The sequence below is a fragment of the Roseomonas mucosa ATCC BAA-692 genome (assembly GCF_000622225.1).
Classification (GTDB): domain Bacteria; phylum Pseudomonadota; class Alphaproteobacteria; order Acetobacterales; family Acetobacteraceae; genus Roseomonas; species Roseomonas mucosa.
This window is the reverse complement of record NZ_JHWD01000004.1, coordinates 165,591-220,503: the sequence shown is the minus strand read 5'-3', so window position 1 is coordinate 220,503 and position 54,913 is coordinate 165,591. Positions and strand designations below refer to the sequence as shown.

Below are 54,913 nucleotides of genomic sequence, written 5' to 3'. Positions count from 1 at the left end.
CTGGGCCCGCGGGCAGCGGTCCGCGTCCCGCGATCAGCGCCTCGGACCAGGACAGGCAGAGGGGCGTCCAGTTCCTCGGGTCGTAGCCGACGCGTTCGGAACCGGAGAAATGCGCCAGCATGGCCGCCCCGGGCAGGGTCAGCAGCAGGCGGCCGTCGCCGGGGTCCGTGGTGGCGAAGCGGTTCGCGGCGGTGACGCCGTCGGGGCCCCCCACCACGGCGAGGCGCGGCGGCGCGGCCAGGGGGCCGACCCGTCCGGTCCTTTGCGAGAGCCGCTGGGTCCAGTGAGCGAGCGCCCCCTGTTCCGGGCCGGGCACCAGGATCGTCGCGGCGCCGGGCGCCGCCGCCCGGGCGGCGGACGGCAGCAGCAGGCCCGCCACGGGCAGCAGCGCGCGCCGCGTCAGGGAAGGGGCGCTCCTGGCCCCTCCCGCCGCCGCCAGCCGTTCCGGCGCCCTCATGCCCCTTCCATCGCGGCCGTGCGTCAGACGTCGTAGCTGACGAGCACTTCGCAGGGCACGCCCAGCCGGTCGCGGCCGCCGAGAAAGGTCAGCTCGACCATGGCGGCCGCCGCCGGAACCTCGGCCCCGACCTTGCGGAGGAGCTGGATGCCGGCGGACATGGTGCCGCCGGTGGCGAGCAGGTCGTCCAGGATCACCACCCGGTCGCCGGGGCGCACGGCATCCGCCTGGATCTCGATCCGGTCGGTGCCGTATTCGAGGGCGTAGTCGAGCCCGACCGTCTCGCCCGGCAGCTTGCCGCGCTTGCGCAGCATCACGAAGCCCAGGCCGAGCTCCATGGCCAACGGGGCGGCGAGCAGGAAGCCGCGGCTCTCGATCCCGGCCAGCATGGTGGGCGCATAGGGCTGGATGGCCCGGCCCAGCCGGTGGATCGCCGTGCGGAAGGCCAGGCCGTTCCGCAGCAGGGTGGAGATGTCGTAGAACAGGATGCCGGGCTTCGGAAAATCCGGGATGCCGCGGATATGCTGCTTCAGGTCCAGATTGTCGGACGTGTCTTGGTCCATGGCGGCGATCCTGTCCTGCGCACGGGGTGGGGGAGGCTATCCTCCGGCTCTGGGCGGTTGCTAGACCGGATTTCGTGCCCCGTCACCGGCTCTTGCGCGGGGCCCCCATGCCGGGGCGGGGGCCTGGCCTGTCTGCCGGCCCTTGAGGTCGGGCCCGCCCTGGGGCATTGGCCTGTGCATCATGACGCTGCGCGCGGCCTTCGCCACGATCGCCGGGCTTCTCGGCTTCGTCCTCTATGTCGGCGTCGCCGTGGCGCTGGGCGATCACGTCCTGGGCCTGCACTGGCTCCTGCAGGCGCTCTACTACCTGGTGGCCGGGCTGGCCTGGGCCTTTCCCGCCGCCTGGCTGATGCGCTGGGCCGCGCGCCGCCGTTAACGCGGGCGGCAGCGCCATGACCGGGGCCCGGGTGCCTGATCATGGCGATCGCCCTTCTTCAGAAGGTGTAGCTGAGGCTCACCATGGCCCGGGCGTCGCAGATCTTCTGGCCGCCGCCGCATTCACGCTTCTTCACGTCCGTGTCGTAGTAGCCGACCGTGACCAGCGCGCCGTAGAAGGAGCGGGAGAGGGCGACCGACCAGTTCCCGAAATCGGGCAGGCCGTAATTGACGTTCCTGTCGATCCATTGATAGCCGTAGCGGCCCGCCAGCGTGACATCCAGCGGCATCTTCAGCTCGACCCCGCCTTCCACGTAGTAGGCGTTGCGGGCATCGAGCTGGAAATCCGGCGAGTAGTAGAAGGAGCCCAGCACCTTCACCGGCGCGATCTCGTAGGACGCCTTGGCGGCGAACTCGAAGAAGCTCATGTCGAGCCCACCGCCGGTGCGGCTGCTGTAGCCGGGATAGTTGTACCAGACGAAGCCGCCATCCAGCGCCAGGCCGCCACTGGTGAAGCGGTAGCCGCCCAGCATGTCCACCTCCTGCCGCGCATCCAGCCCCTTGAACGAGACGTTCGAGGCGAAGGCCCCGACATAGAAGCCGCTCGTGTGCTGGATATCGATCAGGCCCTGGATGGCCGGCCGGTTGCGGGTCTGGCTGACGCCACGGAAGGTGTAGTCGGTCGAGGCCGTCGGGGTCAGGGTCAGGGTGAGGCCCGTCTGGCCCAGTTCGATCTGGGCGCTGGCCGGGTGGTGCGCCATCATGCCCGTGAACAGGGCAAGTGTTGCCAGAAAATGACGCAGGCGAAATCGCATCGAGTCCGTTCCCCTTTCGCAACGCGTGTTGCGGGGGTGGGCCAAGCAAGACTTGTGCAAATATCCGGGGCCGGTCACCGGCCATGACGCGCAGCTTCGGGGAATTTCCGCATCGGTCTGGGAGTGCCCCATGACCAGGGCCGTCCGGCCTCCGAACGCAGAAATCGGCGCCGGTGTTCAGTCTGCTTTCTGAACCCTGTGCGCTCGATTTGGCGATGGCCACAAATCAGGAAGTGAATTGGTCGGAGCGAGAGGATTCGAACCTCCGGCCCCTGCGTCCCGAACACAGTGCTCTACCAGGCTGAGCTACGCTCCGACGGCCACTTCCCTGCGGCGAGGGGGCTCATAGCGCTGCTTCGCCGGGGGGGCAAGAGAGGGGGACGAAGTTTATGCGCGCCGCCGCAGCCGCACCCCCGATCCCGCGATAGGCTCGCCATGGGATTTCCGAGTCGGAGACGAGCAAGACATGCGTATCGCGCCGCTGCTGCTGGGCGTCGTCCTGGCGGGATGGGGAGGGGCCATGGCGTCCGCGCAGGCCGATGGACCGATCGCTGAACGCAAGAACGACATGAAGGCGATGCAGCGGGAGTTGGAGGCCATGAAGGCCGCCCTCGATTCCGGCGACATCGCCGCCATCGCACCCAGGGCGAAGACCCTTCACGGGCTGCTGGAGGTGATCCCCGGGCTTTTCCCGCCGGATTCGGCGACCGGCGACACCAAGGCCCTGCCGGCGGTCTGGTCCGACCGCGCCGGATTCGAGGCCGCGGCCCGCAACGCCATCGCCGCGTCCGGGAAGCTGGAACAGGCCGCGGGCTCGGGCGACAAGGCCGCCACGGCCCAGGCCTTCCGGGAGATGGGAGCCGGCTGCGGCGGCTGCCACCGCAACTTCCGGGGCCGCTGAAGCGCCGTTCCCCAGGGACGAGCGGCCCTCAGCCCAGGCGTCCGATCCACCAGGCTGCCACGGCCGCCGCGGCCAGGAGGACGGCGCCCAGGGCGGGGCTGCCCAGACGGGGCGCCCTGCCGGCCATGGCGGCGGGCAGGCGCTTCACCCCGGTGACCATGGGCCGGACGAGGTCCTGCCCCTTCAGCAGGGCATAGGCGAACACGGCCAGCACATGCAGGCCGGCCAACACGAGGATGAGCCAGAAATTCGTGGCGTGGATCGCGGTCGCGAGGTCGCTGGTTTCCGGCGCGACATGCGGCGCCAGCGGTCCATGCGTCAGGACCTGGTCATCGGCCATGAGCCCCGTGCCCACCTGCACCAGCAGGAGCAGGAGCATCGCCAGCACCATCCAGCCGCCGGCGGCGTTGTGGCCGACCTCCATATCGGCTTCCCGCCGCCCCAGATGCGACAGGTGGCGCAGCGCGGCGAGGGGCGAGCGCAGGAAGCGTGTGAAGCGCGCGGTCTCTGATCCCAGCACGCCCCAGGCGAGGCGGAAGAGCAGCAGTGCCAGCATGGCGAGGCCGGAGCGCAGGTGCCAGTCCATGCGATAGGTCCAGGCGGACCACCACGAGAAGGCGAAGAGCGCCACGATTCCCCAGTGGACGAGGCGTATCCAGCCGTCCCAGACCTTCACCGCCACCCGGCCATCCGCCATGCGCCCGTTCCTCCGTCCCGCTGCCGCACAGATGATCCGGGCGCGGCACGGCAAGGCAAGGCCATCCGTACGGGAACCGTCCGCCCCGGGACCGGAACGGGGGTCGCCACGGGCGGAAGGAAGCCGAACGGGAACGATGCCCTATGCCCTCGATTCGCCCGTGGACGCGGAAGGGCCGGCTCCGCCCCGGCCGGCGGGCGCGGGGATGTCCAGGCCTTCCAGCCGCGCATCGAGCTCCAGGGCGAAATCCACCACCCCGGTCAGCACGGTGAGCATGCCGGGCGGGGCGGCGGGGGCGGCCGAGGCCTGCAGCCAGAGCCGGTGCGCGGGGTCGAGGCGCAGCTCCCACCCGGGCGGCATCTCGCCGGACATCTGTTCCAGCCGCGCGAACACGGCCTGCCGGCGGACGCGCCCCTCGGCGGAGGACGGGATGCCGCCCACCTCCACCAGGAATTCGAGGGCGCCCCCGGTCAGCCGCAGATGGACCGGCCGGCCACGCCACAGGAAGTGGAAGCGGAGCGGCGGCCGCCCGGCGGCGGGCTGCATCCGGCCGTCGCGGGAGATCGCGTAGCGGCCGAGATCGAGGAGGTCGGGGGAGGGAAGGGACGGCATGCCGCCCAGGGTTGTCCGGAGGTGATGAACAGATCATAAGCGCACCATCATGTCCCTCATCCAAAGCGTGAAAATGGTGCTGGCGCCGCCGCACCCGGCGGGCCGGCCCTTCATCTACATCGGCCTCGGCGTGGCGGTGATCGGGGGCATGGCCCTCGGGAACTGGCTGTTCTGGGTCGGTCTGCTGTTCACGGCTTTCTGCCTGTACTTCTTCCGCGATCCGGAGCGCTTTCCGCCGCCCAGGCCGGGGCTGCTGGTGGCGCCCGCCGACGGCACGGTGGTCTCGGTCGCCCCCGCCGTGCCGCCCGTGGAACTCGGCCTGGGGGACACGCCGCGCTGGCGCGTGGCGATCTTCCTGTCCGTGCTCAACGTGCATGTGAACCGTTCCCCGGCCGAGGGCGTTGTCACCCGGATCGCCTACCGGCCCGGCAAGTTCCTCAATGCCAGCCTGGACAAGGCGAGCGAGGACAATGAACGGAACGCCATCGCCATGCGGCTGGAGGACGGGCGGCAGATCGCCGTGGTGCAGATCGCGGGCCTCATCGCCCGGCGCATCCTTTGCGGCGTGCGGGAGGGCTCCAGCCTGATGGCGGGCGAGCGCTTCGGCATCATCCGCTTCGGCAGCCGCACCGACCTGTACCTGCCGGAAGGCGTCCGCCCCCTGGTGGCGGTGGGCCAGACCATGGTGGGCGGCGAAACGGTGATCGCCGACCTGTCGCAGCCGCGCCCGCGCGACGTGGCGGCCGGCTCCGACCCCGACGCCGTCTCGGGGGTGGGATGAACACGGCGCGGCGCTTCCGCCTCGCCGCGCGGCGGCGTCCGCGCCTCCAGGGGCTGAGCTTCAACCGCCTGTTGCCGAACATCCTCACGATGATCGGCCTCTGCGTCGGGCTGAACGCCATCCGCCTCGCCTTCGAGGGGCGCTGGCCCGCCGCGGTGGCACTGATCGTGGTCGCCGCCTTCATCGACGGCATCGACGGGCGCCTGGCGCGCCTGCTGAAGGCCACCAGCCGGTTCGGCGCCGAGTTCGACAGCCTGTCGGACTTCGTCTGCTTCGGCGTGGCCCCTGGGCTGATCCTCTATCTCTGGTCGCTCGACGGTGCGCGCGGGGTCGGCTTCATCCCCTGCGTGCTCTTCGCCGTCTGCATGGCGCTGCGGCTGGCGCGCTTCAACGCCGCCATCGATATCGGCCCGGTGGTGACCGCCAAGGGCGTCATGCCGCCGCCGCCGAAGCCCGCCTACGCGCAGTCCTTCTTCACCGGCGTGCCGGCCCCGGCCGGGGCCGGGCTGGCGCTCTTCCCGGTCTTCGCCTCGCTTTCCTTCCAGGAGTGGGGGATGACCGGCATGGCCGCCTTCCTGCGCCACCCGCTCTTCGTGGCGCTGGTGCTGGTGCTGGTGGCGGGCCTGCTGGTCAGCACCCTGCCGACCTGGAGCTTCAAGAACTTCAAGATCCCGCGCGAGGCGGTGCTGCCCCTGCTGCTGGGGGCGGCCGCCTATGCGGCCCTTCTGGTGACGGAGCCTTGGGCGGCGATCGCGGCGGCCGGGCTGATCTACGTCTCGCTGCTGCCCTTCTCGATCCGCTCCTACCAGCGCCTCAAGCGCGAGGCGGAGGAGATGCGCCTGCCAGAGCCCGCGTCCGGCCCGGAGGCGGAACAGGGCTGACGCCCGCTCGCCTGCCGGTGGCGGTCTCCACAAGGTGAGTCGCCTGTCCGGAGCTTCATGAAACGCGGGCGTCCTGTGGCGTTCACCCCTGTGACAGAAGCTCCTGTCGGCTAGGAACTGGACTCATATCCATGGTCACCTGGAAGAACGCCCTCGCCACCACGGCGGCCACGCTGGCACTCGGCGCCGTCCTGTCCGCTGCCCCGGTTGCCGCCCAGACGGCCACCGCGCCCAGCGCCAGCGGCCAGCCGCACATGCGGGGCCATGGCGCCATGCCGCAGCACCACCGCATGTCCCGGAACAGGATGCAGGACCAGCAATCCGCCTCGGCCGACGATTCGGCGGCGGATCGCCTGAATGCCGAGAGCCTGCAGCGCGCCCGGGGCGGCCAGAACTCGCCCTCCGGCATGTCGGACACCACCCCCACCCTGAACAACATGAGCGGCCAGGACGCGCAGCGGGGCATGAACACCGGATCCCAGCCCATGGTTCCCTTCCGCTGAACCACATGGTGCCCCCGGCACTCGCCGGGCGCGGGCGGCAACGGCACCTGTCCGGCGGGACTGGTGCCGTTTCGCTGTTTGCAGCCCTGGCTCGTCCGGCGGCGGCACCGGGCTTCTGCGGCTGGAAGCGGGTACCCGCCGCACCTCGCCTGGCCCACGGGATCAGGTCGGCGGAGCGTCAAAGGGGCTGACATCCAGCGCGGCGAGCACCGCCCAGCCATTCGCCGCAAGATGCCCGCGCCGCGGATAGAGGAAGGGGATATCCCCGTTGTAGAAGCCGGTGGTGAGCCAGGGGATGCTCGCCGCCCTGACCCAGCCCGACCCATCCCGTTCGCGCAGCACGGTGTGCAGGAAGCGTTCCGCCAGCGCCTCCCGGCCCTGGCGGCGCAGCAGCAGGGCGGCCTGGGCCGTGCCTTCCAGCCAGATCCCGTCGCGGTCGGTGTTGAAGTCCAGCCCTTCCAGCTCCCCGATGGGCGCGCCGGCCGGCAGGCCGTGCCGCGCCAGGACCCAGCCCAGCGCCGGGGCGAAATCCGCCTCCCGGAAAGCCAGCAGCGGCCAGAGATTGGCATCCACCGCCGAATCCTCGTTCACCGCGCCCTGCGGCGTCAGCCCGGCGGCGAAGCGTCCCTCGGCCGGGCGCCAGAGGCTGCGCACGAAGCCGGCGGCCTTCGCGGCGGCATCGTGCCGGCCCAGCCGCGCGAAAGCCACGGCGAGGTCCAGGTTCTGCTCGGTGGAGAGCCAGGCCTGCCGCTCCGGCTGCGGCTCGTGCCCCAGCGTGCCACCGGTGAAGCCACCCCTGGAATCGCCCGGCGCCGCGCAGTCCCGTTCCACCCAGCCGGCGGCCCGTTCCGCCGCGGCCCGGAAGGCGCCGTTGCCGGGAAAGGCGGTCCAGAGCAGCATGGCGAAGGCAATGGGGCCGCTGGCCGATCCCGCCGCATAGCCATCCTCGACCCAGCGGCCGGAGGCGGCATCCCACCAGCCGGGCGGGCGGGCGCTGGCCGGGGCATCGGGCACCTGCCGGCCGGCGGCATAGGCGTTGCGCAGCCTGCCATCCGTCCAGAACCGGTCCTGCGCCTGGGCGAGGCGCAGCCCCTCCGCCAGCCGGGCGGCCAGCGCCGCCTCGCCCGCCGCCAGCAGGGCGAGGCCCGCGACGGCATTGTCATAGGTATAGGCCACCTCGGCATGGCTGCGGTCGAAGGCCTCGCCGCCATCGGTGACATAGGATTTGAGCAGGCCCGGCCCGCCCAGGGCCTGCGCCGCCGCGCGGATCGGGGCGAGCAGCGCCGGCGCGGCCCCCCGGAAGAAGCCATCACCCCTGGCTCCGGCGGCCGGCCGGGCGCCGAGGGCGGCCCCCGCCAGCGACAGCGCGAAGCGCCGCCGGTTCAGCGGCACGGCGTCAGGCGAGGCAGCGCTGCAGCAGCTCGGCGCTGCGGCCATTGGCGATGGTGGCCGCCAGCCCGTCCCAGGAATGGCCGCCCATGCGGGCAAAGGCGTGGTCCACCCCGGGATAGGTATAGGCGGTGGCGGTGGGATGTCCCTCCAGCATGGCGCGGATCTTCGCCTGGGCCTCCGGCGGCACGAAGCGGTCCTTCTCCGCGATGTGCAGGATCAGCGGCTTCGTGATCTTCTGCGCCGCGCCCAGCAGCCCATCGAGGCCCACGCCGTAATAGCCGATGTTGCAGTCGGCATCGGATTCCAGCGCCATCATCGTGGCCAGCCGCCCGCCGAGGCAGAAGCCCATCGTGCCCGCCTTGCCATTGGTGCCGTCCAGCTTCCGCGCCACCTCCAGGGTGGCCTTCAGGTCCTCGATGCCCTTCGGCTGGTCGAAGGCGTTCATCAGCTCGAAGGCGCGCTGCCATTCCTTCTCGGAGCCGTCGGTCAGGTCCACCCCCGGCTCCAGGCGCCAGAACAGGTCGGGCGAGATGGCCAGGAAGCCCATATCCGCCACCCATTCGCAGAGCGCGCGCATGGCGTGGTTCACTCCGAAGATCTCCTGGATCATCACCACCGCGCCCACCGGCCCCTCGCGCCCCGTGGGACGGGCGACATAGGCGCCGAAGCTGCCGCTGCCGTCGCTCGCCTGGATGGTGGTGGTGCCGGTGGCGATCCCCCTGGTGTTTTCGGCCATCTGTGGCTTCCCCTTCCGTGAATCTCCCGCCAGGGTAGCCGGTATTGCGCCGCGATGCAGGACGCCTCTCGTTCACGCTGACGCGGCCACCCATCTGTCCCTGGACAGGGCCCCGTGCCTCGACCGGGACCATGCGACCCTGCAGGCACGGGAGACCTCGCCATGGATGCCCTCCGCACACAGTTCCGGGACGCCATGTCGCGGCTGGGCGCCGCGGTGAACATCATCACCACCGCCGGCCCGGCGGGCCGTGCCGGCTTCACCGCCAGCGCGGTCTGCAGCGTGACCGACGACCCGGCCATGCTCCTGGTCTGCATCAACCGCGGCAGCCGCGCCTATCCCTATGTCATCCAGAACGGCGTGATGTGCGTGAACGTGCTGGGCGGACCGCACCGGCCGGTCTCGGACAGCTTCGCCGGCTTCACCACCACGACCATGGACGAACGCTTCGGCACGGGGAGCTGGACGGTGCTCTCGACCGGGGCGCCGGCACTGGAAGGGGCCTCGGCGGCGGTGGATTGCGTGATCGAGGACGTGGTGGAGAAGGGCACCCACAGCGTGCTGTTCGGTACGGTGAAGGCCATCGCCCTCGGCCATTCGGAATCCGGCCTGATCTGGTGGGGGCGGGACTACCGCGTCGTCGGCACCGAGCTGGCCTGACACGCCCGTCCGAGCCTCCATGAAGAAACGCCAGGACCTTGTCGGGTCCTGGCGCGGTGGTCACGGCATTTCCGGGATGTTCCCGCGGCGCCGGGGGCCGCCGCGGGAACATCGGGATCAGGCGTAGCGGCGGTCCGCGACGCCCACCATCTCGCGCACGCCCATCCGGGCGCCCAGGATCGCGGCGAAGGCCCCCAGGATCAGCGTGGCGAAGATCCAGAAGGCACCCACGGCCGTGCCGGTCGCGGCCGCGTTGGCGGCCTGGCGGGCCTTCTGCTCCGCCTCGGCGGCGGTCTGCCGGGCCTGCTGCTCGTACTGCTGCACGCGCTGCGCCGCCTCCTGCTCGGAGATGCCGGCCTGGGCCGCGACGAGCTGGTTCAGCCGCGCGCGCTGGCCGTCGTTCAGGTTGCCCTGGGTGACGCCCTGGCCGACGATCGAGGCGATCTCCGCGGAACGCTGGTCGCTGTTCATGGCGCTCACGTCGTTCGGGCGGCTGAGGGCCTGGCTGATCCGGTTGGTCAGGGCCTGCTGGTCGGCCTGCGGCGTGGCCTGGGCCACGGTCTGCGCGGTCGAGGAGACGGCACGGCCCGCGCCGCCCAGCAGGGAGCCTACGGCATTGCCCGCGGTATGGGCGACACCCGAGACGGCGCTGCCCAGCAACACGGCGGAAACCAGGAAGGCGCTGGCCCAGGTGGCCAGCCCGTGCAGCGCGGCGTCGCGCCTGTCGGCGGTGCCGGAGAGCCGCGCCGCGACATAGCCGCCGGCGACGAGGCCGAGCAGGTTGGCGACAACCAGCCAGATGCTGGCGGCAAGGCCGAAGCTGGAGGCGTCAGGGGTGCTGCGGTCCACGGCGTCGATGGTGGTGGCGCCCACGGCGATGCCCAGGATGTTCAGCGTGGCGCCGACGGCGATCGCCACCAGGGCACCGGCCAGGATGGCGCCCCAGGCGGTGCGGGGGAACAGGGCCGGGGCTCCTTCCGGGACGGCAAGGTCTGGCTTGGTGGTCTGATAGGACATGGATGTGTTCCGGCGTTTGTGGTTGTGACCTTGCAACGCAAACTCGCCGGCACGGTTTGCGGAGCGCCTGCACGCCAGGCGTGTCTGTGGCAGGCAGGCCACATCGCGGCGGGCAGCCCGGCCTTTCGCCGAGGGACCCGAAAGCAGAAAGGCCCCGGGGCTTCCGCCCCGGGGCCTCGCATTGCGCATGCCGTCATCCGGCAGGCGAAAAACTCAGAATCCCGCCCCGATCGTGGCGTGAGCAGTGATCCCGGTCGCGCAGCGGAGTTCCGGCTGGGTGCAATGAGACACTGGATCACCTCCTTTCGTTTGTTGAGGACAGGAGCGGATGTGGGAAGCGCGCGGGGGCGCCGCAAGCCCCCCTCGCGGCCCCGTCCTCACATCTGGGCGTAGTTGCCGTCCTTCCAGACATAGAAGACGTAGTCGGCCACGGTCGGATCGCCCTTGCTGTCGAAGCTGGTCTCGCCCAGCACCGACTTCCACGGGCCGCCGGACTTCAGCACCTGCGCCACCTTCTGCGGGTCGGCGGTCTTGGCCTTCTCCGCCGCGTCGGCCCAGATCTGCACCGCCGCATAGGTATAGAGCGTATAGCCCTCCGGATCGATGTTGCGGGCCTTGAAGCGCGCCACCACCGGCGCGGCGCTGGGGCGGGTGCGGATGTCGGGGGCAAAGGTCATCAGCGTGCCCTCGCCGGCCGGGCCGGTGATCTGCCAGAACTCGTTGGTCACCAGCGCATCGCCGCCGATCAGCGTGACCTGCATGCCCTGCTCCTTGGCCTGCCGCAGGATCTTGCCGGACTCGGTGTGGTAGCCGCCGACATAGAGCACCGCGATATTGGCCGCCTTCAGCCGCGAGACGATGGCGCTGTAGTCCGGCTCGCCCGGCGTATAGGCGGCATAGAGCGCCTCGTTCACCCCGGCGGCGTTCAGCGCCTTCTTGGTCTCGTCCGCCAGCCCTTTCCCATAGGCCGAGTTGTCGTGGAGAATGGCGATCGGCTTGCCCTTGAAGTTCGCGGCGATGTACTTGCCGGCCACGGCGCCCTGCTGGTCGTCCCGCCCGCAGACGCGGAAGGTGTTCCAGCCGCCCTTGTCCGTATAGACCGGGTTGGTCGAGCCGGGGCTGATCTGCAGCACGCCTTCCTCGCCGTAGACCTTGCTCGCCGGGATGGAGGAACCGGAGCAGAAATGCCCGGCCACCAGCTTCACCTGCCGCCCGGCCATCTGGTTGGCCACCGAGACCGCCTGGCGCGGGTCGCAGGCATCGTCGCCCAGTTCCAGCGCCAGCTTCTGGCCCAGCACGCCGCCGGCGGCGTTGAGGTCGGTCACCACCTGCTCCGCGCCGTTGCGCATCTGCGCACCGAAGGCGGCGTACTGGCCGGTCAGCGGCCCGACCGTGGCGACGCGCAGGGGCGCGCCCTGGGCGCGGCCGGCACGGCTTCCGAGGATGGCGGGCGCGGCGAGGGCGGCACCCAGAAGGATGCGGCGATTCACGGTGAGCATGGATGGACTCCGTTCCCACGGGCCCGGGAGCCGGGCCGTCTGCGGCAAGGAGCCTAGAGCGCGGAATGTGCCGCCGCCAAGCCGGGACCGGAATGTCCGTTTCCCCGCCCGGCAAAGGAGCCCGTCCGCGCGACGTTGCGGGCGCATGGCCCGTGCTCCGTCGCGGACCTGCCACCCGTCCCGGCGCGGATCGAGCGGGACCGGCCGGTGCGGGTGATCGTCTGGCCCTGACGGTTGGCGCCGGTGCCATGACCGGGATCGTTTTCCGCGGCGCGCTGGCCTGGGCGACGCCGCTGCCGCCGGGCGTCCTCTGCCCCGCGGCCAGGACACGCGCCAGCAGGGCATCGAGGAGGTGGGCACCCTCCGCTGCGCCATCCGGGAGGCGGACGGCGCGATCAGCATCCTGCCGCGGGATACGCCTTCCGCCTGGCCCGGTCCCCCGGGGCGCTGACCTCGTCCCCGGGGGCCGGACCCGGGCGAGAGAGGGAGGGAAACCCCGGCGGGGCCAGGATGTTTGCTCTCCTGACAAGCGGATCGCGGGAACCTGGCCCGGCAGGCATGTCTGGAGCCAGGAGACGATCCGTGTTTCCACCCGCGCCCCGCGCGGATATCCGACATGGCAGGACAGATGGCAAAGCAAGCTCCAGAACTCACGCCTGTGCAATATGGTGAGGACGGGATCCTGCGGGGGCAGGGGGGCGAGACCCACCAGGTCGCGGGCAACGGCGTCGAGACCCTGACCACGCAGCAAGGCATCCCGGTTTCCGACGACCAGAACACGCTGAAGATCGGACCCCGCGGCCCCGCGTTGCTGGAGGATTTCCACTTCCGCGAGAAGATCTTCCACTTCGATCACGAGCGCATTCCCGAGCGGGTGGTGCATGCGCGTGGCTTCGGCATCCATGGCTATTTCGAGCCGACGGAATCCCTGGCCGACATCACCGCGGCGGACCTGTTCCAGCGGCCGGGCGAGAAGGTGCCGGTCTTCGTGCGCTTCTCCACCGTGGCGGGCAACAAGGGCTCCGCCGACCTAGCCCGCGACGTGCGCGGCTTCGCGGTGAAGTTCTATACCAAGGAAGGCAACTGGGACCTCGTCGGCAACAACATCCCCGTCTTCTTCATCCAGGACGCGATCAAGTTCCCCGACATGGTCCATGCCGCGAAGCAGGAGCCCGACCGCGGCTTCCCCCAGGCACAGACGGCGCATGACAATTTCTGGGACTTCGCCTCGCTGAGCCCGGAATCCACGCACATGCTGATGTGGATCATGTCCGACCGGGCGATCCCGCGCTCCTTCCGCTTCATGGAAGGCTTCGGCGTGCATACCTTCCGCTTCGTCAACGCGGAAGGGAAGTCCACCTATGTGAAGTTCCACTGGAAGCCGAAGCTGGGCCTTCAGTCGGTGATGTGGAACGAGGCGCTGAAGATCAACGGCGCCGACCCGGATTTCCACCGCCGTGACATGTGGAACGCGATCCAGGCCGGGGACTTCCCGGAATGGGAGCTCGGCGTGCAGCTCTTCGACGATGACTTCGCCGAGAAGTTCGAATTCGACATCCTGGATGCCACCAAGATCATCCCCGAGGAGCAGGTGCCGGTCCGCATCATCGGGCGCATGGTGCTGGACCGCACGGTGGACAACTTCTTCGCCGAGACGGAGCAGGTGGCCTTCTGCACGCAGAACGTCGTGCCGGGCATCGACTTCACCAACGACCCGCTGCTGCAGGGGCGCAATTTCTCCTACCTCGACACGCAGCTCAAGCGGCTCGGCAGCCCGAACTTCACCCATATCCCCGTCAACGCGCCGAAGACCCAGGTCTGCAACTTCCAGCAGGACGGGCACATGGCGATGCGGAACCCCAGGGGCCGCGCCAACTACGAGCCCAATTCCTGGGGCGCCCAGGGCGGGCCGCGCGAGGACCCGCAGCGTGGCTACCGCAGCTTCCCGGCCCAGGAGCAGGGTGAGAAGCGACGCATCCGCGCCGAGCTCTTTGCCGACCATTTCAGCCAGGCCGCCCAGTTCTACCGCAGCCAGACGCCGACGGAGCAGACCCATATCAAGGACGCCTTCGTCTTCGAGCTGAGCAAGGTCGAAACCCCCGCCATCCGGGCCCGCATGGTCGCCCATCTGCGGAACGTGGACGAGGACCTGGCCATGAAGGTCGCCGAGGGGCTGCGGCTGGAGCCGATGCCGGAGGCGACGCCGCCCGCCCGCCCGGTGATCAAGGATCTGCCGCCTTCCCCGCCGCTCAGCATCATCCAGAACGGGCCCGACAGCTTCAAGGGACGCAAGCTGGGCATCCTGGCGAGCGACGGCGCCGATGCGAAGCTGCTCCAGGCGCTGATGGCGGCCGCCAAGGCCGAGGGCGCCATGGTCGAGCTGGTCGCACCCCAGGTCGGCGGGATCGTGGACAGCGCCGGCACCCGCCACGAGGCGCAGCAGAAGGTCAATGGCGGCCCCTCGGTGCTCTACGACGCGGTCGCGCTGGTACTGTCGGAGGATGGGGCGAAGCTGCTCTCCAAGGAAGCCACGGCGAAGGACTTCGTCAGCGACGCCTTCGCCCATGCCAAGTTCATCGCCCATACCGCCGCCGCGAAGCCGCTGCTGGAAAAGGCCGGGATCACCAGCCCGGACGACGGCATCGTCACGCTGAAGGCCGAGGCGGATGCGACGGCCTTCCTCAAGGCCTGCGGCCAGCTCCGCTTCTGGAAGCGCGAGCCGGAAGTCCACGCGGTGTGACGCATCGCCCCCGGCGCCGGATGACGGGACTTCCGCCATCCGGCGCCGGCGGGCGGGATCAGCCTCCCAGATAGGCTTCCCGAACCTCCGGCCGTGCCAGCAGGGCGCGGCCGGTATCCTCCATGGTGATCCGCCCGTTCACCAGGACGTAGCCCCGATGGGCGAGGCGCAGCGCCTGGTTGGCGTTCTGCTCCACCAGCAGCACCGTCAGCCCCTCCGTCCCGTTCAGCATGCGGATGGCGTCGAAGATGCCACGCACGATCAGCGGTGCCAGGCCGAGCGAGGGCTCGTCCAGCAGCAGCAGCTTCGGCTGCGCCATCAGCGCCCGGGCGATGGCCAGCATCTGCTGCTCGCCGCCCGACAGCGTTCCGCCGCGCTGCGCCTCCCGCTCCTTGAGACGGGGAAAGAGCTGGAAGGCCCGCTCCATGCCCGGCCCCGGATCGCGGCCGAACTGTTGCGCACCCATCAGCAGGTTCTCGCGCACGCTCATGCGCGGGAAGATCCGCCGCCCCTCCGGCGACTGCGCGATGCCGAGGCGCACCACCTCATGCGTCGACAGGCCGGTAATGTCCGTGCCGTTGAACAGGATGCGGCCGGAACGCGCCTGGGGCGAGCCGCAGATCGTCATCAGCAGCGTGGACTTGCCGGCGCCGTTGGCGCCGATCAGGGCCACGATCTCCCCCTGGTTGACGCGGATGGTGACGTCGTTCAGCGCGCGCACCGCGCCATAGGCGGCGGAGACGCCGTGCAGCTCCAGCATGCTCACGCCGCGTGCTCCTCCTCGCCTTCCTCGCCCTCGCCGAGATAGGCGGCGATCACGGCCGGGTCGCGCCGCACCGCCAGCGGCACGTCGTCGGCGATCAGCCTGCCATGGTCCAGCACCACCACGCGGTCGGAGATGCCCATCACCACGCCCATGTCGTGCTCGATCAGCAGCACCGTGCAGCCGGTCTCCTTGATCCGCCGCACCAGCCGGCCGAGCTCCTCGCTCTCGCGCGGGTTGAGCCCCGCGGCCGGCTCATCGAGGCAGAGCAGGGAGGGGTCGGTGCACATGGCCCGCGCGATCTCCAGCCGCCGCTGGTCGCCATAGGGCAGGGCCCCCGCGGGCTCGTCGGCGCGGGCCAGCAGGCCGGTCTCCTCCAGCCAGTGCGTCGCCCGCGCGATCGCCGCGCGCTCCGCCTTCGGATAGCGCGACAGGCCCAGCACCGCGCCGATGCCGAAGCCGGTGGCCGCCATCAGCGTGTTGTGCTGCGCCACCAGCAGGTTCTCCAGCACCGTCATCCCGGCGAAAAGCCGGATGTTCTGGAAGGTCCGCGCCACCCCCGCCCGGGCGATGCGGTGCCCCGCCAGCCGGTGCAGCGCCTCCGTCCCCGCGTCCCGGTGCAGGCGGATGGTGCCGGAACTCGGCCGGTAGAAGCCGGTGATGCAGTTGAAGCAGGTGGTCTTGCCGGCGCCGTTCGGGCCGATCAGCGCCGTGATCTGCCCGCGCCGCGCCTGGAAGGAGACGCCTCCCACGGCGGTCAGCCCGCCGAAGCGCATGGTCAGCCCCTCGACCTCCAGGATCGGGGGCGGCTCCACGATCCCGCTCATCCGCGGCCCTCCCCGACCAGGTCGCCCGAGATGGCGCGCGCCTTGCCGAGCGAGACGGTGGGCCGGCGGGTGGAGATCAGGCCGCGCGGGCGCCAGACCATGATGGTCACCATGGCGACGCCGAAGACCAGCATCCGCCACTCCTGCAGGTCGCGGAACACCTCGAAGCCGCCGATCATCACCAGCGCCGCGATGGCCACGCCGAGCTGCGAGCCCAGCCCGCCCAGCACCACGATGGCGAGGATGATGGCGCTCTCGATGAAGGTGAAGCTTTCCGGGCTGATGAAGGCCTGCCGCGTGGCGAAGAAGGCGCCGGCGAAGCCGCCGAACATGGCGCCGAGCGCGAAGGCCGTCAGCTTGGTCGTGGTGATGTTGATGCCGAGCGCACGGGCCGCGATCTCGTCCTCGCGCAGTGCCTCCCAGGCCCGGCCCAGCGGCTGCCGCCGCAGCCGCAGCGTCACCCAGTTGGTCAGCAGCGCCAGCGCCAGGATCAGGTAATAGAGGAAGATCACCCGGTGCAGCGGCGAGGGCGTGAGGCCGAAATAGCCCGCGAAGGTGTCGGGCCCGCCGCCCATGCCGAATTCCAGGCCGAAGAAGGTGGGGCGCGGAATGCCGGACAGCCCGTTCGGCCCGCCGGTCAGCGAAACCCAGTTGATCAGCACGATCCGGATGATCTCGCCGAAGGCCAGCGTCACGATGGCGAGGTAGTCGCCGCGAAGGCGCAGCACGGGAAAACCCAGGATCACGCCCCAGAAGGCGGCGAGGATGCCGGCGAGCGGCAGGCAGATCCAGAAGCTCAGGCCGAGGTTCAGCGCCAGCAGCGCATAGGCATAGGCGCCGACCGCGTAGAAGGCGACATAGCCGAGATCCAGCAGCCCGGCGAGGCCGACCACGATGTTCAGCCCCCAGCCCAGCATCACATAGGTCGCCACCAGCACGGCGAGGTCGAGCTCGTAGCGCCCCACGCCCGGCAGGAAGGGCAGGGCGAGGCCCAGCAGCAGCAGCAGCGGCGCCACCACCCGCCCGATCCAGGAGGGCAGGCGTGGCGACCAGGCGCGTTGCGCGGCGGAACGGTGCCGCCGGTGCCAGAGCGCCAGCAGGAAGCGCCCGGCGAAGGCAAGGGCGACGAGGATCGCCACATCCGCCCAGCGCGTGCGCAGCACGAGGCCGCCCTCGCCCGGTTCCGTGCGCAGCCCGACCAGCGGCAGGAAAAGGCCGAGCGCCACCAGCGCGGCCAGCACGGCCTCCCGCAGCGCGGCGCCCAGGGCCGGGGGCCGGCCGGGCGCCCCGGCCGGCGCGGGCACCGGCAGCGGGCGCGGGATGCCGCCCGCCTCGCCCGGCGCGGGCACGCCGTCGTCCAGATGGCCCGCGCCGCCGGGACGCGGGGCGCCCATGGCCGCGCCGCCCAGCGCGGCCGCGCCGCCCGGGATGTCGTCTTCCGGGTCGTTGCCGCTCATACCTTCTCGACCTCATGGCGGCCGAGCAGGCCGGTGGGCAGGAAGAGCAGCGTCAGCGCCAGGATCGAGAAGGCGGCGACATCCTTGTACTGCACGGAGAAATAGGCGCTCCAGAAGGTCTCGATCAGCCCGATCAGCAACCCGCCCAGCACCGCGCCGGGCAGGGAGCCGATGCCCCCCAGCACGGCGGCGGTGAAGGCTTTCACCCCGGCCAGGAAGCCGATGTAGAAGTCGATCACGCCATAGCGCACGAGGTAGAGCGTGCCCGCCACGGCGGCGAGCGCGGCGCCGATGACGAAGGCCAGCGAGATGGTGCGGTCCACGTTGACGCCGAGCAGCGCGGCCATCTTGCGGTCCTGCTCCACCGCCCGCATGGCGCGGCCGAGCGAGGTGCGCGTCACCAGGATGGTGAAGATGGTGAGCACCACCAGCGTCACCACCAGGATGGCGATCTGCACCCAGGAGATCTGCACCACGAAGCCGTTCTGCTCGAACAGGTTCAGCCCGCCCGGCACCAGCGGCTCCATCGGCTTGACCCGCGCGCCCTGGCTCACCTGCACGAAGTTCTGCAGCAGGATGGACATGCCGATGGCGCTGATCAGCGGCGCCAGTCGGAAGGAGCCGCGCAGGGGGCGGTAGGCCACGCGTTCCACCGTCCAGCCATAAAGGCCGGTGATAGCCATGGAGAAGACCAGCGCCAGCAGGATCGCCGCGCCGCCCGTCATCCAGCCGCCGCCCGAGAGCAGCAGCAGGCCGATCAGGGCCGAGAAGGCGCCGATCATGAAAATGTCGCCATGGGCGAAGTTGATCATGCCCACGATGCCGTAGACCATCGTGTATCCCACGGCGATCAGCCCGTAGATCATGCCGAGCGAGACGCCGTTCACCAATTGCTGCAGCGCATAGGCCAAGCCCGTATCCCCCTCCGACTTTTGGAGAGGCTAGGCGAGGTTTGCCGGTGCTGTCATCGCCGGGACAAGCGGAAGCGGAGAGCCAACGTGGAATTCATCCGGGCATCCGCCGGGCGGATGCCTCGATAACGTTCGCGGCTGCCGCACATCCGGGCAGGGCGCGTCATTCCCGCAACGTCAGGACGAGGGCGCCCTCGGCATGCGCCATGCCGCAGCGCCCGTCGAGAAGCAGGTCCCCCGTCCGGCGCATCCCGGCCCGCCAGACCGGGCGCGGGCCCAGCCGGCGGGCCAGGCGGTCCCCCGGCGTCAGCAGCCAGCTCCGGCCGGGGCCCAGCCGCGCCACCCCGGCGGCGGCACCGGGCGGCAGGCGAGTGATCCGGATCTCGCGCGCCGGCGGCGGCACCAGGCAGGTGAGCCAGTCCTCCCCGCCATCCCCGCCGGCACCGATCCAGCGGCCATGCGGCAGGTTGCGCAGGAGGCAGGCGGCGCCCGTGAGCAGGAGCGGCCTGCCGCTCCCGATCAGCCGGCTGGCCTCCTGGGGCGTGACGATCATGCGGCGGGTTCCGGGGCGTCCATCCGCCGTTTCTGCGGCCCGGGCGGTTAAGGATGCCTTGCCGCGACGTTTCGCTTTCCCGGGAGCGTCAGCCCTGGCGCGGCGCCGCCGCCCGGCGCAGGCGGTCGTTGATGGCCTCGCCCAAGCCGGCGGCCGGGACAGGCATGGCGGCGATGCCGGCAAGGCCGAGGCGCGATCCCTCCTCGTCCAGGAAGCGCAGCCCGGCGAAGAGGCGCGAGGCGGCCTCGGCCAGGTCGCCGCGTTCCGACAGGTTCCAGGCCAGGCGGGCGCCGGGCAGGGGCCGGCCGAAGGCCAGCAGCGCCTCGTGCGGGTCCAGGTGCCGCGCCTCCAGCCGCACCGGCAGGCCGGGCGCGTAGTGCGAGCGCAGCATCCCCGGCGAGGGCAGGCCCTGCTGCCGCGCCAGCAGCGCGAGCATCTCCTCGACCTCCTCCTCCAGCTGCGGGTCGTGGAAGGCCCCGATCACGTCCTCGATCGCCTCCACCGTGACGCCGCCGGGGCGCAGCAGGCTGGGCTGGCCGCCGGCGAGGTTCAGCACCGTGCTTTCCAGCCCGACGGCGCAGGGTCCGCCATCCAGCACCGCCGCGATGCGCCCGCCGAGCCCTTGCAGGACATGCTCCGCCGTGGTCGGCGAAACGCGGCCGGAGGGATTGGCCGAGGGCGCCGCGACCGGCGTGCCGGCCCGCCGCAGCAGCTCCCGCGCCAGGGGATGGGCGGGCACGCGCACCGCCATGGTCTCGGTGCCGGCGGTGGTCAGCAGATCGACCTTCGAGCCACGCCGGCGCGGCAGCACCAGCGTCAGCGGTCCCGGCCAGAAGCGTTCCGCGAGGCTGCGGGCGCGCTCGTCGGCCACCACCTCGGCGAAGGCGGCCTCGGCATCGGGGAAGTGGCAGATCAGCGGGTTGAAGCGCGGCCGGCCCTTGGCGGCGAAGATCCCGGCCACCGCCCGCCCGTTCCGGGCATCGGCGCCCAGCCCGTAGACGGTCTCGGTGGGGAAGGCCACCAGATCGCCCGCCCGCAGCAGCGCGGCAGCCCGCTCCAGCGCCTCCGGCGGCAGGCGTCCGGTCATGACGCCGCCTGCCCCTGCGCCCCGTCGCCGCGGCCCCAGGCGATGAAGGGGCCGTTCTCGAAGCCCGGCTTGCCGTAGCGGAACGGCGCGCCCGCCATGTCCAGCACCCGGCCGCCGGCGGCTTCCAGCAGGGCCTGGGCGGCGGCGGTGTCCCATTCCATGGTGCGGCCGAAGCGCGGATAGAGGTCCGCCTCGCCCTCGGCCAGCCGGCAGAACTTCAGCGCCGAGCCGCAGTTCACCACCTTCGCCACCCGGCGCTCCGCCAGGAAGGGCTCCAGGCGCGGGTCGTCGCGGTAGTGGTTGCTGAACATCACGGTGATGCCCTCCTCCGGCGGGGTGCGGGCGGCGATGGCGCGGCGGCCGGCGGCATCCTCCTTCCAGGCCAGGGCGGGCCGGCCTTCCGCCGCGACGAGGCCGCCGAAGACCTCCCCCGTGGCCGGCAGCGCCACGGCGCCGAGCAGCGCCCGGTCGCCCTCCACCAGCCCGACGCAGACGGCGAAGCTGTCGCTGCCCTGGGCGAATTCCCGCGTCCCGTCCAGCGGGTCCACCAGCCAGTAGCGATGCGCCAGCGCGGGAATCCGTCCGGCGCAGACCTCCTCCTCGGCGATCACCGGGATCTCCGGCACCGCCGCGCGCAGCCCCTCCAGGATGATCGCCTCGGCCACGCGGTCGGCCTCCGTCACCGGCGAATGGTCGCTCTTGCTCTCCACGGCGAAGCCGGCGGCCCGTACCGCCAGGATGGCGCCGGCGGCGGAACGCGCCAGCCGCGCGGCCAGCTCCAGAAGCTCGTGATCGGTCATCCACCGTGGATAGACCCGGCGCCGGTGCGGCGCCATACGGCAAACCGCCTGCCTCCCCCGCCATTCCCCGGCACCGGCCTCCCTCATTGGCTCGCCGCACCGGCTCTCGCCGATACGCACGCTGAACGGTCCGCGCGCTAAAACCGGCTGGCCCCCTCCACGCCGGGCCGCCGCCATGGCACGTTGCGGCGGAACCGGGGCGGCCCCGCGCCCTTTCCGGGAATCCCCGAAGGCTGTCCCGTGCAGGGATCTTCCGGGCAGGGTTCCCGTCCGCGGGCCGTCCGACGCGTCGCAGGGAGTGCTCTCCGGTCATGCTCGATATCGCCTTCGCCAAGCCGTCCCTTCCCACAGGCGGCGCCGTCGCCATCCTGCTGGCGGAGGAAGACCTGGGCGGCGGTGCCTGGCACGACTGGGACCAGGCGCTGAACGGCATCCTGTCGCGCGGCATCGCGGCGGCGGAGTTCAAGGCGCGGCGCAGCCAGGCCACCACGCTCTTCGCGCCCGGGAACGGGCTGAACCGGATCGTGCTGGTCGGCCTCGGCAAGCGGGCGGAGCTGGACGCCCCGGCGATCGAGGCGGCGGGCGGCACCGCCGTCGCCGCCCTGGCCGCCGAGGGCACGGCGGCGCTGGACGCCCGCGCGGTCGGCGGCTGGGCCGGGCTCGCCGGCAGCAACGGCGCGGCCGGCGCCACGCCGGGTGGCAATGGCGCGGCGAGCGCCGCGCTGGGCGCCACGCTGCGGATGTACCGCTTCGACCGCTACCGCACGACGGAGAAGGCGGAGGACAAGCCGCGCCTGACCGCGCTGAAGGTGCTCTGCGACGATCCCGCCGCCGCCAAGGCGGCCTGGGCCACCGGCCGGGCCGTCGCCCAGGGCGTCTTCACCACCCGCGACCTGGTGAGCGAGCCGCCGAACGTCCTCTACCCCGAGGAATTCGCCGACCGGCTGTCGAAGCTGGAGAAGCTCGGCCTCGATGTCGAGGTGCTCGGCCCCAAGGACATGCGCAAGCTGGGCTTCGGCGCGCTGCTCGGCGTGGCCCAGGGCTCGGCGCGCGAACCGCGCGCGGTGATCCTGCGCTGGAACGGCACGGGCGCGAAGAAGCCGGCGAAGCCGCTCTGCTTCGTCGGCAAGGGCGTGACCTTCGACACCGGCGGCATCTCCATCAAGCCGGCCGGCGGCATGGAGGACATGAAGTGGGACATGGCCGGCGCCGGCACGGTGGCGGGCCTCATGGCCACGCTGGCCGGGCGCAAGGCCAGGGTGGACGCGATCGGCATCGTCGGGCTGGTGGAGAACATGCCCTCCGGCACGGCGCAGCGCCCGGGCGACGTGGTGACCACCGCCTCCGGCCAGACGGTGGAGGTGATCAACACCGACGCCGAGGGCCGCCTCGTGCTGGCGGACATCATGTGGTACGCCAAGAAGCGCTTCGACCCCGCCTTCATGATCGACCTCGCCACCCTGACCGGCGCGATCATCGTGGCGCTGGGCAACGAGCACGCGGGGCTCTTCTCCAACGACAACGGCCTGGCGGAACGCATCCTGGCCGCCGGCAAGGCGACCGGCGAGCTCGCCTGGCGGATGCCGCTGGGCGAGGCCTACGACAAGCAGATCCGCTCCGACATCGCCGACATGAAGAATGTCGGCGGGCGGCCCGGCGGCTCGATCACCGCGGCGCAGTTCATCCAGCGCTTCGTCGATGGCTGCCCCTGGGCGCATCTCGACATCGCCGGCACGGCCTGGAGCGGCAAGGACCAGCCGACCACGCCGAAGGGCGCCACCGCCTGGGGCGTGCGGCTGCTCGACCGCCTCGTGGCGGAGCATTACGAGGACATGCCGCTTCCGGCCGCCGAGCCGGCGGAGGACACCCAGGCGGCGGTGGCCGGCGGCGCTGCCTCGGCCGCCCTGCTGTCGGAGGGCGAGCCCGCGCCGGTCCCGGCCACGCCGGAGCCCGCCGCCACCACGCCCGATGCCCTGTCCGCCGCGCCGGAACCCGCCCCGGAGGCGCCGTCCGATGCCGCGCCGGCCAGATCCTCGCGCGGCCGCGGAGGCAGCCGCCGCCCGCGCAAGGGCTGATGCTGCGCATCGCGTTCCACCGGGAGGCCGCGCCGGGACTGCCTTGCCTGCTGCCGCTGCATCCCGGCGCGCCGCATGCCCATGAGGCGCGGGCCCGGGCGGCCGGCTTCACCGGGGCGGTGGGGGAGACGGCTTCGCTGCTCCCGGACGGGCCGGTGCTGGCCGGCCTCGGCCCCGCCGCCGGGAGCGGTTCGGAGCGCCAGTGGATGGAGGCGGGCGGTCATGCCGTCCTGGCGCTGCAACGCGCTCTTCCGGGTGCGCGCCACGCGGTGCTGGACGCGCGCGGGCTGGAGCCGGGCCTCGCCGCCGCCCTGGCCGCCGGTGCCGCGCTGCGGAGCTGGCGCTTCGACGCACTGCGCCATGCCCCGCCGGAAGAAGCGGCCGGGGAGGCCGTGAGGCTGGAGGCGCTGGACATCCTGGCCGACGACCCCGCCCTGGCGCTGCTGGCCTGGGAAGCGCAGGAGCCTTCGGTGCGCGGCGCGCTCTTCGCCCGCGACCTGGTGGCGGAGCCGGGAAACCGGCTGAACCCGCGTGAATTCACCCGGCGGCTGGAGGCGCTCTCCGCCGAGGGGCTGCGGGTCGAGGTCTGGCGCCGCAAGGATCTGGCGAAGGCCGGCTTCGGCGCGCTGCTGGCGGTGGGGCAGGGGGCGGACACCCCGCCCCGCCTCGTGGTGCTGCGCTGGCCGGGGGATGGCGGGGCGGGGGACGGCGAGGCCGCGCCGGTCGTCTTCGTCGGCAAGGGCATCACCTTCGACACCGGCGGCATCTCCATCAAGCCCGCCGCCGGGATGGAGGAGATGCGCGCCGACATGGCCGGGGCCGCCGCCTGCGCCGGGGCCATGCTGGCACTCGCCGCGCGTGGCAGCCGCACCCCGGCGGCCGCCGTGCTGGCCATCGCCGAGAATGCGGTCGGCGCCGCCTCCTTCCGCCCCGGCGACGTGGTGCGCACCCTGTCGGGCCGCACGGTGGAGGTGGTGGACACGGATGCCGAGGGCCGCCTGGTGCTGGCCGATGCGCTGACGCACGCGGTCTCCGCGCTGCGGCCGCGTGCCGTCATCGACCTCGCCACGCTGACCGGCAGCATCGTCACCGCGCTGGGCCATCACCGCGCCGGGCTGTTCGGCAATGACGACACGCTGCGCGACGCGGTGATGGCGGCGGGCGAGGCGGTGGGTGAGCCGCTCTGGCCCATGCCGATCGGCACGTCGCATCGCGAGGACCTGCACAGCGACATCGCCGACCTGCGCCAGTGCTGGCCCGGCGGCACCGGGCGCCGCGGCATCCCCGATGCCTGCCATGCCGCCGCCTTCCTGCGCGAATTCATCGGCCCGGGCAGCGGCGCGCCATCCGGGTCCATCCCCGGATTCACCCCTTGGGCGCATCTCGACATCGCCGGAATGGAAAGCCGGGAGGAAGATGGCCCCCTGGGTCCCAAGGGGCCGAGCGGCTATGGCGTGCGCCTGCTCGACCGCCTGGTGCGGGACCATTTCGAGACCCGGCGGAGGCGGCGTGGCTGAGATCGGCTTCTACCACCTGACGCGTACACCGCTGGCCCAGGCCCTGCCGCGCCTGCTGGGCCGCGTGCTGGAAAGCGGCGGCCGTGCCGTGGTGCTATGCGGCGGCCCGGAGCGGCTGGCCGCGCTGGATGCCTCGCTCTGGCTCAGCACCGATCCCGACTGGCTGCCGCACGGCACGCCCGCCGTGGGCCATGCGGAGTTGCAGCCGATCTGGCTCACCACGGAGGACGAGGCGCCCAACGGGGCACGCTTCCTCTTCCTGGTGGATGGCGCCGAGAGCGCCCGGCTGGACCGCTTCGACCGGGTGCTCGACCTCTTCGACGGAAACGACGCGGAGGCCACCGAGGCCGCCCGCGACCGCTGGCGCCGCGCCAAGGCAGCCGGCCATGCGCTGACCTACTGGCAGCAGGGTGCCCGCGGCTGGGAGAAGAAGGCGGGCTGAACGCCGGTCCCTCAGCGTTGCAGGACGAAGTCCAGGCCGAGGCGGATGGCCGGGTCCACGACTGACTGGTGGGTTTCGCCGGGAAAGAGGTGGAAGGCGACCCGGGGTCCGGCCGGGCCGAGCTGCGAGAGCCGTTCCGCCAGATCGCGCGCCCGGTCCACCTGCCGGGCGATGCGGGCGCGTTCCGAGATCGGGGCGGGCGGGCGCGGCTGCTCCAACTCGCCGACCGTGACCAGGAGGCGCAGGCGGGGGGCGACTTCGGGCGGGGCGGCCTCGAAGCCGGCCTCCAGCGGCAGGATCGTGCCCTGGCCGTAGCCGATCGAGGGACTGGCCGCGACATGGGCGCGGAACAGGCCAGGCTGGCGGAACAGCGTATAGAGCACGAAGAGGCCGCCATAGGAGTGGCCGAAGAGGCTCCGGTCCGCCGGGTCCAGCCTTGCTTCCTGTGCCAGCCGGGGCAGCAGCTCGTCCCGGACGAAGGCCAGGAAGGCGGGGGCGCCGCCTTCCTCCGGGATCGGCGGCTCGGCCGGCACGGTATAGTCCAGCTCGCGCCGGTTCCGCCCCGGATAGCCGATGGCCGCGATCGCCGCGCTGCCGCCATGGGCCTCCAGCGCCGCCACCGCGGGCTCGAAATGCCCGTCGCCGTCCAGCAGCAGGAAGAGCGGAAAGCCGCCCGCCGGTGGGGGGGTGCCGGGCTCCGCGAAGTAGATCCGGTAGGGCCGTTCCGTTTCGCCGCCCGCCAGCATCTCCCATTCGCGGCGGCGCATGGGGGTGGGCGCCACTTGTGCGGCGCCACTGCCCGCCGCTGTCACCATGCCGGATGTCCCGGCTGCCAGGAGAGCGCGTCGCCGCATCGATGGCCTCCTTTGCCGGGACGGAAGGGGCGGGAGGCGGCCTCGCACCCGTCCCGGTCCGCCCGTGTCATGCCCGAGCCTTTCCGGCGGGAAAAGACACAAGCCCGGGGCCTGCCTTCCATGTCCTTGATGCGGCTGGATTTCCCGATCTCGTGTCGGGACGGTTCTCCTAAAACCATCTTTCCGCTCAAACCCGTTGCTTCCGCCAGCGTCTTAACACCGAGCTTTAACCGACATGGCGAGGGAGGCAGAGATGATGGCAATCCGGCGGATCGCAGGTATCGCCCTGCTGGGCCTCAACTTGCTGGGAGGGCCGCTTGCCGCCCCGGCGCTGGCGGACCGGCCGCAGATCGACCGCTCGGGCCGGGCGCTCGACATGCAGCTCATGGTGCGGGACCCATCCGGCAAGGGTGCGGGGCGGCTGGAACGCGGCAGCTTCGATCCCGATGGCGACATGGCCCTCAGCAACAGCCTGCCGGCCGGCAGCACGGCCCGGGTGACCAATCCCCGCAACGGCCGCTGGGCCATGGTGCGGATCGGCCGGCAGGGCGAGCCTCGCGATGCGGAACAGCCGGTCCTGGTGGCCGGCCCGCGTGTGGCGGCACTGCTTGGCATGTCCGGTGGGGATGAGGTGGTGCGCGTGGCGCCGTTGGCCGTGCCTCAGGCCGACGGCACGATCCGGCTGGGCGAGGGCACGGGAATGTCCGGCCAGCAGGCGGTGATCGTGCATCCGGAGCGCGGGTAAGGACCTTCCCGGAAAGTGCCGCGGAACCGTCAGGCCCGGGGCGTGGCGTCCGGCGGCGGCTCACGCCAGCCATAGGCGGTTTCCGGCACGGCATGGCCGGACAGGCTGGCCTGCCGTTCCAGCACCGGCTGCCCGCCGAGCCGTTCGTAGAAGCCGCGCGCCTGATGGTGGCTGCCCAGCACCCACAGCGCGAAGGGCGACAGCCCCATCCCGCGCAGGGCCAGGGCCATCCGCCGCAGCATGTCGCCGCCATGGCCACGGCCCTGCGCGGCGCGCAGCAGGTACAGGGCGGTGATCTCGCCGGGAAAGCCCGCCGCCCTCAGCGCCGCGTCCCGCTGCCGGCCGCAGGCGCCGAAGCCGAGGAGCGGGGCGCCGGGTGCCTCCTGCAGCACGAGGACCGGGCGCGCCGCGGTATCGGCCAGCACCGCGCGCCAGATCGCCTCGCCGTCCTCCACGGTCCGCGCGGCGATCGCCGCCCCGGGCAGCAGGCCGGGATAGGTCTCGCGCCAGGCGGCGACATGGATCTCGGCGATCCGCCGTGCCTCGGCGGGATGGGCGGGGCGGATGGCGCTCATGCCGCTTCCAGCTTCTCCCCCAGCGCCAGCCACTCCTCCTCCAGCGCCTCCACCTCCCGCGCGATGGCGGCGCGGCGGGTATTGGCCCAGGCGATGTCGGCCGGCCTGCGCTTGGCATAGAACTCCGGGTCGGCGAGCTTGCGCTCGATCAGCCCGTCCTCCAGCCGCAGCTTCTCCAGCAGCTTCTCGATCTGCTTCACCCGTTCGCGCAGCGGCGCCAGGGCGGCGCGGGCCTCGGCGCGCTCGCGGCGGTCGTCGCGCTTCGCCGGGCCGGTGTCGCGCGCCACGGGGCGGGCGCGTTCGAGCAGGAAGTTGCGGTAGTCCTCCATGTCGCCATCGAAGGACGACACGGCGCCATCCGCCACCAGCCAGAGCCGGTCCGCCACCAGTTCCACCAGCCGCGGGTCGTGGGTGATCAGCACCACCGCGCCGCCGTAATCGGCCAGGGCGCGGATCAGTGCCTCGCGCGCATCCATGTCCAGGTGGTTGGTCGGCTCGTCGAGGATCAGCAGTTGCGGCGCATCGCGCGTGCAAAGCGCCAGCAGCAGCCGCGCCTTCTCCCCGCCCGAGCAGTCGCGCACCAGGGTCGTGGCACGGTCCTCGTCCAGGCCGAAGCGCGCGAGCTGGCCGCGGCACTGCGTTTCCGTCGCCTTGGGCAGCGCCGCCTGCATGTGTGTCAGCGGCGTGCCGTCCGGGTTCAGCTCCTCCGCCTGGTGCTGGGCGAAGAAGCCGACCTTGAGGCGCGGCGTGCGGCGGACCTCGCCGCCCATCGCCTCCATCCGCCCGGCGATCAGCTTGGCCAGGGTGGACTTGCCGTTGCCGTTGGCGCCCAGCAGCGCCACGCGGTCGTCGCTGTCCAGCCGCAGGTCCAGCCCCCGCAGGATCGGGCGCCCGTCATAGCCCACGCTGGCGCCCATCATGGTCAGGATCGGCGGCGCCACCTCGGCCGGCTCGGGAAAGGCGAAGGGGGTGACGCGGTCCTCGGTCACCGCCTCGATCGGCGGCAGCTTCTCCAGCGCCTTCAGCCGCGACTGCGCCTGCCGCGCCTTGCTGGCCTTGTAGCGGAAGCGGTCCACGAAGGCCTGCATATGCGCCCGCTCGGCCGCGATCTTCGTGTTCTGCGCCATCTGCTGCGCCCGGCGCTCGTTGCGGATGCGCAGGAACTCGCCATAGCCGCCGGGATAGGCGGTGATCTTCCCGCCCTCCAGATGCGCGATCCCGTCCACGCAGCGGTCCAGCAGGTCGCGGTCATGGCTGATGATGATCGCGGCGCCGGCGAAGCGGCGAAGCCAGCCCTCCAGCCAGATCGTCGCTTCCAGGTCCAGGTGGTTGGTCGGCTCGTCCAGCAGCAGCAGGTCCGGTTCCAGGAACAGCGCCCGGGCCAGCGCCACGCGCATCCGCCAGCCGCCGGAATACTCGCCCACCGGGCGCGCCTGCGCGGCCGCGTCGAAGCCCAGCCCGGCCAGCACCGTGGCGGCGCGCGCCGGGGCGGCGTCGGCGCCGATGGCGCGCAGGCGCTCGTGCAGCTCCGCCTCGCGCAGCGGCTCGACCCCGGCCTCCAGCTCCGCCAGCAGCGTGGCACGCTCGGTATCGGCCTCCAGCACCGTGTCCAGCAGCGAATCGGTGCCGCCCGGGGCCTCCTGCGCCAGATAGGCCATGCGGGCGCGCGCCGCGAAGCGGACCTCGCCGCCATCGGGCTGCAACTGCCCGGTCAGCACCCGGAACAGGGTGGACTTGCCGACCCCGTTGCGGCCGACGAGGCCGATCTTGTGCCCGGGGTCGAGTTGCAGCGAGGCGCCGTCCAGCAGCGTCCGGCCCGCGAGGCGCACGGTAAGGTCGTGGATGGCGAGGACGGTCATGCCGGAGTTCTAGAGCAGTTCCCGCCGGGCTGGAATTCATCCCTGTGGAAGAGTCGGAGGCCAGGCGACGGCTCTGGCCAGAAAGAGCACTACAATGTCTAAAAAATTCTAATAAAATCAAATTTATCCAAATTTTCTAGTGCGCAAACATTGATTCAATGCCTTTTTCACGATGGAGTGGTGGAAATTCCCGTAACACCTCCACAGAGAGAGCCACTTCTCGTTCGGCCCGTTCTGCAACCATTCGTGCAACATGAACCAACAAAGTGATACCTTTGCTCAGCACGCTGTGCTAAGCCTGCATTTGTAGATAAAATGATACCAACGAACGCGAATGAAACCTCTTCCAGCCGGCTCCGGAACGGCGATGGGATGGGTGTGCGGGCTGCATAGGTCTCTGTCGGGGTGCCTGTTCCGGGCGGGCAAGGGAGAGTGGGTATGGAGAAGGTGATCGCTGCGCCGGGACAGGACATGACGCTGGTCGCGGAGCGGCTTCCCCATGGTGACACTGTGGGGAACGGAGCCTACGCCGCGGATGCGGGCGCTCTGCTGCTCGTTCTCCTGCTCGTCGCCGCGCTGGGCCACTATTTCCATGATCGCCGGCGCCTGCCGCCCCGGAAGCGGGGCACGGCGGCCCTGACCCAGGATGGGACGCCCCGGTTGCGCCGCTGATCCCCCCGGATCGCACCGGCGCCTGCCGGCACCCCCGCGATGGAGGCGGAATCCGGCTCCACCCCTGCCTGTCGCCGGGCCGCCGCCCGCCTCAGAAACGCTTGCCCAGCAAGGTGATGGCGGGCGCGGTGGCGAGGCGGGCCGCCACGGCATTCACCTGCCGCAGATAAAGCGTGTTCGGATCGCCTGGCGCATCGCGCAGCGTGAGGGCGCGGCGACGCGGGTCGTAGTCGAAGGGGGCGAAGCCCTGCGCGCGCAGGAGATCGTCGATCCGCCGGGTGCTGTCGCCATAGCGTTCCGCGTGCGCCATGGTCTCGACCAGCACTGCCCGCAGCCCCGGACGGGCCAGGAGCTTCCCGGCCCCGGCCAGGATCCGCGCCTCGTAGCCCTCGACATCCAGCTTCAGCAGAAGCGGCGTGCGGTGGGGCAGGATCTCGTCCAGCGTGGAGACGGAGATGTGGACGGCGTCCTCCGCCTCGCGCTCCAGCAGCACCCGGTTGGCGGCGCCGCGCCGGGCGCTGAGCCGCAGCGTGCCGGGGCGCTCGCCCAGGGCCAGCGGCAACACCGTCACGCGCGTCTCCAGGTCGTTGAGACGCAGGTTGTCGCGCAGATGCGGCAACGTGGCGGGCGCGGGCTCGAAGGCCAGCACCTCCGCCCCCGCCACGCCGGCGGCCAGGACGGTATAGGCGCCGATATTGGCCCCGATATCGGCGAAGAGGTCGCCCGGGCGCAGCAGATGCAGCAGGAAGCCCATCTCCGCGAAATCGCTCAGCCCGGCATAGAGGTTGGCGCTGGCGGAGGAATGCCCCCTTTGCAGCAGCAGCCGCGTCGGCCCGACAAAGGGCATCACCGCCGGCATGCCGGTGAGCCGCCCGCCGATCTGCCAACGCAGCAGGCGCAGGAGGGCGGCGGCGGGGCGCCGACCAGCCAACGGGTGGTGCAGGATGAAGCGCAGCAGGCGGACGGGAACGCGAAGGCGCCGCAGCCCCGGCCAGGGTGGCGGCTTTCCCCCGTGTGACATCGCCCCCGGCGGTTCCGGAGTCGGACGCCGCGGGTGAACCGTTGCGGGGGAAGGGGGCGTGGGGGCGGGGTTCACAACCCCAGATTGCGATATCCCGCTACGGATTGGCAACATTGCCGGGCGGCGCCCTCAGCCTGTCTCAGCGGGTGCAATCGAGCAGCGGCCCCAGCTCGCCGATCCGTGCCCGGATCGTGGCGGCGCGCTGGCGCAGCCAGGTGCTGGGACGATTGGCGACCCAGTGCAGCGGGCTGGGCAGCACCACGGCGAGCTGGGTCGATTCCCGCAGCGTTAGCGCCGAGGCGGGCTTGTTGAAGAAGGCCCGGGCGGCGGCCTCCGCACCGTAGATGCCCGGCCCGAACTCGACGATGTTCAGATAGACCTCCAGCACCCGCTGTCTCGGCCAGAGCAGGGCGATCTGCGGCGTCAGCCAGGATTCCAGCAGCTTGCGCACAGGATCGCGCCCGGGCCAGAGCATCAGGTTCTTGGCCGTCTGCATGGTGATGGTGCTGGCGCCGCGCGGCCGCTCGCCTTCCAGCAGGGTCTCGACCTGGCCGCGCAGGGCGGGAAAGTCGAAGCCCAGGGCCTGGGTGCAGAAGGTGTTGTCCTCCGAGGCGATCACCGCCTGCGCGAGGCTGGGGGCGATCGCGTCATAGGGCACCCAGTCGTGGTGCAGCTCGTAGCCCTGGATGCCGCGGATCAGCATCAGCGGCGTCACGGGCACGGGCAGCACGCGGAAGGCCAGGATGGTCGCCAGGGGAAGGGCGAGGAAGAGCAGCAGCAGCAAGCGGACCCAGCCCCCGGCCCAGCCACGGGCCTGTCCCAGAAGGCGTCCCGGCAGGCGTCCCGGCAGGCGTCCGGCGGGCGCGCGGCTTCCGGTGGGCACGGCGCCGCGGCCGGCCTCGCGCCGGCCCGGCCTCACGCCACCCGGCCCGGACATGCACGGAAAGGACCGGCCGGGAAAGCCGTTCCCGCCGGAAAGGATGGGGCGGGGTTCAGGAGGCCTCCGAACCGGTGCGATAGGGTTCCAGCTCTAGCCCGAGCAGCAGGCCGGGGCCGTGCCGCGGTCCCCCTTCCGCCAGGGGCACGAACTCCGCCCGCAGCTCCACCATGGGGGCGTCGTGCGGTGCCTCCGGGTCGCGGCCGATCCAGAGAACCTCGCCCTCGGCATCCGCGAGCGAGGGGCCGAAGCGCCGCTCCAGCGCCCGCCGCAGCGCCGTCCCGGATTCGCCGGGCAGGAAGCGCAGCGCGGTGATGCCGCCGAGGCGCGGCTCCCGCGTCCCGGCCTGTGCCTCCGCCCCCATCCCGGCGTCCTCCCCGGCTTCCGGCCCGGGGTCCGGGGCGCGGTGCAGGGCGATGCAGGCGGTGAAATCGGCCTTCAGGTTCAGCGCCTCGCCAAAGGCGCGTCGGTCCGCCACCAAGCCCATATGGCAGCCGGGGCGGCCCGCGGCGGAGGCCACGGCGCCATCCGCGAAGAAGGCGCCCCCCACCGTCCGGAAGCCACGCCGCCGCAGCGCGGCCCGCGCCTCCTCCAGTGGCATGCCCAGGCGCAGCCCCTCCAGCAGCGCGCTCCGCAGCACCGGCCCGCCCGGCCGGGCGGAGGGCAGGGGGCCGGGCAGGCGGCCGAAGTCATGGATCGGCGTTCCGTCCTCCCGCACCAGTCGGGCGGTGAGGAGATGCGCCGCGATCGGCACGCTCTTCATGCCCGCCGGCTGCGGCAGCGCGCCGCCCAGGACGAGGCTGACCTCCAGGATGCCGCGCCAGCCATCCTCCGTGCGCGGGTCCAGCCCCACCGATTCGAGCAGCTTCTCCGCCGCCGCCTCGTTCGCTACGGGCAGGGTGCCGACCGCCAGGGCATTGTCGAAGCGCAGGCCGAAGCCCGGCGACCGCCAGGTCGGGTCGCGCACCCAGAAGGTGCCGTTCAGCGCCACCGGCAATCCCCCCTGGCGGGGATCGTAGGGGCCGATGGCGGTGCGGATCCGCAGCAGGTAAGGGCGGTCCGGATCGAAGCTCTCATATTCCGCCCGCAGCTTCCGGCGCAGCTCGGCGAAGGCCGCGTCGTGCCGCTGCCGCCGTGCGGAGGGCACCGGGGAGGCCAGTTCCGGCGGCGGCATCAGCGCCTCGGCCAGCGCGTCGAAATCCGGGCTTTCCCCCGCCCGCCGGGCATGGGCGAAAAGCACGTCCCGCGCCGCCAGCGGCAAGGGGGCCCGGATCATCGCCTGCATCCGCATGCCGCTCTCCGCCGCCGGCGATTCTGGCGACTCGGCCCGGGCCGGCAGGCCGGGAAAGATCAGCGGGAGCAGGGCGGCGAGGATCAGCGGGTTTCTGGGCATCGGCACTTCTTGGGCTGAGGCGCGCAGGGTAGCCAGCCCCGGCGCCGGCGCAAACCGCGTTCCGCGCGCCGGCGGATGCCCCACGGGGCGCCCCCGCGCCGCCCATCGTGCCACCCATCGTGCCACCCATCGTGCCACCCATCGTGCCACCCCTGGGCGCCGCCCTTTGGCGCGGTGCCCTTTTTCGGCCGGTTTTCTCTGCTGTTCCGCCTTCGCCGCGGCTTCCGGCCCTGGCGGTCCGCCGCGCCGGCGGCCAGGATTCGCCTTCGTCATCCATGCCCCGTGGCGTATGTCGCGGCGCCGTCTTCTGCCAGGGGCCCCGGGCCGGATCATGATCGCTCTCCGACTGCATGTGCGCCCCATCCGCGACGTGGCTTCCTTCCGCGCCTGGCTGCGGGCCAGCGAGTTCGGCCTGGTCGGCCTGGCGGTGCTGACCGGGGTGCTGAGCGGCCTCATCGCCGTGGTGATGGGCGGCCTCGCGCGCGGGCTGCACGTGCAGCTCTTCGGCCCGGAAAGCGCGCATGGGCTGAGCGTCCTGCGGGGCGCGACGCCGCTGGTGCTGCTGACCATGCCGCTGCTGGGCGGCATCCTGCTCGGGGCCTTCAACCTCGCCCTGTCGCGCTGGTGGCCCCGCCAGCCGGTGGACCCGATCGAGGCCAATGCCCTCTATGGCGGCAAGCTCTCCTTCCGCGACGGGCTGGTGGTGGCGGTGCAGAACATCGTCTCCAACGGCTTCGGCGCCTCGGTGGGGCTGGAGGCGGGCTATACCCAGGCGGCCAGCGGCGTGTCCTCCTGGCTCGGGCAGCGCCTCGGCCTGCGGCGCGGCGACCTGCGGCTGCTGGTGGGCTGCGGCGCGGCGGGGGCCATCGCCGCCGCCTTCGACGCGCCGCTCACGGGGGCCTTCTATGCCTTCGAGCTGGTGATCGGCACCTATGCCATCGCCAGCCTCGCCCCGGTGGTGGCCAGTGCCGTCACCGCCACGCTGGTGGCCCGGGCGCTGAGCGGAGGGACCTATGTGGTGGTGCCGGGCGGGGTCGCGCCGCCCGGGCTGGAGGGCTACGTGCTGTCCCTGCTGCTCGGCCTCGCCTGCGCCCTGGCCGGGATCGCGCTGATGCGCGGCGTGACCTTCACCGAGGCCACCATGCGCCGCTTCCTGCGCCGGGCGCCGCTGCGCCCGGTCCTGGGCGGGCTGGTGGTGGGCCTGCTGGCCCTGGTCTCGCCCATCGCGCTCTCGGCCGGGCACGGGGCGCTGCACCTCACCTTCGCCACCGAATCCACCGGCTTCGACATCATCTGGCTGGCGCTGCTGAAGAGCCTGGCGGTGGTGATCTCGCTCGGCGCGGGCTTCCGCGGCGGCCTGTTCTTCGCCTCGCTGCTGCTGGGGGCGCTGGTCGGCAAGGTCTTCGCCGCCGGGGTGGACCTCGTGCTGCCGGGCATGGACCCGCTGCTGCTGTCGCTGGTGGGGATGAGCGCCTTCGGCTCGGCGGTGGTGGGGGCACCGCTGGCCATGACCTTCCTGGCGCTGGAGACCACCGGCAACTTCGTGGTGGCCGGCAGCGTGTTGGCGGCGGTGACCGTGGCCGGCCTCGTGACGCGGCGGCTCTTCGGCTATTCCTTCGCCACCTGGCGCTTTCACCTGCGGGGCGAGACCATCCGTTCCGCCCATGACATCGGCTGGCTGCGCGAACTGAGCGTGGGCAAGCTGATGCGCCGCGACCTGCGGACCGTGCGCAGCGACACCCGGCTTGCTTCCTTCAAGCGCGACTTCCCGCTGGGCTCCACGGCGCGCGTCGTCGCGGTGGATGAGAAGGACCAGTATGCCGGGCTCATCTCGGTGCCCGAGGCCTATGCCGCCGCGCCGGAGGTGGAGACGGTGGAGCCGCTGCTGCAGTTCCGCGACCGGGCGCTGCTGCCGGCCATGAATGCCAAGGAGGCCATGGCCGTCTTCGACACGGTGGAGACCGAGGCGCTGGCGGTGGTGGATGGGGTGGGGAGCCGCAAGGTGCTGGGCCTGCTCACCGCCAGCCACCTGCTGCGCCGCTATGGCGAGGAGGTCGAGCGCCGACGGCGCGAGGAAACCGGACTGATGGCCTGATCCGGCGCAAAGAGACTCGGGCGGGAGGGCTTGTAACTGTCCCCTGCGTCATGTTTCGCCGTGTTTCAGGGTTTTGCGATCCGGTAAAAATTCCTTGCGCGACTGTGGCTTACGGGTCGCGGCGGGGCGGGAAAAACCCGCTTCCGGATGAAGCGTCGGTTATTCGCGGTTGCCAGCCCACCGCGCTGGCGCCCAGACCTTGGCGGAGCGGGCGACGCTTCGTGGGGGAGCGCCGTCCGGAGGGGGAAGTACACCGCATGACCGAGACCGGCGCCGTCTTGCGACGCGGCCTGCGCCTGCTGGCGCTGGCGGCCGTCGTCACCCTTTGGCTTCCGCCAGGGCAGGCGCGGGCGCAGATCGGCAGCGAGCGCTATGCCTCGATCGTGGTGGATGCGGGCACGGGGCAGGTCCTTACCGCCTCCAGCGCCGACGAGCCGCGCTACCCGGCCTCGCTCACCAAGATGATGACGCTCTACATGCTCTTCACGGTGCTGGAATCGGGCGACGTCTCGCCTTCCACCCGCATTCCCGTATCGCGGCACGCGGCCTCGCGGCCGCCCTCCAAGCTCTGGCTGAAGCCCGGTTCCACCATCACGGTCCGCGACGCGATCCTGGCCCTGGTGACCAAGTCCGCCAACGACGCGGCCTCCGCCGTGGGCGAGTTCCTGGGCGAGGGCAGCGAGGCGCGCTTCGCCCGGCTGATGACGCTGCGGGCCCGCCAGATGGGAATGACCAGCACGGTCTTCCGCAACGCCTCCGGCCTCCCGGACCCGCGCCAGGTGACCACCGCCCGCGACATGGCCATCCTGGCGCAGCGGCTGATCCGGGACTTCCCGAACCGCTACGCCTATTTCAGCACGCCGGAGTTCCGCTGGCGCGGCCAGACCATCGCCAGCCACAACTACGTCAACGAGAACTACGACGGCGCGGATGGGCTGAAGACGGGCTTCATCAACGCCAGCGGCTTCAACATCGTCACCAGCGCCCGGCGCGACGGGCGGCGGCTGATCGCCGTGGTCTTCGGCGGCGCCACGGGGCGGGAGCGCGACCGCCATGTGATGGCGCTGCTCGACCGGAGCTTCGAGCTTCCCGGCACGCCGCCGGGGCGGGGCGACACGCTGCTGGCGGGCCGCTCGGTGGGCCATGGCGGCGTGCTGGCCGGGCTGGTGCCCAGCGCCAATGCCGCGCCGGCGATGGGCGCCGCGGAGCCGCTGCTGCGCCGGGCCGCCACCAGCGCCCGGCCTGCCGTGGCGCCCTCCCGCCCCGCCCCGGCGCGTTCCAGCGCCGGCAAGGGCGAGTGGGCGGTGCAGGTCGGCGCGCTGCCAAGCAACGTCTCCGCGCGCAAGGTGGCCAGTGCCGCGCGCCGGAGCGCCGCGCGCAACGCGGGGACGGTGCGGGTGGAAAAGGTGCGGCTGAAGGGGCAGACCCTTTACCGCGCCCAGGTGGCAGGGCTGAGCGAGACGAGCGCCCGGCAGGCCTGCGCCCGGATGAAGCGCGGGGCCTGCATGGTGATCGCGCCCTAGAGCGGATCGCGTCCGGATGGAATCATCCGGACGCGTGAAGATGCTCCCGAAACAACAGGCTGGAGTGGTTGAAGTGAGCCAAGGCAAACGGACACCGCTCCAGGCCGACGAGCGGCATGCGCTCGCCCGTCAGGACCCGGCGTCACGCTTCCTGGCCGGCCCTCAGACGCGCCTTGCTTTCCGGACCGCGCTCAGCTTATAGGAATATAATCAACGTCATTAAAGCATCAAATACCTAGACTGAACAATTAATCAGGACGCGTTCTGGCAGTTAAAGGACTAAAAACCTAAAACCCCTAAAGTGCCAAAACGGCCCGCACGGTGGGAAACCAAGGCCGTTCAGGCACAGCAGCGTCTCCACCGGCCCCCATGCGCGAGACCGGGGCGCGAGCGTCAGGGCTTCCGCGGCCCGGTCTCAGCCTTCCGCCATGCCCGCCTCCCGGAGTGGGGGCGCCCCGGCGACGCGGCGCTTCGCCGCCGGAACCAGGGGCGGGAAATCCTCGGCCGTGATGGTTTCCCGCTCCAGCAGCAGCCGGCTGCCCGCTTCCACCTGGTCGCGCTGCGCCTCCAGGATCTGGGTGGCGCGGCGGTTGGCCTCTTCCACCAGTTCGCGCACGGCGAGGTCGATCTCGCGCTCCGTGGCCTCGCTCACCTCGGCGCGCGACGGCGGCAGGGCGAGGTCGCCCAGGAAACTCTGGCGAGGCGGCGCATAGGTGCGGTTGCCCAGGGCATCCGCCATGCCGTAGCGCGTCACCATCTCCTGCGCCGTTTCCGTCGCGCGCTGGAGGTCGTCGGCGGCGCCGGTGGAGATGTCGCCGTCGAAGAACAGCGTTTCCGCCGCGCGGCCGCCAAGCAGCACGGCAATCCGGTTCCGCAACTCGCTCCGCGCCAGCAGGAAGCGTTCCTCCGCCGGGCTCTGCATGGTGTAGCCCAGGGCGCCGATGCCACGCGGGATGATCGAGACCTTCAGCACCGGATCGACACCGCTCAGGTTGGCCGCCACCAGCGCATGGCCCATCTCGTGCACCGCCACGCGGCGGCGCTCCGGCGGGCTGAGGATGCGGCTGCGGCGCTCGACCCCCGCCAGCACCCGCTCCACGGCGGCGATGAGGTCGCTCTGCTCCACCGCCTCCGCCTGGCGCCGGGTCGCGGCCAGCGCGGCCTCGTTCAGCATGTTGGCGAGGTCGGCGCCGGTCGCGCCCGGGGTCAGGGCGGCGACGGCATCGAGATCGGCATCGGGGGCGAGGCGGATCCTGCGCGCATGCACCCGCAGGATCTGCAGCCGCCCCCGGCGGTCGGGGCGGTCCACCAGCACCTGCCGGTCGAAGCGCCCCGGGCGCAGCAGGGCGGGGTCCAGCACCTCCGGCCGGTTGGTGGCGCCGAGCAGGATCACGCCGCTGCGCGGGTCGAAGCCGTCCAGCTCGGCCAGGAGCTGGTTCAGCGTCTGTTCCTTCTCGTCCGCGCCGCCGGACAGGCCGGAGGTGCGGCTGCGGCCCAGCGAGTCCAGCTCGTCGATAAAGATGATGCAGGGCGCCGCCTTGCGCGCCTCGGCAAAGAGGTCGCGCACCCGCGCGGCGCCGACGCCCACGAACATCTCGACGAATTCGGAACCGGAGATGGAGAAGAAGGGCACCCCGGCCTCGCCCGCCACGGCGCGGGCCAGCAGGGTCTTGCCGGTGCCGGGCGGGCCGACCAGCAGGATGCCCTTGGGCGCATGGCCGCCGAGCCGGCCATAGGAGGCCGGGTCCCGGAGGAAGGAGACGACCTCCTGCAGCTCGGCCTTGGCCTCGTCCACCCCGGCCACGTCGTCGAAGGTCACGCTGGTGTCCTTCTCGACATAGATCTTGGCGCGCGACTTGCCGATCGACATCACCCCGCCGAAGCCCTGTTTCGCGGCGAAGCGACGGAAGGCGAAGATCCAGACGAGGTAGAGCAGCGCCATCGGCACCAGCCAGGTCAGCATCTGCGCCAGGAAGCCCGGCGGCGGCGTGCCGCGCACCACCGTGACCCCCTGCTGCTTCAGCCGCTCCGCCAGGGCAGGATCGACGCGCACGGCGCTGACCTCGCGCCGCCCGTTCGCCTCCGCCTCCTTGAGCTGGCCCCTGATGGTGTCCTGGGAGACGGTGACCTCGGAGATCCTGCCCTCGCCGAGCAGGGTCTCGAACTGCGAGTAGGGCACCGTCTCCACCTGCGAATAGTTCGCCCAGATGGACTGGAGGAAGGTCAGCAGGAAGAAAGCGCCCAGAATGTACCAGATGGTGAACTGCCGCTTCCAGAGATCGGAATCCGGCGGGTCCTTCTGCGGGCCCGTGGGTCGCTTGGCGGGGGCTGGGGGCATGTCCGGCTCTGTTCCTCGCTTGGCATCCAGGCTGGCCTGAGGCCGGCCCGCGCGGGCCTCATGGCCCCGGCCGCCTGCGCCACAGGCTGGCCGGACCTCACGGGGCGGTCGCCAGGCCGTCCAGCGGCCCGGAAAGGCACGGCGCGCTATCGGAAGGGTGGCTCGTCGAAGGCGCGCAGCTTGCGCGAATGCAGCCCGTCGAGCTGCCCGCGCAGGATCTCGAAGGTGGCGAGGCCGATGGCGAGATGCTCGCTCACGGCGCGCTGGTAGAAGGCGGTGGCGGCGCCGGGCAGCTTGATCTCGCCATGCAGCGGCTTGTCGGAGACGCAGAGCAGCGTGCCGTAGGGCACCCGCAGCCGGTAGCCCTGGGCGGCCAGCGTGCCGCTTTCCATGTCCACAGCGATGGCGCGCGACAGGTTGATCCGCAGCCGCTCCTGCGACCAGCGCAACTCCCAGTTGCGGTCGTCATAGGTGACGACCGTGCCGGTCCGCAGGCGCCGCTTCAGCGCGTCGCCCTGCTCGCCCGTGACCTGCACGGCGGCCTCCTGCAAGGCGACCTGCACCTCCGCCAGGGCGGGGACGGGGATTTCCGGTGGCAGCAGTTCGTCCAGGATCTTGTCCCGCCGCAGATAGCCGTGCGCCAGCACGTAGTCGCCGATCTGCTGGCTCTGCCGCAGCCCGCCGCAATGGCCGATCATCACCCAGCAATGCGGGCGCAGCACCGCGAGGTGGTCGGTGATCGTCTTGGCGTTGGACGGGCCGACGCCGATGTTGACGATGGTCACGCCATCCCGCCCGTCGCCGCGCAGCAGGTGGTAGGCGGGCATCTGGAAACGCTGCCAGGGCGCGGCGGCGACCAGCTCGGCCCCCGCCTCGGGCGAATCCTCCCGTCCCACCGAGGCGCCGCCGGGCAGGACCAGGCGGCTATAGGGACTGCCGGGCCTGGCGAGCTCGTTCAGCGCCCAGCCGGTGAACTGCTCCACATAGCGCTGATAGTTGGTGAGCAGGATCCAGGGGCGGACATGGCGCCAGTCGCTGCCTGTGTAGTGGACGAGGCGGCGCAGCGAATAGTCCACCCGCACCGCGTCGAAGAGCGCCAGCGGCCGTGGCTCGCCCTCCCGGTACTTCCACAACGCGTCGGCGGTCTCGTCCCCCACCGCCGAGAGCATGGGCACCGGGAAGTGGCGCGCCAGCGCCGCTGCCGAGACGCCGCCGCGCGCCAGCTCGTCGCCGCCTTCCAGCACATAGGGGTAGGGGATCTCCTGCTCGCTGCGCCCCACGGAGATGCGCACGCCGTACTCCCCGGCCAACGGGCGGAGCTGTTCGAGCAGATAGGCCCGGAAGGCGGCGGGCTGCGTCACCGTGGTGGCATAATCGCCCGGCAGTTGCAGCTTGGCCCAGGCCCGCCGGGTCGCCGGGGGCAGGTTCTCGGCATTCCAGTGCAGGTGCAGGGCCGGATAGCGGAAGGCGGCGCGCTCCGCCTCGGTCGGCACGGCACCGCCGGACACGAAACGGTCCAGGGCCGCCCGCTCGGCCTCCACGGCCGCCTCGTAGATTGCCTCCAGGCGGTCCACGGCCTCCTCGGGGGAGGCCACCGTTTCATGCCGCATCGGCTGGCATCCGTTCCTGTCTGTGCCGGCCCAGCCTGCCACAACCCGCGATGGCCGTAACCATTCCCGCGATGGTGGCGCCCTGGGATCAGGCCGGCCGGACGCCGGCCCCGCTCGGGACGGCCAGAGCCTCCTGCTCCCGGTCTTCCGGGTAGCCAAGCAGGTAGTGCGCGCTCGCCAGGCGCTCGATGGCCTTCGCGACATGGTGGCGCCGCGCGGCGTGGCGGGAGGCCCGCAAGGCGCTATCGAGAAAGTCCAGCGCCGTGCGCAGCTCGTCTTCAGCGGATGGGCGCAGGAAAGGAAAATGCGACATCGGTACGGAAAACCATCAATCTCACGGCTTCGTGAGAATAGACGATCGCATCCAGGATGTCAGATGAATTCTTGGATGGGTCCGGCAGATGCCGTGCCGGAACCCCGCCCCATCCCCTTGTCCCACCGGCTGGAGCAGCGGCGGGCTTGCGCCTGGGCGCCGGGCGGCCTATCGGGCGCGCGCCTTACCTTTTTCGCAGGGAACCAGCCCGATGGCCATCGAGCGTACCTTCAGCATCATCAAGCCCGACGCCACCCGGCGTAACCTGACCGGCAAGATCAACGCCGTGTTCGAGGAGAAGGGCCTGCGCATCGTCGCGCAGAAGCGCATCCTGATGTCGCAGCAGCAGGCCGAGACCTTCTACGGCGTGCACAAGGAGCGTCCCTTCTTCAAGGACCTCGTCTCCTTCATGACCTCCGGCCCGGTGGTGGTGCAGGTCCTCGAGGGCGAGGGCGCCGTGGCCAAGAACCGCGAGATCATGGGCGCCACCAACCCGGTCAATGCCGCCGAGGGCACCATCCGCAAGCTCTTCGCCGAGAGCATCGAGGCGAACAGCGTGCACGGGTCCGACAGCCCGGAGAACGCGGCGATCGAGATCGCGTATTTCTTCGCCGGTTCCGAGATCACCGGCTGATTCCGGCCCGGGCGAGGGGCGGCATCCCGCCCCTCGCCCATCCCGGCCTTGCGGACGGGAAACCCTGCTCCCCGGCTCAGCCGAGGAAGGCGTAGAGCAGCAGCAGGATCACCACGATCGCGCCGATTCCCCAGGCGGCGGCCCGGGTGAAGGCGTGCCAGCCGGCCTCGCGCTCGGACAGGATGTCCTCCGCCCGCACCGGTACCATGTCGATATGCTGCCGTGCCTCGGCCATGCTCCGCCCCGATCCCTGCTTCACGCCTCCGCCTTGTGCCGGAGGATTCAGGCTTTTTCTGTAGGCAGGGCAGCGAAGGCGGGCAAGGGATTCGCCATGGCGCCCGTTGCAGAGGGCAGAGCGGCCGTCGCCTCTTCGGCGATCCGGCGCATGGCGGGCAGCGGCCCGGCGCCGTGGCGCGCCAGCCAGACGGCCATCCAGGCCAGGGCGGCCGGGTAGAGCCGGTGCTCCTGCGCCAGCACGCGGGCGGCGAGGGTCGCCTCGTCGTCGCCCGGCAGCACGGGCACGGCGGCCTGGGCCAGGATCGGCCCCTCGTCCACCCCCGCCGAGACCAGGTGCACCGTGCAGCCATGCAGCCGCACCCCGGCCTCCAGGGCGCGGGCATGCGTGTCCAGCCCCGGGAAGGCGGGCAGGAGGGACGGGTGGATGTTCAGCATCCGGCCTTCCCAGCGGCGGGTGAAGCCTTCCGTCAGCACGCGCATGAAGCCGGCCAGGGCGATCATCCCGATGCGGTGCGACTCCAGCACAGCCTGCATCGCCGCCTCGAAGCCTTCCCGGTCGCCCTTGTGGGCGCGGCTCTCGACCACGGCCACCGGAATGCCCGCGGCCTCCGCCCGCGCCAGCCCGGCGGCGCCGGCGCGGTTGGACAGGACCAGCGCGATCCGCGCCGGATAGGACGGATCGGTGGCGGCCTCCAGCAGCGCGGCCATGTTGCTGCCGCGGCCGGAGATCAGCACCGCCACGCGCGGGCGGCGGTCCTCCCCGCCAGCCGGACCTGTCACGGCTGCGGCCACTGGGCCGTCAGGTTGTCCACCCGCACGCTGGCCTCGTCGCCCTCCGGCGCCGTCTCGATGCGTCCGATGCGGGCCACCGTCTCGCCAGCCTCCTGCAACAGCCGCGTGGCTTCCCCGACGGAATTCTCGGCCACCACCAGCACCATGCCGAGGCCGCAGTTGAAGACGCGCAGCATCTCCTCCGGCACCACGCCGCCCATCCTGGCCAGCCAGGCGAAGACCGGCGGCGGCGTCCAGGCGGCGGCATCCACCACCGCCACGGTGCCGGCCGGCAGCACGCGCGGCAGGTTGCCCGGCAGCCCGCCGCCGGTGATATGCGCGGCGGCCTTCAGCAGCCCGGCGCGGTGCACGGCGAGGACGGATTTCACATAGATCCGGGTCGGCTCCAGCAGCGCCTCGCCCAGCGTCCTGCCGCTGGCGAAGGGGGCCGGGTCCTTCAGCCCGGCATTGCCGCCCTCCACGATCCGCCGCACCAGCGAGTAGCCATTGGAATGCACGCCGGAGGACAGCAGGCCCAGCAGCACGTCGCCCGCGCCGACATCAGGCTTCGGCAGCAGGTCCGTGCGCTCCGCCGCGCCGACCGAGAAGCCGGCGAGGTCGTAGTCGCCCTTGCCGTACATGCCGGGCATCTCGGCGGTCTCGCCGCCCACCAGGGCGCAGCCCGCCTGGCGGCAGCCCTCGGCGATGCCGGCGACCACGGCGCTGGCCTGCGCCACCTCCAGCTTGCCGGTGGCGAAGTAGTCCAGAAAGAAGAGCGGCTCGGCGCCCTGCACCACGAGGTCGTTCACGCACATGGCCACGAGGTCGATGCCGACGCCGTCATGGTGGCCCGAATCGATGGCCAGCCGCAGCTTGGTGCCCACGCCGTCGGTGGAGGAGACCAGGACCGGATCCTTGAAGCCCGCGGCCTTCAGGTCGAACAGCGCGCCGAACCCGCCGAGTCCGCCCATGGTCCCGCTTCGGTCCGTGGACCTGGCGAGGGGCTTGATGGCGTCCACCAGCGCGTCACCCGCCTCGATGTCCACCCCGGCGTCACGATAGGTCAGGCTGGCCATGGTCGCTCCCGATCGGCTATGCCCCAGGGCTTCGGAAGGTTTTGAAGGGCGGACGATGCCGGACCAACTGCCGAGCCTGGGCGCGAGCGGAAGGCAACACCACGTCTGGCGGGGCGGTGCAACATCCCTGCGCCTCGTGGCTGCCCTTCTTCCCGCGCTCTGCGCCTTGCCCGGGCTGGCTGCGGCACAGGGATTCCCCACGATTCCGCCCCCCGTGCCCCCGGCGGCGAGCGCCCCGGCCGCGAGCACGCCGGAGGCCAGTGCGGCCGCCCCGACAGCCGGGACCGGTGCCGCCGCCGCGCCCGCCACGGGCGGCGGCTATACCCAGCGCGGCGTCCCGGCCGAGGCCACGGCCAAGAACGCCGTGGAGGCGCGGGAGCAGGCCTATGCCTCCGCGCAGCGCATCGCCTATGAGCGCATGGCGGGCGAACTGGGCCTGCCGACCGGCCTTTCGGCCAGCCAGATCGACCGGCTGGTCTCCTCCGTGGTGGTGGAGCAGGAACGCTCGACCCTGACCGGCTTCTCCGGCCGCGTGACGGTGAACTTCAACCCCGGCCGCGTGGCCGCCCTGGGCGGGCGCGGCGGCGCGACGGCGCAGGCCGGGGGCGGTGGCGCCTCGCCCACGGCACCCTCGCCCTCGCCGGGCGTGCCCGCCTCGGCCTGGGTGGAGGCGCAGGCGGGCTACGGCTCGCTGGCGCAGTATCTCGACCTGCGCCGCCGCCTCCTGGCCAATCCGCAGGTGGCGAGCCTCGACCTGCGCGCCATCGCGACGGACCGTGCCGTGCTGCGCCTCGGCCTGCGCGCGCCGGCGAATCTCGTGGTGCCCGAGCTCGCGCGTTCCGGCGTGACGGCGGTGCCCGCGCCCGACGGCACCTGGCGGATCGGCCTTGCCGGAGGGGCCTGACCGGAAGCCCGCCCCGACGCCCGGCCCGCCGGACCGTGCCCCGGCCGCCGCGTCGGCGCTGACCACGCTGCCCAACGCCATCACCTTCGTGCGGCTCTGCGCCGTGCCGGCGACGGTCTGGCTGATCATCCAGGGGCGCTTCGACCTCGCCTTCCTGCTGTTCCTGGGGGCGGGGCTGTCCGATGCGCTGGACGGCTGGCTGGCCCGGGTGCTGGATGCCCGTTCGAGCCTGGGCGCGGTGCTCGACCCGGTGGCGGACAAGGCGCTGCTGGTGAGCAGCTATGTCGCCCTGGCGGCGACCGGCGTGCTGCCCGACTGGCTGGCCATCCTCGTGGTGTTTCGCGACGTGCTGATCGTGGGGGGCGTGGTGATGTTGCGCATGATGGGCATGCCGCCCCGGATCAGCCCCTCGCGCCTGTCCAAGGCGAACACGGCGCTGCAGATCCTGCTGGTCGCGGTGGCGCTCCTCCTGCGCGGCTGGCCCGGGCTCCTGCCCGGGGCCTTCCCCCTGGCGGTGCTGGTGCCGCTGGTGGCCGCCAGCACCCTGCTCTCCGGCGGTGCCTATGTGCTCGCGGCGGCGCGCGGGGAGGGGCGGGCATGAGGACGCTGCCGCCGCCGGTCCCGCCCGCCCCGCCGGCCGAGCGGCGCGTCACGCCGGCCCCCGCGGCGGCGGCGGCGCCATCCCTGCCTCGCGGGCCGCAGACGGCCACGCGCGCGCAGCGGATCGGCCTGGCGCTCGGCCTGCTCGCCGCCCTGCTCGGGACGATCTGGCTCTTCTCGCCGATCCTGACGCCCTTCGTGCTGGCGGGCTGCATCGCCTATTTCCTCGATCCGCCCGTCACCGTCATGGCCCGGGTCGGGGTGCCGCGGGGCGTTGCCTCTGCGCTGCTGATCGCCTGCCTCTGCGCCCTGGTGCTGCTGGCCCTGCTGCTGCTCTACCCGCTGTTGATCTCTCAGGTGGGGGTGTTGCTGGCGCGGTTGCCGGCCTATGCGGCGCGGATCGGGGCGGGGGTGCGGGACCTGATCGCGGCCGCCGCCGAGCGCCTGGGGCCGGACACGATCAACGGCCGGCTGCAGGACCTGGCGGTGAACCAGACCGGCGCCATCCTGGGCTATGTCGCCACCACGGCGGCGCAGTTCATCGGCGGTGCCAGCGGGCTGCTCAGCGTCGGCTACGCGCTCTTCACCTATGCGGTCGTGACCCCGGTGGTGGGCTTCTACCTGCTGCGGGACTGGCCGCGGATCATCCTGCGGATCGAGTCCTGGCTGCCCCGGCGCTATGCCAGCACCACGCGCGCCCTGGGGCGGGACATGGACAGGGTGCTTTCCGCATGGCTGCGCGGCCAGCTGATCTGCTGCGGCCTGCTCGCGGTGTATTATGCTGTGGCGCTCTCGGCGGTGGGACTCGAACTGGGCCTCCTGGTCGGGCTTCTGTCCGGGATGCTGTCCTTCATCCCCTATGTGGGCTCGCTCACCGGGCTGGTGACGTCGCTGCTCCTGGCCGCGGGCCAGTTCGGTTCCTGGGAAGGTGTTTTGCTGGTGGCGGCCGTTTACGTGTTCGGGCAGACGATCGAGGGCTACGTGATCTACCCGCGCCTGCTGGGCGACCGGGTGGAGCTGCACGCGGTCTGGGTCATCTTCGCCCTGTTCGCGGGCGGCGTGGCCTTCGGCTTCCTGGGCGTGCTGCTGGCCGTGCCCATGGCGGCGATGATCGGGGTGATCGCGCGGCACTGGCTGCGCCGCTACCTCGCCAGCCCGCTCTACCTCGATCCGCCGCGGACCGGGCTGTGAGGCGGGGCCCGACCCACCCGCATGGCGGGGCGCCGGGGAGGGGGGCATGAGCGGCCGCCAGCTCCCGCTGCCGCTTGCCCTGCCGCCCGAGCGCGGCGCGCCGGTGATCTCGGACCGTTCCAACGCCGTGGCCCGCACCTGGCTGGCGGCGCCGGACGACTGGCCGAACGGCCGTCTGGCGCTGTTCGGGCCGGAGGGTGTGGGCAAGTCCCTGCTGCTGCGCCAGGGCGCGGCGCGGCTGGGCCTGCGGGTGCTGGAGGGGCCGTCGCTGCGCGGCGTGCCGGACGGGCTGCCCTCCGCCGTGGACGACGCCGACTGCGCGGCGGAGGAGGAGGCGCTCTTCCACCTCATCAACGCCTGCGCCAGCACCGGGGCGCTGCTCCTGCTGGCGGGGCGGGAGCCGCCGGCGCGCTGGCGTGTGCGCCTGCCCGACCTTGCTTCCCGCCTCCGCGCCACCCATGCGGTGGAGATCGAGGAACCCTCGGAGCAGCTCCTCCGCGCCCTGCTGGCGCATCACTTCGCCGAGCGCCAGGTCAGGGTGGACGCCGCGACGCAGGACTGGCTGCTGCTGCGCCTGCCGCGGGAGGCCGCGGCCGTCTCGCGCGCCGCTGCGCGGCTGGACCGGGCGGCACTGGCCACCGGGGGGGCGGTGACGCGCGCCCTGGCGCGGCATGTCCTGGCCGACCTTCCCGGCTTCGGCAGCGACGAGCCGGCGGGCGAGGAACATGACGTTTCCGTGGCATCGCCGGGGGACGGCTCGAACCCCATGCCCAAGCTGCTGTAGTCTGGAGCGCCTGGTCCGGGCCTCTTGCTCCCGGGCCTGACCGAACACGGCGCCCATGAGGGAACCCACCAGATGGACGCGATCTTTACCGGCGAGATGCCGACTGTCCCGGCGGAGCTGCCGCCCGACATGCCCTCGGGCGACCTGCATACCCTTTCCTGGCGCTTCATCAACCGTGAGTTGTCCTGGCTGGCCTTCAACGAGCGTGTGCTGGAGCAGGCCTCCCATCCCGACCATCCGCTGCTGGAGCGGCTGCGCTTCATCGCCATCTCTGCCAGCAACCTGGACGAGTTCTATTCCGTGCGCGTCGCCGGGCTGGTCGGGCAGGTGCGGGCGGGCATCACCAAGCTCTCGCCCGACGGGCTGACCACGGCGCAGCAGCTCGCCGCCATCCACGAGCGCGCCGGTTCGCTGATCGAGGCGCAGCGCATGGCCTGGCGCGAGGTCCGGGTCCTGCTGCGCGAGGTGGGGATCGCCGTGCTGGAGCCGGCGGAGCTGGAGGAAAGCGAGCGTGCCTGGCTGGAGAGCTGGTTCATGGAGCGGGTCTTCCCCGTCCTGACCCCGCTGGCCGTCGATCCGGCGCATCCCTTCCCCTTCATCGCCAACCTCGCCCTCTGCCTCGTGCTGAAGCTGATCCGCGAGGAGGACGGGGGCACCATGCGCGCCCTGGTGCCGCTGCCCTCGCAGGTGGAGCGCTTCGTGCGCCTGCCGCCGCGCGGGGAGGGCAAGGGCGACGGGGTGATCCGCTTCGTGACCATGGAGGATCTGGTCACGCTGAACCTGCCGCATCTCTTTCCCGGCTACATCCCGGCCGAGCGCGGTCTGTTCCGCCTGATCCGCGACACCGACGTGGAGTTCGAGGAGGAGGCCGAGGACCTCGTCAGCTCCTACGAGACGGCGCTGAAGCGCCGCCGCCGGGGACAGGCGATCCGCGTCACCGTCACCACCGACACGCCCTCCGACATGGTGGACCTGGTGGCGGAGGAGACCGAGGCGGACCGCACCGGCGTCTTCGCCGTGGAGGGGCTGCTGGGGCTCAGCGACCTCAGCCAGCTCATCGTGGACGACCGGCCGGACCTGCTCTTCACGCCCTACACGCCGCGCTTCCCGGAACGCATCCTCGATTTCGGCGGGGACTGCTTCGCCGCGATCCGGTCCAAGGACATCGTGGTCCACCACCCCTACGAATCCTTCGACGTGGTGGTGCAGTTCGTGCGGCAGGCGGCGCGCGATCCGAACGTGGTCGCCATCAAGCAGACGCTCTACCGCACCTCCCGCGACAGCTCGATCGCCCGGGCGCTGATCGAGGCGGCGGAGGCGGGCAAGTCCGTCACCGCCATGGTGGAGCTGAAGGCGCGCTTCGACGAGGAGCGCAACATCGCCATCGCGCGGCAGCTCGAAGCCGCCGGGGTGCAGGTGGTCTATGGCTTCGTGGACCTGAAGATCCACGCCAAGGTCAGCCTCGTGGTGCGGCGGGAGGGCGGGACGCTGCGCTCCTATGCCCATTTCGGCACCGGCAACTACCATCCGGTGACGGCGCGCATCTACACGGACATCTCCTTCTTCACCGCCGATCCGGGACTGACCGGCGACGCGGCGCGGCTGTTCAACTACCTGACCGGCTATGCCCGGCCGGAGAAGATGCAGTCGCTCGCCTTTTCGCCGCTCACCATCCGTCCGACCCTGATGGGGCTGATCGAGCAGGAGATCGCCTTTGCCCGGAGTGGCCGGCCCGCCGGCATCTGGCTGAAGATGAATTCCCTGGTGGACGAGCAGCTGATCGACGCGCTCTACCGCGCCAGCGAGGCCGGGGTGCGGGTGGACTGCGTGGTGCGCGGCATCTGCTGCCTGCGCCCCGGCGTGCCGGGCCTGTCCTCCAACATCCGGGTGAAGTCCATCGTCGGGCGCTTCCTGGAACATTCCCGCATCTATGTCTTCGGCAACGGGCACCGGCTGCCCTCGCGCCGGGCACGGGTCTTCATCTCCTCGGCCGACTGGATGGCACGCAACATGGACTGGCGGGTGGAAACCATGGTGCCGGTGGAGAACCCCACCGTCCATGCCCAGATCCTGGACCAGATCATGGTCGTGAACATGAAGGACACCGCCCAGTCCTGGACGCTGGGGCCGGATGCGACCTATCGTCGCCTCGATCCGGGGCCGAAGCCGCTTTCCTCCCACGACTGGTTCATGACGAACCCGTCCCTGTCCGGGCGGGGCAGCGCCCTGAAGCGGGTCCGCACCGCGGCGCCGCGGCGGCGGCCCGACCGCGTGGCCCAGGATTGACAAGGCGCTGACCGGTCCGGAACCGTCCCGGCGGGGCCGGGCGCAGGCCCGCTCCGCCAGCACGCGCCTGGACCGGCGGTTGCGGCGGCCAGGTGGTCGCGGCATGACGCCAGGGCAGGAAGTGAGAGAATTACCGATGGACGCAGCCGCTCAAGCCCTTCCAGCCGAAGCCGTCCCGCATCCGCCCCGCTGTGGCGTGGTGGATCTGGGCTCGAACTCCGTGCGACTGGTGGTCTTCGAGGGGCGGGGCCGCAACCCGGTGCCGATCTTCAACGAGAAGGCGGTGCTGGGACTGGGGCGGGGCCTGGAGACCACGCGGCGCCTGAACGAGGCGGCGGTGGAACAGGCGCTGACCGTGCTGGAGCGCTACCATGCCGTGGCCCGGGCCATGGCGGCCGATCCGCTGGAGATCCTGGCCACCGCGGCGATGCGCGATGCCGAGAACGGCCCAGCCTTCGCCGCCGCGCTGCGCGAGCGCATGCCGGGCGTGCCGATCACCGTGTTGAGCGGGGAGGGCGAGGCGACCCTTTCCGCCGAGGGCGTGCTGCTGGGCTTCCCCGAGGCCGACGGCATCCTGGGCGATATCGGCGGCGGCTCGCTGGAGGTGGTGGACCTCAGGCACGGACGGGTCGGCGATTCCGCCAGCCTGCCGCTCGGGGTCATCCGCCTCGCGGAACGGGCCGGGGGGGACATGACCCAGGCGCGGGCCATCGCCGAGGCCGAACTGGCCCGGGTGCCCTGGCTGGTGAACGGCAAGGGGCGGGACCTGTATCTCGTGGGTGGCGCGTGGCGGGCGATCGCCAAGGTGCACATGGTCGAGGCCAACTATCCCCTGTCCATCGTGCACCATTATGTCCTGACGCGGGAGGAGGCGCGGAACCTCTGCGGCATGCTGATCGGCGCCAAGAAATCGGCGATCGAGAAGGTGCCCGGCGTTCCGGCCAAGCGCGCCGGGGACCTGCCCTTCGCCGCCGTGGCGCTGCGCCGCCTGCTGCGCGCGACCGGGGCCGACCGCGTGGTCTTCAGCGCCAACGGGCTGCGGGAGGGCTGGTATGCCCGCCACATCGCCCCTGCGGTGCGGGCCGAGGACCCGCTGCTGGCCGCGAGCTATGAGATGGCGGCCCGGTTCGGGCGCGACGAGAGCCTGCCGCCGGCGCTGTTCGACTGGACCTCGCCGCTCTTCCCGGAGGAGACCGCCTATGACCGTGCCCTGCGGCTGGCGGCCTGCTGGCTCTCCGATACGGGCAGCCACGACCACCCGGACTACCGCGCGGAACAGTCCTTCCTGCGCGTCCTGCGCCAGCCCGGCGTGGGGCTGGACCATCACGCCCGGGCCTTCCTCGCCCTGGCCGTGGCGCTGCGCTACGAGGCGAGCCCCCCCGCCGCGACCCTGGCGCCGGCGCGGGTGCTGATGGGGGCGGCCGAGATGCGCCGGGCGGAGCTGCTCGGCGCCGCCCTGCGGCTGGCCTATACGCTGTCCGGCGGGACGCTGGCGCTGCTGAACGCCGCGGCGCTGTCCGTGGCGGACGGAACCCTGCGCCTGACGCTGCGGGAGCACAGCGGGCTCTTCGCCGGCGAAGGGGCGCAGCGGCGGCTGGAGCTGCTGGCCGGGATGCTGAACCTGAAGGCCGAGATCAGGCTCGGCTGAGTCGGGCGGCGCACCAGGTTCAGCCGCGCGGGCGGCGCTCCTGCATGATCTCCAGCTGGAGCTGCTGGATCTCCGCGAGCCTCTCCCATTGCCGCATCAGCAGGTGGTCGAGCTTCTCGTGCAGGTTGCGCACCTCGAGCTCGACCTTCAGGTTCACGGCATAGTCGTTGAGCGCCCGGGCACGGTCCTTCGCCTCCTGCCGGCGCTGGCTCATCATGATGACCGGCGCCTGGATCGCGGCCAGGCAGGACAGGACCAGGTTGAGCAGGATGAAGGGATAGGGATCGAAGGAGCCCTCGCCTCTCCAGAGGTTGTAGGCCATCCAGACCATGAGCACGATCGCGAAGCTCAGCAGGAAGGACCAGGAGCCGCCGAAAGTGGCCATGATGTCCGCCAGCCGCTCGCCCAGGCTGCGGTGCTCGTCGTAGTCGTCGTCGGTGTTGGCGGCGAGGGTGGAGGAGGTGGCGAGGCTCTGCGCCACCTTGTGCTCCAGCTCCCCCAGCTCGCCGCGCTCCTGTTCCAGCATCTCCTCGACGCGGGCGGCGCGCAGCCGGGCCACCTCGCCGCGCGAGATCAGCGATTCCTCGGTCAGCCCCGGGTACTTCTGCATGAAGCGTTCCGCCAGGGAGGGGCGGAGCAGGGTCAGCGGCACCAGATCCTTGCGCGAGAGCACGCGGCCGGTGATGGCGCAGACCCCTTTCCTGGGCGGCGGGCCCGCCGATGCGCCGTCACGTGGCGGATGGGCGAGAGCGGGATCTTCGGCGGTGTCGTCGGACATGGGGCCGTTCCAGAGGATGGTTCTTCCGCAATGCGGCAAGTCCCGATTCTCAGGGAACGGTCCCGGTGGGCAATGGAGGAAGCGGCCGGTGGCCTCGTCCTGCCCGCAAGGCAGGCATGCGGAGCCTTGACCGTGACATAGGGCCGCCTCCAGAAGGAAACCTGGCCGGCGCGGGGCGGATGCCAGGACTGGCGCCTCATCCCCCCGACCGAATTGCGGCATCTGCGATGGCGCTCGCGCCCCGGCGCCCGGAGGCATTCCCGTTCCGCCCCGCCTGGCTCCTCATGGGAGCCAGCCTCGGGGGAGGGTGTCACGGGAGCGTGCCCTGGACGAAGCGGCGGCCGCGCACCCTGTCCTCGTGGCCGCGGCCCGGGGGACGGCGGGGGCCGGGTGGATGGGAAGGGAACAGGAAGCGTTCATGTCGCCGAACAACACGCCGGAAGCGCCGATGGCGGCCCCCCTGGTTTCCTCGAACCGCCATCTGCGCCTGACCATCGCCGGCGCCATGCTGACCATGATCCTGGCGGCGCTGGACCAGAACATCGTCAACACCGCACTGCCGCGCATCGTGGCCGACCTCGGCGGCGCCTCGCACCTGTCCTGGGTGGTGACGGCCTTCCTGCTCACCTCCACGGCCACCACGCCGCTCTACGGCAAGCTCAGCGACATGTATGGGCGGAAGCGGCTCTTCTACCTCGCCATCACCATCTTCCTGGCCGGCTCCGTGCTTTGCGGTCTGGCGCAGGACATGCTGCAGCTGATCCTCTTCCGCGCCTTGCAGGGGCTCGGGGCGGGCGGGCTGATGACCCTGGCGCAGACTGTCGTCGGCGATGTGGTGGCGCCGCGCGACCGCGGCCGCTACCAGGGGCTCTTCACCGGCGTCTTCGCCGTCAGCTCCGTCGCCGGGCCGCTGGTGGGCGGCGTGCTGACCGAGGCGCTGTCCTGGCGCTGGGTCTTCTACGTCAACCTGCCCGTGGGCGCGGCGGCGCTGGCGATGATCGCGATCGGCCTGCGCCACCCTTCCGCGCTGAAGCGCCGGCAGATCGACTATCCCGGCGCTGCGTTGCTCGCCGCCGGCACCACGGCGCTGCTCCTCCTGCTGAGCTGGGCGGGCACCCTTTTCGCCTGGGCTTCCATGCCCATCCTCTGGCTGGGCATCGCCGCCCTCGGCTTCTTCGTGGCCTTCGTCCTGTGGGAGCGGCGGGCGCCGGAGCCGATCATCGGGCTGCACCTCTTCCGCGAGCGCGTCTATGTCTCCGGCGTGGTGGCCTCTGCCATGCTGGTCTTCGCCATGATGGGCACGACCGTCTTCCTGCCGCTCTACTTCCAGCTCGTGCTCGGCATGACGCCGACCCAGGCCGGGTTGATGATGCTGCCGCAGGTGGCGGGCATGATCTTCTCCTCGATCCTCGGCGGCCGGCTGGTTTCCGCCACCGGGCGCTACAAGCCCTTCCTGATCGCGGGCGTCGGCGCTGAGGCCCTCGGGCTTTGCGGCCTCGCCATCCTGGCGCGCCTCGCCGCGCCCTTCTGGGCCTTCGAGCTTTGCATGCTGGTCCTCGGCCTCGGCATGGGCGTGGCCATGCCGAACATCACCACCTCGGTGCAGAATGCGGTCAACCCGCGCGAGCTGGGCGTCGCCACCTCCTCCATGTCCTTCCTGCGTTCCCTGGGCGGGGCGCTGGGCGTGGCGCTGTCCGGCGCGCTGATGATGGCCTGGCTGAACAGCATCCTGGCCGAGACCGTGCGGGGCCTCGACGTACAGGCCTTGCTGGAACACGGCGTGCGCGCGCTGGAAGGGCTGGGTGCCGACGAACAGAACCTCGTCGCCTCGGCCTATCGCGGCGCCATCGCCATGAGCTTCACCATGAGCGGCGTGGTGATGTGCTGCGCCTTCCTCCTCGTGCTGACCCTGCCCGCCCTGGCGCTGCGCAAGGCGCACGAAGGCCCGGCCCCCGGTGCCCCGGGGGCGCCGGCGCGGCAGGCGGCGGAGTAGGCCCGGCAGCGCGGCTCCCGCCCCCGCCAGGGAAGGAGCGGCGCCGGCAGCGGCACGCTGGCGGCGGAATCCCCTGGCTTACGGGCCGCCGCCCTGTCCGATGCGGCGGGACACCGCCGCGCCGATGATCAGCAGGGCGGGGCCGCCCTGGCTCCAGCCCGGGCCTTGCGCCGCCAGTTCCGGCAGGGTGCCGGTCAGGACGCGCTGGCCGTCCCGCCCGCCATTCTCGATCAGCGCCGCCGGGGTGGCGGGGTCCAGCCCCGCGCCCAGCAGCCCGTCGCGGATGCGGGGCAGGGTGACGACGCCCATGTAGATCGCCAGCGTATGGCCGGGCCGGGCCAGGGCGGCGAAGTCCAGCCCGACATCGCCGTTGCGGGTATGGCCGGTGGCGAGCACCAGGGCCTGGGCGCAGTCGCGATGGGTGAGGGGAATGCCCGCTCCGGCGGCGCAGGCCAGGGCGGCGGTGATGCCGGGCACGGTGGCATGGGGGATGCCGGCGGCGTCCAGCGCCTCCGCCTCCTCCCCGCCACGGCCGAAGACGAAGGGGTCGCCGCCCTTCAGCCGCACCACGCGCTTGCCCTCGCGGGCGAGGGAGACCAGCAGCTCGTTGATCCGGTCCTGCGGCACGCAGTGGTTGGAGCGGGCCTTGCCGACGAAGATGCGCCGCGCGTCCCGCCGGGCGAGGTCCAGCACCTCCTCCGGCACCAGCCGGTCATGCACGATGACATCGGCCTCGCCCAGCACGCGCAGGGCGCGCAGGGTCAGCAGATCGGCGGCCCCCGGGCCGGCGCCGACGAGGTGCACGAAGCCGCGGGGGGCGGTATCCGCCCGGTCCAGCGTGGCGGCGATGGCGGTCTCGGCCTCCGCCGTGTGGCCGGCCAGGGCGAGGTCGGCCTCCGGCCCGGCCAGCACGCGTTCCCAGAAACGGCGGCGGGCGCCGGTCTCGGGCAGGGCGCGGCGGGCGCGTTCCTTGAAGCGTTCGGCCAAGGCGCCGAGCCGGGCGAGGCCGGGCGGC

51 protein-coding genes, 1 tRNA gene and 1 pseudogene (2 of these 53 only partly in view) are annotated in these 54,913 nt (G+C 71.8%); 22 read left to right on the top strand and 31 right to left on the bottom strand.

From position 1 onward, the window contains the following. Positions 1 to 457, bottom strand: partial view of a hypothetical protein gene (locus BT98_RS0107870; protein WP_019461767.1) — the beginning only. 557 nt of this gene lie to the left of the window's left edge; the window shows 457 of its 1,014 coding nt (coding positions 1–457); it begins with the start codon at positions 455 to 457; its stop codon lies beyond the left edge, outside the window. Positions 458 to 480: 23 nt separating this feature from the next. Next, positions 481 to 996, bottom strand: coding sequence for an adenine phosphoribosyltransferase (locus BT98_RS0107865; protein ID WP_026033311.1), 516 nt, complete (start codon positions 994 to 996; stop codon positions 481 to 483). A gap of 205 nt (positions 997 to 1,201) precedes the next feature. Here BT98_RS0107865 and BT98_RS23635 point away from each other — a divergent pair, with 205 nt between their 5' ends. After that, positions 1,202 to 1,396: a DUF2842 domain-containing protein gene (locus tag BT98_RS23635; protein WP_019461765.1), complete on the top strand. Its 195-nt coding sequence runs from the start codon at positions 1,202 to 1,204 to the stop codon at positions 1,394 to 1,396. A 58-nt stretch (positions 1,397 to 1,454) separates the two neighbouring features. On the opposite strand, the gene BT98_RS0107855 is transcribed toward BT98_RS23635, so the two are convergent. Then, positions 1,455 to 2,210, bottom strand: coding sequence for a TorF family putative porin (locus BT98_RS0107855; protein ID WP_037250064.1), 756 nt, complete (start codon positions 2,208 to 2,210; stop codon positions 1,455 to 1,457). A gap of 239 nt (positions 2,211 to 2,449) precedes the next feature. Further along, positions 2,450 to 2,526, bottom strand: a tRNA-Pro gene (locus BT98_RS0107850). Positions 2,527 to 2,676: 150 nt separating this feature from the next. On the opposite strand from BT98_RS0107850, the gene BT98_RS26020 reads away from it, so the two are divergent. Next, positions 2,677 to 3,111 (top strand): c-type cytochrome, encoded by a 435-nt coding sequence (locus tag BT98_RS26020; protein WP_019461763.1) that lies wholly within the window; start codon positions 2,677 to 2,679, stop codon positions 3,109 to 3,111. Between the two features lie 28 nt (positions 3,112 to 3,139). Here BT98_RS26020 and BT98_RS0107840 read toward each other — a convergent pair whose 3' ends face one another. Both BT98_RS0107840 and BT98_RS0107835 read right to left on the bottom strand, forming a co-directional pair. Continuing rightward, positions 3,140 to 3,808, bottom strand: coding sequence for a cytochrome b/b6 domain-containing protein (locus BT98_RS0107840; protein ID WP_019461762.1), 669 nt, complete (start codon positions 3,806 to 3,808; stop codon positions 3,140 to 3,142). Positions 3,809 to 3,949: 141 nt separating this feature from the next. Continuing rightward, a complete protein-coding gene (locus tag BT98_RS0107835) occupies positions 3,950 to 4,420 on the bottom strand; it encodes a hypothetical protein (RefSeq protein ID WP_019461761.1) in 471 nt (156 codons plus the stop codon). Positions 4,421 to 4,469: 49 nt separating this feature from the next. Between BT98_RS0107835 and BT98_RS0107830 the strand changes: the two genes are divergently transcribed. The 3 genes from BT98_RS0107830 to BT98_RS0107820 all read left to right on the top strand — a co-directional run bounded on the left by BT98_RS0107830 (position 4,470) and on the right by BT98_RS0107820 (position 6,585). Beyond that, positions 4,470 to 5,201, top strand: a complete 732-nt coding sequence (locus BT98_RS0107830) for a phosphatidylserine decarboxylase (protein WP_019461760.1) — start codon at positions 4,470 to 4,472, stop codon at positions 5,199 to 5,201. After that, positions 5,198 to 6,082, top strand: a complete 885-nt coding sequence (locus BT98_RS0107825) for a CDP-alcohol phosphatidyltransferase family protein (protein ID WP_019461759.1) — start codon at positions 5,198 to 5,200, stop codon at positions 6,080 to 6,082. The genes BT98_RS0107830 and BT98_RS0107825 overlap by 4 nt, the downstream gene beginning before the upstream one ends. Positions 6,083 to 6,213: 131 nt before the next feature. Then, positions 6,214 to 6,585, top strand: coding sequence for a hypothetical protein (locus BT98_RS0107820; RefSeq protein ID WP_019461758.1), 372 nt, complete (start codon positions 6,214 to 6,216; stop codon positions 6,583 to 6,585). A gap of 162 nt (positions 6,586 to 6,747) precedes the next feature. On the opposite strand, the gene BT98_RS26015 is transcribed toward BT98_RS0107820, so the two are convergent. After that, positions 6,748 to 7,977 carry a hypothetical protein gene (locus BT98_RS26015; RefSeq protein WP_147292468.1) on the bottom strand — a complete coding sequence of 410 codons (1,230 nt, stop codon included), beginning with the start codon at positions 7,975 to 7,977 and terminating at the stop codon, positions 6,748 to 6,750. Positions 7,978 to 7,981: 4 nt separating this feature from the next. Next, complete coding sequence (locus BT98_RS0107810; protein WP_019461756.1) at positions 7,982 to 8,713, bottom strand: dienelactone hydrolase family protein; 732 nt, start codon at positions 8,711 to 8,713, stop codon at positions 7,982 to 7,984. 162 nt (positions 8,714 to 8,875) lie between these two features. Here BT98_RS0107810 and BT98_RS0107805 point away from each other — a divergent pair, with 162 nt between their 5' ends. Beyond that, complete coding sequence (locus BT98_RS0107805) at positions 8,876 to 9,373, top strand: flavin reductase (RefSeq protein WP_019461755.1); 498 nt, start codon at positions 8,876 to 8,878, stop codon at positions 9,371 to 9,373. Between the two features lie 117 nt (positions 9,374 to 9,490). On the opposite strand, the gene BT98_RS0107800 is transcribed toward BT98_RS0107805, so the two are convergent. Next, positions 9,491 to 10,390 (bottom strand): hypothetical protein, encoded by a 900-nt coding sequence (locus BT98_RS0107800; protein ID WP_019461754.1) that lies wholly within the window; start codon positions 10,388 to 10,390, stop codon positions 9,491 to 9,493. Positions 10,391 to 10,767: 377 nt separating this feature from the next. Then, positions 10,768 to 11,889, bottom strand: a complete 1,122-nt coding sequence (locus BT98_RS0107795) for a branched-chain amino acid ABC transporter substrate-binding protein (protein ID WP_019461753.1) — start codon at positions 11,887 to 11,889, stop codon at positions 10,768 to 10,770. 628 nt (positions 11,890 to 12,517) lie between these two features. Here BT98_RS0107795 and BT98_RS0107790 point away from each other — a divergent pair. Further along, entirely contained in the window at positions 12,518 to 14,629 is a 2,112-nt protein-coding gene (locus BT98_RS0107790; protein WP_026033307.1) for a catalase, read from the top strand. Positions 14,630 to 14,687: 58 nt separating this feature from the next. On the opposite strand, the gene BT98_RS0107785 is transcribed toward BT98_RS0107790, so the two are convergent. The 7 genes from BT98_RS0107785 to cysQ form a co-directional block, all read right to left on the bottom strand. Beyond that, the gene (locus tag BT98_RS0107785; RefSeq protein WP_019461751.1) at positions 14,688 to 15,395 is read right to left on the bottom strand and encodes an ABC transporter ATP-binding protein; all 708 of its coding nucleotides are present in this window, start codon (positions 15,393 to 15,395) and stop codon (positions 14,688 to 14,690) included. Beyond that, entirely contained in the window at positions 15,392 to 16,219 is an 828-nt protein-coding gene (locus BT98_RS0107780; protein ID WP_019461750.1) for an ABC transporter ATP-binding protein, read from the bottom strand. Before BT98_RS0107780 ends, BT98_RS0107785 begins: the two co-directional genes overlap by 4 nt. After that, on the bottom strand, positions 16,216 to 17,676 hold the full coding sequence (gene livM / locus BT98_RS0107775; protein ID WP_019461749.1) for a high-affinity branched-chain amino acid ABC transporter permease LivM: 1,461 nt from the start codon (positions 17,674 to 17,676) through the stop codon (positions 16,216 to 16,218). Before livM ends, BT98_RS0107780 begins: the two co-directional genes overlap by 4 nt. Further along, positions 17,673 to 18,587, bottom strand: a complete 915-nt coding sequence (locus BT98_RS0107770) for an ABC transporter permease subunit (RefSeq protein ID WP_019461748.1) — start codon at positions 18,585 to 18,587, stop codon at positions 17,673 to 17,675. The genes livM and BT98_RS0107770 overlap by 4 nt, the downstream gene beginning before the upstream one ends. 163 nt (positions 18,588 to 18,750) lie before the next feature. Further along, on the bottom strand, positions 18,751 to 19,140 hold the full coding sequence (locus BT98_RS0107765; protein WP_019461747.1) for a hypothetical protein: 390 nt from the start codon (positions 19,138 to 19,140) through the stop codon (positions 18,751 to 18,753). An 88-nt stretch (positions 19,141 to 19,228) separates the two neighbouring features. Further along, on the bottom strand, positions 19,229 to 20,227 hold the full coding sequence (locus BT98_RS0107760) for an L-threonylcarbamoyladenylate synthase (protein ID WP_019461746.1): 999 nt from the start codon (positions 20,225 to 20,227) through the stop codon (positions 19,229 to 19,231). Then, positions 20,224 to 21,027, bottom strand: coding sequence for a 3'(2'),5'-bisphosphate nucleotidase CysQ (cysQ, locus tag BT98_RS0107755; protein WP_026033305.1), 804 nt, complete (start codon positions 21,025 to 21,027; stop codon positions 20,224 to 20,226). The genes BT98_RS0107760 and cysQ overlap by 4 nt, the downstream gene beginning before the upstream one ends. 311 nt (positions 21,028 to 21,338) lie before the next feature. Between cysQ and BT98_RS0107750 the strand changes: the two are divergent. The 3 genes and pseudogenes from BT98_RS0107750 to BT98_RS0107740 form a co-directional block, all read left to right on the top strand. Continuing rightward, a pseudogene (locus tag BT98_RS0107750) lies at positions 21,339 to 22,862 on the top strand (leucyl aminopeptidase); the annotation flags it as partial. A 239-nt stretch (positions 22,863 to 23,101) separates the two neighbouring features. Next, the gene (locus BT98_RS23620; protein ID WP_019461743.1) at positions 23,102 to 24,619 is read left to right on the top strand and encodes a leucyl aminopeptidase family protein; all 1,518 of its coding nucleotides are present in this window, start codon (positions 23,102 to 23,104) and stop codon (positions 24,617 to 24,619) included. Further along, a complete protein-coding gene (locus BT98_RS0107740) occupies positions 24,612 to 25,061 on the top strand; it encodes a DNA polymerase III subunit chi (protein WP_027297187.1) in 450 nt (149 codons plus the stop codon). The genes BT98_RS23620 and BT98_RS0107740 overlap by 8 nt, the downstream gene beginning before the upstream one ends. A gap of 11 nt (positions 25,062 to 25,072) precedes the next feature. Here BT98_RS0107740 and BT98_RS0107735 read toward each other — a convergent pair whose 3' ends face one another. Then, on the bottom strand, positions 25,073 to 25,915 hold the full coding sequence (locus tag BT98_RS0107735; protein WP_026033304.1) for an alpha/beta hydrolase: 843 nt from the start codon (positions 25,913 to 25,915) through the stop codon (positions 25,073 to 25,075). 253 nt (positions 25,916 to 26,168) lie between these two features. Here BT98_RS0107735 and BT98_RS26010 point away from each other — a divergent pair, with 253 nt between their 5' ends. Further along, positions 26,169 to 26,660 carry an RlpA-like double-psi beta-barrel domain-containing protein gene (locus BT98_RS26010; RefSeq protein ID WP_019461740.1) on the top strand — a complete coding sequence of 164 codons (492 nt, stop codon included), beginning with the start codon at positions 26,169 to 26,171 and terminating at the stop codon, positions 26,658 to 26,660. Between the two features lie 29 nt (positions 26,661 to 26,689). On the opposite strand, the gene BT98_RS0107725 is transcribed toward BT98_RS26010, so the two are convergent. Further along, positions 26,690 to 27,235 carry a GNAT family N-acetyltransferase gene (locus tag BT98_RS0107725; protein ID WP_019461739.1) on the bottom strand — a complete coding sequence of 182 codons (546 nt, stop codon included), beginning with the start codon at positions 27,233 to 27,235 and terminating at the stop codon, positions 26,690 to 26,692. Next, positions 27,232 to 29,094 carry an ABC-F family ATP-binding cassette domain-containing protein gene (locus tag BT98_RS0107720; RefSeq protein ID WP_019461738.1) on the bottom strand — a complete coding sequence of 621 codons (1,863 nt, stop codon included), beginning with the start codon at positions 29,092 to 29,094 and terminating at the stop codon, positions 27,232 to 27,234. Before BT98_RS0107720 ends, BT98_RS0107725 begins: the two co-directional genes overlap by 4 nt. 438 nt (positions 29,095 to 29,532) lie before the next feature. Between BT98_RS0107720 and BT98_RS0107715 the strand changes: the two genes are divergently transcribed. Next, a complete protein-coding gene (locus BT98_RS0107715) occupies positions 29,533 to 29,766 on the top strand; it encodes a hypothetical protein (protein WP_019461737.1) in 234 nt (77 codons plus the stop codon). 91 nt (positions 29,767 to 29,857) lie between these two features. Here the strand turns inward: BT98_RS0107715 and BT98_RS0107710 are convergent, their stop codons facing one another. The 3 genes from BT98_RS0107710 to BT98_RS0107700 all read right to left on the bottom strand — a co-directional run bounded on the left by BT98_RS0107710 (position 29,858) and on the right by BT98_RS0107700 (position 33,117). Further along, a complete protein-coding gene (locus BT98_RS0107710) occupies positions 29,858 to 30,787 on the bottom strand; it encodes an FkbM family methyltransferase (RefSeq protein ID WP_019461736.1) in 930 nt (309 codons plus the stop codon). Between the two features lie 139 nt (positions 30,788 to 30,926). Then, positions 30,927 to 31,670: a monofunctional biosynthetic peptidoglycan transglycosylase gene (gene mtgA, locus BT98_RS0107705; protein WP_237719383.1), complete on the bottom strand. Its 744-nt coding sequence runs from the start codon at positions 31,668 to 31,670 to the stop codon at positions 30,927 to 30,929. Positions 31,671 to 31,779: 109 nt separating this feature from the next. Further along, on the bottom strand, positions 31,780 to 33,117 hold the full coding sequence (locus BT98_RS0107700; protein WP_019461734.1) for a hypothetical protein: 1,338 nt from the start codon (positions 33,115 to 33,117) through the stop codon (positions 31,780 to 31,782). A 331-nt stretch (positions 33,118 to 33,448) separates the two neighbouring features. On the opposite strand from BT98_RS0107700, the gene BT98_RS0107695 reads away from it, so the two are divergent. Together BT98_RS0107695 and BT98_RS0107690 are read left to right on the top strand one after the other, a co-directional pair. Then, positions 33,449 to 35,212, top strand: a complete 1,764-nt coding sequence (locus tag BT98_RS0107695; protein ID WP_027297186.1) for a chloride channel protein — start codon at positions 33,449 to 33,451, stop codon at positions 35,210 to 35,212. Positions 35,213 to 35,469: 257 nt separating this feature from the next. Beyond that, positions 35,470 to 36,735, top strand: coding sequence for a D-alanyl-D-alanine carboxypeptidase family protein (locus tag BT98_RS0107690; RefSeq protein WP_019461732.1), 1,266 nt, complete (start codon positions 35,470 to 35,472; stop codon positions 36,733 to 36,735). 415 nt (positions 36,736 to 37,150) lie between these two features. On the opposite strand, the gene ftsH is transcribed toward BT98_RS0107690, so the two are convergent. The 3 genes from ftsH to BT98_RS0107675 all read right to left on the bottom strand — a co-directional run bounded on the left by ftsH (position 37,151) and on the right by BT98_RS0107675 (position 40,996). Further along, the gene (ftsH, locus tag BT98_RS0107685) at positions 37,151 to 39,073 is read right to left on the bottom strand and encodes an ATP-dependent zinc metalloprotease FtsH (protein WP_019461731.1); all 1,923 of its coding nucleotides are present in this window, start codon (positions 39,071 to 39,073) and stop codon (positions 37,151 to 37,153) included. Positions 39,074 to 39,219: 146 nt separating this feature from the next. Continuing rightward, entirely contained in the window at positions 39,220 to 40,683 is a 1,464-nt protein-coding gene (locus tag BT98_RS0107680) for an AMP nucleosidase (protein WP_019461730.1), read from the bottom strand. A gap of 88 nt (positions 40,684 to 40,771) precedes the next feature. Continuing rightward, complete coding sequence (locus tag BT98_RS0107675; protein ID WP_019461729.1) at positions 40,772 to 40,996, bottom strand: hypothetical protein; 225 nt, start codon at positions 40,994 to 40,996, stop codon at positions 40,772 to 40,774. Positions 40,997 to 41,207: 211 nt separating this feature from the next. Between BT98_RS0107675 and ndk the strand changes: the two genes are divergently transcribed. Beyond that, positions 41,208 to 41,630: a nucleoside-diphosphate kinase gene (ndk, locus tag BT98_RS0107670; protein ID WP_019461728.1), complete on the top strand. Its 423-nt coding sequence runs from the start codon at positions 41,208 to 41,210 to the stop codon at positions 41,628 to 41,630. Positions 41,631 to 41,706: 76 nt separating this feature from the next. On the opposite strand, the gene BT98_RS0107665 is transcribed toward ndk, so the two are convergent. From BT98_RS0107665 to purM, 3 genes are read right to left on the bottom strand one after another with little or no spacing between them, the layout of a single operon-like run. Next, positions 41,707 to 41,865 carry a hypothetical protein gene (locus BT98_RS0107665; protein ID WP_019461727.1) on the bottom strand — a complete coding sequence of 53 codons (159 nt, stop codon included), beginning with the start codon at positions 41,863 to 41,865 and terminating at the stop codon, positions 41,707 to 41,709. Between the two features lie 47 nt (positions 41,866 to 41,912). Beyond that, positions 41,913 to 42,647, bottom strand: a complete 735-nt coding sequence (gene purN, locus BT98_RS23610; protein ID WP_314209519.1) for a phosphoribosylglycinamide formyltransferase — start codon at positions 42,645 to 42,647, stop codon at positions 41,913 to 41,915. Beyond that, positions 42,644 to 43,714, bottom strand: a complete 1,071-nt coding sequence (gene purM / locus BT98_RS0107655) for a phosphoribosylformylglycinamidine cyclo-ligase (protein WP_019461725.1) — start codon at positions 43,712 to 43,714, stop codon at positions 42,644 to 42,646. The genes purN and purM overlap by 4 nt, the downstream gene beginning before the upstream one ends. A gap of 214 nt (positions 43,715 to 43,928) precedes the next feature. Between purM and BT98_RS0107650 the strand changes: the two genes are divergently transcribed. The 6 genes from BT98_RS0107650 to BT98_RS0107625 all read left to right on the top strand — a co-directional run bounded on the left by BT98_RS0107650 (position 43,929) and on the right by BT98_RS0107625 (position 51,127). Further along, entirely contained in the window at positions 43,929 to 44,618 is a 690-nt protein-coding gene (locus BT98_RS0107650; protein WP_019461724.1) for a hypothetical protein, read from the top strand. Then, on the top strand, positions 44,602 to 45,219 hold the full coding sequence (locus BT98_RS0107645; protein ID WP_019461723.1) for a CDP-alcohol phosphatidyltransferase family protein: 618 nt from the start codon (positions 44,602 to 44,604) through the stop codon (positions 45,217 to 45,219). Before BT98_RS0107650 ends, BT98_RS0107645 begins: the two co-directional genes overlap by 17 nt. Beyond that, entirely contained in the window at positions 45,216 to 46,409 is a 1,194-nt protein-coding gene (locus tag BT98_RS0107640) for an AI-2E family transporter (RefSeq protein ID WP_081798548.1), read from the top strand. The genes BT98_RS0107645 and BT98_RS0107640 overlap by 4 nt, the downstream gene beginning before the upstream one ends. Positions 46,410 to 46,455: 46 nt before the next feature. Beyond that, complete coding sequence (locus tag BT98_RS23605) at positions 46,456 to 47,193, top strand: P-loop NTPase family protein (protein ID WP_019461025.1); 738 nt, start codon at positions 46,456 to 46,458, stop codon at positions 47,191 to 47,193. A gap of 72 nt (positions 47,194 to 47,265) precedes the next feature. Further along, a complete protein-coding gene (locus BT98_RS23600; protein WP_019461026.1) occupies positions 47,266 to 49,479 on the top strand; it encodes an RNA degradosome polyphosphate kinase in 2,214 nt (737 codons plus the stop codon). A 136-nt stretch (positions 49,480 to 49,615) separates the two neighbouring features. Next, positions 49,616 to 51,127, top strand: a complete 1,512-nt coding sequence (locus BT98_RS0107625; RefSeq protein WP_019461027.1) for a Ppx/GppA family phosphatase — start codon at positions 49,616 to 49,618, stop codon at positions 51,125 to 51,127. Positions 51,128 to 51,146: 19 nt separating this feature from the next. Here BT98_RS0107625 and BT98_RS0107620 read toward each other — a convergent pair whose 3' ends face one another. Next, positions 51,147 to 51,905, bottom strand: coding sequence for a DUF1003 domain-containing protein (locus BT98_RS0107620; RefSeq protein ID WP_019461028.1), 759 nt, complete (start codon positions 51,903 to 51,905; stop codon positions 51,147 to 51,149). A 418-nt stretch (positions 51,906 to 52,323) separates the two neighbouring features. Between BT98_RS0107620 and BT98_RS0107615 the strand changes: the two genes are divergently transcribed. Next, positions 52,324 to 53,898, top strand: coding sequence for an MDR family MFS transporter (locus BT98_RS0107615; protein ID WP_019461029.1), 1,575 nt, complete (start codon positions 52,324 to 52,326; stop codon positions 53,896 to 53,898). Positions 53,899 to 53,976: 78 nt separating this feature from the next. Here the strand turns inward: BT98_RS0107615 and cysG are convergent, their stop codons facing one another. Further along, positions 53,977 to 54,913, bottom strand: the 3' portion of a protein-coding gene (cysG, locus tag BT98_RS0107610; protein WP_019461030.1) for a siroheme synthase CysG. It continues 377 nt past the right edge of the window; 937 of the gene's 1,314 nt are visible here — the last part of the coding sequence; its start codon lies beyond the right edge, outside the window — the gene reads right to left on this strand; it ends in the stop codon at positions 53,977 to 53,979.

Excerpts from the sequence above, each read along its gene's own strand:
- BT98_RS23635 (WP_019461765.1), top strand. The coding sequence starts at position 1,202 with ATGACGCTGCGCGCGGCCTTCGCCACGATCGCCGGGCTTCTCGGCTTC.
- BT98_RS0107855 (WP_037250064.1), bottom strand. The coding sequence starts at position 2,210 with ATGCGATTTCGCCTGCGTCATTTTCTGGCAACACTTGCCCTGTTCACG.
- BT98_RS26020 (WP_019461763.1), top strand. The coding sequence starts at position 2,677 with ATGCGTATCGCGCCGCTGCTGCTGGGCGTCGTCCTGGCGGGATGGGGA.
- BT98_RS0107840 (WP_019461762.1), bottom strand. The coding sequence starts at position 3,808 with ATGGCGGATGGCCGGGTGGCGGTGAAGGTCTGGGACGGCTGGATACGC.
- BT98_RS0107835 (WP_019461761.1), bottom strand. The coding sequence starts at position 4,420 with ATGCCGTCCCTTCCCTCCCCCGACCTCCTCGATCTCGGCCGCTACGCG.
- BT98_RS0107830 (WP_019461760.1), top strand. The coding sequence starts at position 4,470 with ATGTCCCTCATCCAAAGCGTGAAAATGGTGCTGGCGCCGCCGCACCCG.
- BT98_RS0107825 (WP_019461759.1), top strand. The coding sequence starts at position 5,198 with ATGAACACGGCGCGGCGCTTCCGCCTCGCCGCGCGGCGGCGTCCGCGC.
- BT98_RS0107820 (WP_019461758.1), top strand. The coding sequence starts at position 6,214 with ATGGTCACCTGGAAGAACGCCCTCGCCACCACGGCGGCCACGCTGGCA.
- BT98_RS0107810 (WP_019461756.1), bottom strand. The coding sequence starts at position 8,713 with ATGGCCGAAAACACCAGGGGGATCGCCACCGGCACCACCACCATCCAG.
- BT98_RS0107805 (WP_019461755.1), top strand. The coding sequence starts at position 8,876 with ATGGATGCCCTCCGCACACAGTTCCGGGACGCCATGTCGCGGCTGGGC.
- BT98_RS0107800 (WP_019461754.1), bottom strand. The coding sequence starts at position 10,390 with ATGTCCTATCAGACCACCAAGCCAGACCTTGCCGTCCCGGAAGGAGCC.
- BT98_RS0107795 (WP_019461753.1), bottom strand. The coding sequence starts at position 11,889 with ATGCTCACCGTGAATCGCCGCATCCTTCTGGGTGCCGCCCTCGCCGCG.
- BT98_RS0107790 (WP_026033307.1), top strand. The coding sequence starts at position 12,518 with ATGGCAAAGCAAGCTCCAGAACTCACGCCTGTGCAATATGGTGAGGAC.
- BT98_RS0107780 (WP_019461750.1), bottom strand. The coding sequence starts at position 16,219 with ATGAGCGGGATCGTGGAGCCGCCCCCGATCCTGGAGGTCGAGGGGCTG.
- livM (WP_019461749.1), bottom strand. The coding sequence starts at position 17,676 with ATGAGCGGCAACGACCCGGAAGACGACATCCCGGGCGGCGCGGCCGCG.
- BT98_RS0107765 (WP_019461747.1), bottom strand. The coding sequence starts at position 19,140 with ATGATCGTCACGCCCCAGGAGGCCAGCCGGCTGATCGGGAGCGGCAGG.
- BT98_RS0107760 (WP_019461746.1), bottom strand. The coding sequence starts at position 20,227 with ATGACCGGACGCCTGCCGCCGGAGGCGCTGGAGCGGGCTGCCGCGCTG.
- cysQ (WP_026033305.1), bottom strand. The coding sequence starts at position 21,027 with ATGACCGATCACGAGCTTCTGGAGCTGGCCGCGCGGCTGGCGCGTTCC.
- BT98_RS23620 (WP_019461743.1), top strand. The coding sequence starts at position 23,102 with ATGCTGCGCATCGCGTTCCACCGGGAGGCCGCGCCGGGACTGCCTTGC.
- BT98_RS0107735 (WP_026033304.1), bottom strand. The coding sequence starts at position 25,915 with ATGCGGCGACGCGCTCTCCTGGCAGCCGGGACATCCGGCATGGTGACA.
- BT98_RS26010 (WP_019461740.1), top strand. The coding sequence starts at position 26,169 with ATGATGGCAATCCGGCGGATCGCAGGTATCGCCCTGCTGGGCCTCAAC.
- BT98_RS0107725 (WP_019461739.1), bottom strand. The coding sequence starts at position 27,235 with ATGAGCGCCATCCGCCCCGCCCATCCCGCCGAGGCACGGCGGATCGCC.
- BT98_RS0107720 (WP_019461738.1), bottom strand. The coding sequence starts at position 29,094 with ATGACCGTCCTCGCCATCCACGACCTTACCGTGCGCCTCGCGGGCCGG.
- BT98_RS0107715 (WP_019461737.1), top strand. The coding sequence starts at position 29,533 with ATGGAGAAGGTGATCGCTGCGCCGGGACAGGACATGACGCTGGTCGCG.
- BT98_RS0107710 (WP_019461736.1), bottom strand. The coding sequence starts at position 30,787 with ATGTCACACGGGGGAAAGCCGCCACCCTGGCCGGGGCTGCGGCGCCTT.
- BT98_RS0107700 (WP_019461734.1), bottom strand. The coding sequence starts at position 33,117 with ATGCCCAGAAACCCGCTGATCCTCGCCGCCCTGCTCCCGCTGATCTTT.
- BT98_RS0107695 (WP_027297186.1), top strand. The coding sequence starts at position 33,449 with ATGATCGCTCTCCGACTGCATGTGCGCCCCATCCGCGACGTGGCTTCC.
- BT98_RS0107690 (WP_019461732.1), top strand. The coding sequence starts at position 35,470 with ATGACCGAGACCGGCGCCGTCTTGCGACGCGGCCTGCGCCTGCTGGCG.
- ftsH (WP_019461731.1), bottom strand. The coding sequence starts at position 39,073 with ATGCCCCCAGCCCCCGCCAAGCGACCCACGGGCCCGCAGAAGGACCCG.
- BT98_RS0107680 (WP_019461730.1), bottom strand. The coding sequence starts at position 40,683 with ATGCGGCATGAAACGGTGGCCTCCCCCGAGGAGGCCGTGGACCGCCTG.
- BT98_RS0107675 (WP_019461729.1), bottom strand. The coding sequence starts at position 40,996 with ATGTCGCATTTTCCTTTCCTGCGCCCATCCGCTGAAGACGAGCTGCGC.
- ndk (WP_019461728.1), top strand. The coding sequence starts at position 41,208 with ATGGCCATCGAGCGTACCTTCAGCATCATCAAGCCCGACGCCACCCGG.
- BT98_RS0107665 (WP_019461727.1), bottom strand. The coding sequence starts at position 41,865 with ATGGCCGAGGCACGGCAGCATATCGACATGGTACCGGTGCGGGCGGAG.
- purM (WP_019461725.1), bottom strand. The coding sequence starts at position 43,714 with ATGGCCAGCCTGACCTATCGTGACGCCGGGGTGGACATCGAGGCGGGT.
- BT98_RS0107640 (WP_081798548.1), top strand. The coding sequence starts at position 45,216 with ATGAGGACGCTGCCGCCGCCGGTCCCGCCCGCCCCGCCGGCCGAGCGG.
- BT98_RS23605 (WP_019461025.1), top strand. The coding sequence starts at position 46,456 with ATGAGCGGCCGCCAGCTCCCGCTGCCGCTTGCCCTGCCGCCCGAGCGC.
- BT98_RS23600 (WP_019461026.1), top strand. The coding sequence starts at position 47,266 with ATGGACGCGATCTTTACCGGCGAGATGCCGACTGTCCCGGCGGAGCTG.
- BT98_RS0107625 (WP_019461027.1), top strand. The coding sequence starts at position 49,616 with ATGGACGCAGCCGCTCAAGCCCTTCCAGCCGAAGCCGTCCCGCATCCG.
- BT98_RS0107620 (WP_019461028.1), bottom strand. The coding sequence starts at position 51,905 with ATGTCCGACGACACCGCCGAAGATCCCGCTCTCGCCCATCCGCCACGT.
- BT98_RS0107615 (WP_019461029.1), top strand. The coding sequence starts at position 52,324 with ATGTCGCCGAACAACACGCCGGAAGCGCCGATGGCGGCCCCCCTGGTT.